The organism is Pseudomonas matsuisoli (assembly GCF_014647635.1).
In the GTDB taxonomy this organism is placed as follows: domain Bacteria; phylum Pseudomonadota; class Gammaproteobacteria; order Pseudomonadales; family Pseudomonadaceae; genus Pseudomonas_P; species Pseudomonas_P matsuisoli.
The window spans coordinates 170,666-226,759 of the sequence record NZ_BMPO01000009.1 but is presented as its reverse complement, the minus strand read 5'-3'; the positions used below and the strand labels follow the sequence as shown (position 1 = coordinate 226,759).

General features: G+C 60.2%; 57 protein-coding genes, 1 tRNA gene and 1 other RNA gene (1 of these 59 running past the window's edge). 40 read left to right on the top strand and 19 right to left on the bottom strand.

Annotated features, from left to right (window positions below; genetic code table 11):
• From IEY47_RS18275 to IEY47_RS18220, 12 genes are all read left to right on the top strand, one after another.
• On the top strand, positions 1-432 hold the end of the coding sequence (locus tag IEY47_RS18275) for a GspE/PulE family protein (protein ID WP_188985341.1). It extends 1,041 nt beyond the left edge of the window; the window shows 432 of its 1,473 coding nt (coding positions 1,042-1,473); the start codon falls outside the window, past its left edge; the stop codon is at positions 430-432.
• Between the two features lie 15 nt (positions 433-447).
• Positions 448-1,650 (top strand): type II secretion system inner membrane protein GspF, encoded by a 1,203-nt coding sequence (gene gspF, locus IEY47_RS18270; RefSeq protein ID WP_188985339.1) that lies wholly within the window; start codon positions 448-450, stop codon positions 1,648-1,650.
• A gap of 17 nt (positions 1,651-1,667) precedes the next feature.
• Positions 1,668-2,111: a type II secretion system major pseudopilin GspG gene (gene gspG / locus IEY47_RS18265; RefSeq protein ID WP_188985337.1), complete on the top strand. Its 444-nt coding sequence runs from the start codon at positions 1,668-1,670 to the stop codon at positions 2,109-2,111.
• Entirely contained in the window at positions 2,112-2,579 is a 468-nt protein-coding gene (locus tag IEY47_RS18260) for a GspH/FimT family pseudopilin (RefSeq protein ID WP_188985336.1), read from the top strand.
• Positions 2,576-2,938, top strand: coding sequence for a prepilin-type N-terminal cleavage/methylation domain-containing protein (locus IEY47_RS18255; RefSeq protein WP_188985334.1), 363 nt, complete (start codon positions 2,576-2,578; stop codon positions 2,936-2,938). Before IEY47_RS18260 ends, IEY47_RS18255 begins: the two co-directional genes overlap by 4 nt.
• Positions 2,935-3,537, top strand: coding sequence for a prepilin-type N-terminal cleavage/methylation domain-containing protein (locus tag IEY47_RS18250; protein WP_229779510.1), 603 nt, complete (start codon positions 2,935-2,937; stop codon positions 3,535-3,537). The genes IEY47_RS18255 and IEY47_RS18250 overlap by 4 nt, the downstream gene beginning before the upstream one ends.
• Positions 3,538-3,653: 116 nt before the next feature.
• Entirely contained in the window at positions 3,654-4,715 is a 1,062-nt protein-coding gene (locus IEY47_RS18245) for a type II secretion system protein GspL (protein ID WP_188985333.1), read from the top strand.
• 99 nt (positions 4,716-4,814) lie between these two features.
• Positions 4,815-5,255 (top strand): hypothetical protein, encoded by a 441-nt coding sequence (locus IEY47_RS18240; RefSeq protein WP_188985331.1) that lies wholly within the window; start codon positions 4,815-4,817, stop codon positions 5,253-5,255.
• Complete coding sequence (locus IEY47_RS18235) at positions 5,252-5,938, top strand: hypothetical protein (RefSeq protein ID WP_188985329.1); 687 nt, start codon at positions 5,252-5,254, stop codon at positions 5,936-5,938. Before IEY47_RS18240 ends, IEY47_RS18235 begins: the two co-directional genes overlap by 4 nt.
• 260 nt (positions 5,939-6,198) lie before the next feature.
• Positions 6,199-8,586, top strand: a complete 2,388-nt coding sequence (locus IEY47_RS18230) for a DNA polymerase II (protein WP_188985327.1) — start codon at positions 6,199-6,201, stop codon at positions 8,584-8,586.
• Between the two features lie 154 nt (positions 8,587-8,740).
• The gene (locus tag IEY47_RS18225) at positions 8,741-9,175 is read left to right on the top strand and encodes a tautomerase family protein (protein ID WP_188985325.1); all 435 of its coding nucleotides are present in this window, start codon (positions 8,741-8,743) and stop codon (positions 9,173-9,175) included.
• Between the two features lie 163 nt (positions 9,176-9,338).
• Positions 9,339-9,548, top strand: a complete 210-nt coding sequence (locus IEY47_RS18220) for a hypothetical protein (protein ID WP_188985323.1) — start codon at positions 9,339-9,341, stop codon at positions 9,546-9,548.
• A gap of 42 nt (positions 9,549-9,590) precedes the next feature.
• Here the strand turns inward: IEY47_RS18220 and IEY47_RS18215 are convergent, their stop codons facing one another.
• The 5 genes from IEY47_RS18215 to IEY47_RS18195 form a co-directional block, all read right to left on the bottom strand.
• Positions 9,591-10,346, bottom strand: coding sequence for an ABC transporter permease (locus IEY47_RS18215; RefSeq protein WP_188985322.1), 756 nt, complete (start codon positions 10,344-10,346; stop codon positions 9,591-9,593).
• The gene (locus IEY47_RS18210) at positions 10,343-11,116 is read right to left on the bottom strand and encodes an ABC transporter permease (protein WP_188985321.1); all 774 of its coding nucleotides are present in this window, start codon (positions 11,114-11,116) and stop codon (positions 10,343-10,345) included. Before IEY47_RS18210 ends, IEY47_RS18215 begins: the two co-directional genes overlap by 4 nt.
• Positions 11,113-12,129, bottom strand: coding sequence for an ABC transporter substrate-binding protein (locus IEY47_RS18205; RefSeq protein WP_188985319.1), 1,017 nt, complete (start codon positions 12,127-12,129; stop codon positions 11,113-11,115). Before IEY47_RS18205 ends, IEY47_RS18210 begins: the two co-directional genes overlap by 4 nt.
• A gap of 68 nt (positions 12,130-12,197) precedes the next feature.
• Positions 12,198-12,977: a class II aldolase/adducin family protein gene (locus IEY47_RS18200; RefSeq protein ID WP_188985317.1), complete on the bottom strand. Its 780-nt coding sequence runs from the start codon at positions 12,975-12,977 to the stop codon at positions 12,198-12,200.
• 3 nt (positions 12,978-12,980) lie between these two features.
• A complete protein-coding gene (locus tag IEY47_RS18195) occupies positions 12,981-13,835 on the bottom strand; it encodes an ABC transporter ATP-binding protein (protein WP_188985315.1) in 855 nt (284 codons plus the stop codon).
• Between the two features lie 193 nt (positions 13,836-14,028).
• Between IEY47_RS18195 and IEY47_RS18190 the strand changes: the two genes are divergently transcribed.
• The 25 genes from IEY47_RS18190 (at position 14,029) to IEY47_RS18070 (ending at position 42,366) form a co-directional block, all read left to right on the top strand.
• Positions 14,029-14,742, top strand: a complete 714-nt coding sequence (locus tag IEY47_RS18190) for a GntR family transcriptional regulator (protein ID WP_188985314.1) — start codon at positions 14,029-14,031, stop codon at positions 14,740-14,742.
• A gap of 77 nt (positions 14,743-14,819) precedes the next feature.
• Positions 14,820-15,599 (top strand): SDR family oxidoreductase, encoded by a 780-nt coding sequence (locus IEY47_RS18185; RefSeq protein ID WP_188985312.1) that lies wholly within the window; start codon positions 14,820-14,822, stop codon positions 15,597-15,599.
• 22 nt (positions 15,600-15,621) lie between these two features.
• Entirely contained in the window at positions 15,622-16,755 is a 1,134-nt protein-coding gene (locus IEY47_RS18180) for a pyridoxal phosphate-dependent aminotransferase (protein ID WP_188985310.1), read from the top strand.
• 29 nt (positions 16,756-16,784) lie between these two features.
• A complete protein-coding gene (locus IEY47_RS18175) occupies positions 16,785-17,663 on the top strand; it encodes an alpha/beta fold hydrolase (RefSeq protein ID WP_188985308.1) in 879 nt (292 codons plus the stop codon).
• 9 nt (positions 17,664-17,672) lie between these two features.
• On the top strand, positions 17,673-18,908 hold the full coding sequence (locus IEY47_RS18170; protein ID WP_188985306.1) for a Zn-dependent hydrolase: 1,236 nt from the start codon (positions 17,673-17,675) through the stop codon (positions 18,906-18,908).
• Position 18,909: 1 nt separating this feature from the next.
• Complete coding sequence (locus tag IEY47_RS18165; RefSeq protein ID WP_188985304.1) at positions 18,910-19,836, top strand: cupin domain-containing protein; 927 nt, start codon at positions 18,910-18,912, stop codon at positions 19,834-19,836.
• A 108-nt stretch (positions 19,837-19,944) separates the two neighbouring features.
• Complete coding sequence (locus IEY47_RS18160; RefSeq protein ID WP_188985302.1) at positions 19,945-21,237, top strand: LLM class flavin-dependent oxidoreductase; 1,293 nt, start codon at positions 19,945-19,947, stop codon at positions 21,235-21,237.
• A gap of 225 nt (positions 21,238-21,462) precedes the next feature.
• Positions 21,463-22,080 (top strand): translesion DNA synthesis-associated protein ImuA, encoded by a 618-nt coding sequence (gene imuA, locus IEY47_RS18155; protein ID WP_188985300.1) that lies wholly within the window; start codon positions 21,463-21,465, stop codon positions 22,078-22,080.
• A 9-nt stretch (positions 22,081-22,089) separates the two neighbouring features.
• Entirely contained in the window at positions 22,090-23,508 is a 1,419-nt protein-coding gene (locus IEY47_RS18150) for a Y-family DNA polymerase (RefSeq protein ID WP_188985298.1), read from the top strand.
• Positions 23,505-26,585 (top strand): error-prone DNA polymerase, encoded by a 3,081-nt coding sequence (locus tag IEY47_RS18145; RefSeq protein ID WP_188985296.1) that lies wholly within the window; start codon positions 23,505-23,507, stop codon positions 26,583-26,585. The genes IEY47_RS18150 and IEY47_RS18145 overlap by 4 nt, the downstream gene beginning before the upstream one ends.
• A gap of 475 nt (positions 26,586-27,060) precedes the next feature.
• An RNA gene (gene ffs / locus IEY47_RS18140) (signal recognition particle sRNA small type) lies at positions 27,061-27,157 on the top strand.
• A gap of 256 nt (positions 27,158-27,413) precedes the next feature.
• Positions 27,414-28,145 carry a response regulator gene (locus tag IEY47_RS18135; RefSeq protein ID WP_188985293.1) on the top strand — a complete coding sequence of 244 codons (732 nt, stop codon included), beginning with the start codon at positions 27,414-27,416 and terminating at the stop codon, positions 28,143-28,145.
• Positions 28,146-28,149: 4 nt separating this feature from the next.
• Entirely contained in the window at positions 28,150-29,583 is a 1,434-nt protein-coding gene (locus IEY47_RS18130; RefSeq protein WP_188985291.1) for an ATP-binding protein, read from the top strand.
• A gap of 107 nt (positions 29,584-29,690) precedes the next feature.
• Entirely contained in the window at positions 29,691-30,950 is a 1,260-nt protein-coding gene (locus IEY47_RS18125; protein ID WP_188985289.1) for an ABC transporter substrate-binding protein, read from the top strand.
• An 81-nt stretch (positions 30,951-31,031) separates the two neighbouring features.
• Positions 31,032-31,949 carry a carbohydrate ABC transporter permease gene (locus IEY47_RS18120; RefSeq protein WP_188985287.1) on the top strand — a complete coding sequence of 306 codons (918 nt, stop codon included), beginning with the start codon at positions 31,032-31,034 and terminating at the stop codon, positions 31,947-31,949.
• Positions 31,942-32,775: a carbohydrate ABC transporter permease gene (locus tag IEY47_RS18115; RefSeq protein ID WP_188985285.1), complete on the top strand. Its 834-nt coding sequence runs from the start codon at positions 31,942-31,944 to the stop codon at positions 32,773-32,775. The genes IEY47_RS18120 and IEY47_RS18115 overlap by 8 nt, the downstream gene beginning before the upstream one ends.
• An 11-nt stretch (positions 32,776-32,786) precedes the next feature.
• Positions 32,787-33,902 (top strand): ABC transporter ATP-binding protein, encoded by a 1,116-nt coding sequence (locus IEY47_RS18110; protein ID WP_188985283.1) that lies wholly within the window; start codon positions 32,787-32,789, stop codon positions 33,900-33,902.
• Between the two features lie 306 nt (positions 33,903-34,208).
• Entirely contained in the window at positions 34,209-35,555 is a 1,347-nt protein-coding gene (locus tag IEY47_RS18105) for a carbohydrate porin (protein ID WP_188985367.1), read from the top strand.
• Between the two features lie 248 nt (positions 35,556-35,803).
• Positions 35,804-37,873 carry a DNA polymerase III subunit gamma/tau gene (gene dnaX, locus IEY47_RS18100; RefSeq protein WP_188985281.1) on the top strand — a complete coding sequence of 690 codons (2,070 nt, stop codon included), beginning with the start codon at positions 35,804-35,806 and terminating at the stop codon, positions 37,871-37,873.
• A gap of 10 nt (positions 37,874-37,883) precedes the next feature.
• On the top strand, positions 37,884-38,210 hold the full coding sequence (locus IEY47_RS18095; protein WP_188985279.1) for a YbaB/EbfC family nucleoid-associated protein: 327 nt from the start codon (positions 37,884-37,886) through the stop codon (positions 38,208-38,210).
• A gap of 130 nt (positions 38,211-38,340) precedes the next feature.
• Positions 38,341-38,943, top strand: coding sequence for a recombination mediator RecR (gene recR, locus IEY47_RS18090; RefSeq protein WP_188985277.1), 603 nt, complete (start codon positions 38,341-38,343; stop codon positions 38,941-38,943).
• Between the two features lie 128 nt (positions 38,944-39,071).
• Positions 39,072-40,061 (top strand): ABC transporter substrate-binding protein, encoded by a 990-nt coding sequence (locus IEY47_RS18085; protein WP_188985275.1) that lies wholly within the window; start codon positions 39,072-39,074, stop codon positions 40,059-40,061.
• 72 nt (positions 40,062-40,133) lie between these two features.
• Entirely contained in the window at positions 40,134-40,880 is a 747-nt protein-coding gene (locus tag IEY47_RS18080) for an ABC transporter ATP-binding protein (protein WP_188985273.1), read from the top strand.
• Positions 40,877-41,650, top strand: a complete 774-nt coding sequence (locus IEY47_RS18075) for an ABC transporter permease (RefSeq protein ID WP_188985271.1) — start codon at positions 40,877-40,879, stop codon at positions 41,648-41,650. Before IEY47_RS18080 ends, IEY47_RS18075 begins: the two co-directional genes overlap by 4 nt.
• A 2-nt stretch (positions 41,651-41,652) precedes the next feature.
• Positions 41,653-42,366 carry a type 2 periplasmic-binding domain-containing protein gene (locus IEY47_RS18070; protein WP_188985269.1) on the top strand — a complete coding sequence of 238 codons (714 nt, stop codon included), beginning with the start codon at positions 41,653-41,655 and terminating at the stop codon, positions 42,364-42,366.
• Here the strand turns inward: IEY47_RS18070 and IEY47_RS18065 are convergent.
• The 3 genes from IEY47_RS18065 to IEY47_RS18055 form a co-directional block, all read right to left on the bottom strand.
• A complete protein-coding gene (locus tag IEY47_RS18065; RefSeq protein ID WP_188985267.1) occupies positions 42,360-42,983 on the bottom strand; it encodes an SCO family protein in 624 nt (207 codons plus the stop codon). The genes IEY47_RS18070 and IEY47_RS18065 overlap by 7 nt on opposite strands.
• A 73-nt stretch (positions 42,984-43,056) precedes the next feature.
• Entirely contained in the window at positions 43,057-43,590 is a 534-nt protein-coding gene (locus IEY47_RS18060) for a phosphatase PAP2 family protein (RefSeq protein ID WP_188985265.1), read from the bottom strand.
• Positions 43,587-44,744: a glycosyltransferase family 4 protein gene (locus IEY47_RS18055; protein WP_188985263.1), complete on the bottom strand. Its 1,158-nt coding sequence runs from the start codon at positions 44,742-44,744 to the stop codon at positions 43,587-43,589. The genes IEY47_RS18060 and IEY47_RS18055 overlap by 4 nt, the downstream gene beginning before the upstream one ends.
• Before the next feature lie 426 nt (positions 44,745-45,170).
• Between IEY47_RS18055 and IEY47_RS18050 the strand changes: the two genes are divergently transcribed.
• On the top strand, positions 45,171-45,827 hold the full coding sequence (locus IEY47_RS18050) for a YceH family protein (protein ID WP_188985261.1): 657 nt from the start codon (positions 45,171-45,173) through the stop codon (positions 45,825-45,827).
• 99 nt (positions 45,828-45,926) lie between these two features.
• Here IEY47_RS18050 and IEY47_RS18045 read toward each other — a convergent pair whose 3' ends face one another.
• Positions 45,927-46,154, bottom strand: a complete 228-nt coding sequence (locus IEY47_RS18045; protein WP_188985260.1) for a hypothetical protein — start codon at positions 46,152-46,154, stop codon at positions 45,927-45,929.
• 568 nt (positions 46,155-46,722) lie between these two features.
• The gene (locus IEY47_RS18040; protein ID WP_188985364.1) at positions 46,723-47,271 is read right to left on the bottom strand and encodes an adenine phosphoribosyltransferase; all 549 of its coding nucleotides are present in this window, start codon (positions 47,269-47,271) and stop codon (positions 46,723-46,725) included.
• Positions 47,272-47,453: 182 nt separating this feature from the next.
• On the opposite strand from IEY47_RS18040, the gene IEY47_RS18035 reads away from it, so the two are divergent.
• Complete coding sequence (locus IEY47_RS18035) at positions 47,454-48,668, top strand: YeeE/YedE family protein (RefSeq protein WP_188985258.1); 1,215 nt, start codon at positions 47,454-47,456, stop codon at positions 48,666-48,668.
• A gap of 76 nt (positions 48,669-48,744) precedes the next feature.
• Here IEY47_RS18035 and IEY47_RS18030 read toward each other — a convergent pair whose 3' ends face one another.
• Complete coding sequence (locus IEY47_RS18030) at positions 48,745-48,942, bottom strand: hypothetical protein (protein WP_188985256.1); 198 nt, start codon at positions 48,940-48,942, stop codon at positions 48,745-48,747.
• Between the two features lie 229 nt (positions 48,943-49,171).
• A complete protein-coding gene (locus tag IEY47_RS18025) occupies positions 49,172-49,846 on the bottom strand; it encodes a DUF1028 domain-containing protein (protein ID WP_188985254.1) in 675 nt (224 codons plus the stop codon).
• Positions 49,847-49,980: 134 nt separating this feature from the next.
• On the opposite strand from IEY47_RS18025, the gene IEY47_RS18020 reads away from it, so the two are divergent.
• On the top strand, positions 49,981-50,880 hold the full coding sequence (locus IEY47_RS18020; protein ID WP_188985252.1) for an SGNH/GDSL hydrolase family protein: 900 nt from the start codon (positions 49,981-49,983) through the stop codon (positions 50,878-50,880).
• Between the two features lie 2 nt (positions 50,881-50,882).
• Here IEY47_RS18020 and dbpA read toward each other — a convergent pair whose 3' ends face one another.
• The 7 genes from dbpA to IEY47_RS17990 form a co-directional block, all read right to left on the bottom strand.
• Positions 50,883-52,265: an ATP-dependent RNA helicase DbpA gene (gene dbpA, locus IEY47_RS18015; protein ID WP_268240491.1), complete on the bottom strand. Its 1,383-nt coding sequence runs from the start codon at positions 52,263-52,265 to the stop codon at positions 50,883-50,885.
• A 151-nt stretch (positions 52,266-52,416) separates the two neighbouring features.
• On the bottom strand, positions 52,417-52,983 hold the full coding sequence (efp, locus tag IEY47_RS18010) for an elongation factor P (RefSeq protein ID WP_188985250.1): 567 nt from the start codon (positions 52,981-52,983) through the stop codon (positions 52,417-52,419).
• A 102-nt stretch (positions 52,984-53,085) separates the two neighbouring features.
• The gene (earP, locus tag IEY47_RS18005) at positions 53,086-54,228 is read right to left on the bottom strand and encodes an elongation factor P maturation arginine rhamnosyltransferase EarP (RefSeq protein WP_188985248.1); all 1,143 of its coding nucleotides are present in this window, start codon (positions 54,226-54,228) and stop codon (positions 53,086-53,088) included.
• 115 nt (positions 54,229-54,343) lie between these two features.
• Entirely contained in the window at positions 54,344-54,472 is a 129-nt protein-coding gene (locus IEY47_RS20610) for a hypothetical protein (RefSeq protein ID WP_268240490.1), read from the bottom strand.
• A gap of 295 nt (positions 54,473-54,767) precedes the next feature.
• Positions 54,768-54,965: a hypothetical protein gene (locus IEY47_RS18000; RefSeq protein ID WP_188985246.1), complete on the bottom strand. Its 198-nt coding sequence runs from the start codon at positions 54,963-54,965 to the stop codon at positions 54,768-54,770.
• A 265-nt stretch (positions 54,966-55,230) separates the two neighbouring features.
• A tRNA-Ser gene (locus IEY47_RS17995) sits at positions 55,231-55,320 on the bottom strand.
• A gap of 110 nt (positions 55,321-55,430) precedes the next feature.
• A complete protein-coding gene (locus IEY47_RS17990) occupies positions 55,431-55,886 on the bottom strand; it encodes a hypothetical protein (protein WP_188985244.1) in 456 nt (151 codons plus the stop codon).
• Positions 55,887-56,094: the final 208 nt, after the last annotated feature.

Below are 56,094 nucleotides of genomic sequence, written 5' to 3'. Positions count from 1 at the left end.
CACACCAATAGCGCGCTCGGCGCCATCACTCGGTTGCGTGACATGGGCGTCGAGCCCTTCCTGTTGGCGTCCAGCCTCAAGGGCGTCATGGCGCAGCGATTGGTCCGCCGGTTGTGCGCCGAGTGCGGCACCTGGCGCGAACGTCGTCCTGCCGAAATCGATCTGTTGCCTGGGTTGGAACGTTTGGCTCAGTTGCGCCACGCACCGGGGTGCGAAGCCTGCAACCACACGGGTTACAAGGGGCGGCTCGGGCTCTACGAATTCATCACCCTGGATATGGAACTGGCGGATCGCCTCTACCGTGGCGAGAGCGAAAGTGAAATGGCGCGCTATCTCGAAAGCCGTCGTCTGAGCCTTCGAGAGCATGCGTTACAGGCGCTGGAGGCGGGCGATACGAGCCTGGAGGAGGTGCTGCGTGCAGTGCATGGGTAACGGAGGCTACGGACGATGCCGACCTATCGCTATCTGGCGCTGAACCCGGAAGGGCGCCGCATTCGTGATGTCATCCAGGCGGAAAGCGAACGTCACGCGCGCCAGTTATTGCGCGACAAGGGATTGTTTCCTCGGGACTTGCGAGCCGCGAACGAAGCCCGCTCAACCGCTGGGCGAGGACGACTCGATGCCAACCAGCTCACCGACTTCACTCGCCAACTCGCGACGCTGGTTGGCGCTGCGATTCCCTTGGCGGACGCACTGCAAATGCTGGAGCGTCAAGCCAGCCAGGCGAAGGTCCGTGCCTTGCTGTTGGATCTTGTGGCGCAAGTTCGAGAGGGCTATGCGCTGGCTGATTCCCTGAAGCGACACCCGCGCAGTTTCGATGAGTTGTATCGCACGCTCGTCGCGGCAGGCGAGAAGGCTGGTCGGCTCGGGCCGGTGCTGGAGCGGCTTGCCGACTATCTCGAACGCGTCCAGCGCCAGCGTCACAAGGCGCGCACGGCGTTGATCTACCCGATGGCGCTGATGGTGGTTTCGGTCGCGGTCGTTGCGGGCTTGATGACGTTCGTGGTGCCCAAGCTGACGGAGCAATTCACTCAAGGCGGCATGCAGCTGCCGCTGATTACGCGCGTGCTAATAGTCATCAGTGATGGGCTGGTGACGCTCGGGCCGATCCTTATCGCCTTGTTCGCGGCTGGCGGCTTCGCTGTATCACGCTTGCTACGTCAGCGTCGTTGGCGATTGCGCTGGGATGGCGCGCTGTTACGGGTCACGCGTATTGGTGAGCTGGTGCGTGTGCTCAACAGTGCACGGTTGGCGCGGAGCATGGCGATTCTGGTGAACAGCGGCATTCCGGTACTCGAAGCGCTGAACGTCAGCCGCGCCACTGTTGGCAACCAGGTGATGCTCGATGCGCTCACGGGTGCGATCGAAAAGGTGAAAGCCGGCATTGGCCTGGGACGCGCGCTCGACCAGAGCGCCGTGTTCCCGCCGATGCTGGTGAACATGGTCGCGAGCGGTGAGTCGAGCGGGACGCTGGACCACATGCTCGAACGCGTCGCGGATTCGCAGGAGCGCGACTTCAACCAGCAGGTCGACACCGCACTGGCGCTGTTCGAGCCGGCGATGATCCTGATTCTGGGCGGCATCGTGCTGTGCATCGTGCTCGCCATCCTGCTGCCGATCATGCAGCTCAACCAATCCTTGAACCTCTGATGAAGGAGCACGCACGTATGCGTCATTTCGTTTCAGTTCGGGCCCGTCAGCGTGGCTTCACACTGATGGAAATCATGGTGGTGATCTTCATCATCGGGCTGCTCGTGGCCATCGTTGCGCCCAACGTGCTGGACAACCAGGACAAGGCGATGCAGCAGAAGGCCAAGGCCGATATCGCTAGCCTCGAACAATCGCTGGACATGTATCGGCTCGACAACCTTCGCTATCCCACCGCCGAACAAGGCCTTGCGGCATTGGTAACTAAACCCGGTGCATCACCGGAGCCGAAGAACTACCGCGCCGATGGTTACATTCGCCGATTGCCCGACGACCCGTGGGGTGGGCAGTACCAATACCGCGTGCCTGGCCAGCACGGTCGCATCGATCTTTATTCGCTCGGCGCGGATGGCGTGGAAGGTGGCGAGGGTCAGGATGCCGACATTGGTAACTGGAACCTGTAAGTGAAACGCCGAAGGCTGCAGGCCGGCTTTACCTTGCTCGAATTGATGATCGTGCTGCTGGTCATCGGCCTGATGACGGGCATCGGTATTGCACTTTTGGGCGACTCCGCCGGCCAGCGTCAGCGAGCGAAACTCGGCAGTCTTGCGAGTGAGTTCCGGCTTGCGCGAGAAACGGCGTTGCGGACCGGTCAGGTGATCGGCTGGTACTTAGCGGATGACAGCTATCGGTATCTCCGACTGCGGGCTACGCCGCAAGGGCCGCGCTGGAGCGACTTGAACGATGACGGGCTACGCGACGGTGCATGGCCTACGGATTTCGCTTTGGCGGGGCCGAGGTCGGCAGCGCCGCAGATGGTCTGGTTGCCCAATGGTGAAAGCGAGGGCGCACGTTTGCAGTTCCGTAGCGAAGCGCGCACCTATGTGGTTTCGGTCAGCCGGCTCGGTACCGTGTCGGTGGACGATCAATGAGCACCAGAGATGCGGGCTTCACGCTGCTGGAGGTCATGGTCGCGCTGTTCATCGTGGCGCTGCTGGCCGTCACCGTCAGCGGGGTCGTCGGCCAGCGCGTGGACATTGCGGCCACGGTACAGGATCGCGACTTCGCCGCGCTGTGTGGGCGTGAACTGCTCGCACGCTTTGCACTGCAAGGGCGTGGCGATACCAGCGGCGAACTCGTTCAGGGCGGCCGCATCTGCTACTGGCAACTGGTAGGAAATGGCAGGCAAGTGGCTGGCATCGACAGCGCGACCTTGCAGGTGCATGGCAACACGGATGAAAGACAACTACTCGGTGAGTGGCCTGTGTATTTCGGGCAGGTGAAGCCATGATCGCCATCGGCGCGGAGCGTGGGATGACGCTGATCGAGGTTCTGTTGGCCGTAGCGTTGACTGCGTTGCTGGGGATCACGTTGGCCACGTCGCTCAATCTTTGGTTCGGCGCCAAAGAACGCATGGCGACATCCGAGCCGGTGGCATCTCGCTTGTTGTCGCTGTGCGACGGCTTGGAACGTCGTTTCGACGCACTGGTGCTGCGCGGGCTTCACGAGCATCGCCTGCCGCTGCCGGCACAGCCTTTGGATTGGCGCGCCGATGAACAGCGGCTGGATTGGGTCGCGCTGGACGGCATGCCTGTCGCGGGCGGAAATCAGGCCGGGCGGCTGCGGCGGCAAAGCCTGGTCTGGGACCGGGAAAACCAACGACTTGGCGTTGCCAGCAGTGCTGATCTCGATGCCCTGGCCGAGCCAGGATGGTCGGCGTCGCTGACATTGAATCGCGTCGAAGCGTTGGTGGTGGAGTTCTTCGATGGTCTGCGCTGGTTAGCCTATCCGCCCGCAGGGGGAGCGAATGGCACTGCGGGTGTGCGTTTGACATTGCAAGTGCAGGGCGAGCCTTTCGTCTGCACGTTTGTATTGCCTGACACGGTTTGAACACGATGATGAAAGCGCTTTCTCTACCCAACCTTACAGGCAAGCGGTCACGCCGTTCACCAAGCACGTCGGCAAAGGCTGATGCCGGGATACTGTTAAGGACGCAGCATCCCGGCATGCCGGGCGAACACAACAGCGTTGCGCAGTTGCGCTTCGGTGAAGGCGAGGGTGACGCATCTTCGGTCGTCATCCTGCTGCACGGCCAGGACTGCACGTTGTTCGACATCGCTGCGCCCAAAGGCATTCGCCAGAACGAGTGGGGCACATTGATCGAGGATCTGACGCTCGATGACCCGAAGGACCTGCACATCGTCTGCCTTGGCCGTCATGCCGGACGTTTGCAGTTGCTGGTGATGGCGCGCGAGTTGATCGAAGCCTGGCGAGCCTTCTGTGATGAGGGCGGGTTGAACGTTGCTGCCTGCTGGGTGGACTTTCAGAGGCTTCCGGCTCCGGGCGGAGACAACGCCGTGTGCCAGCTCGACGGGGAAACGGTGCTTCTTAGAGCCAATATCGAGGGGGTGGAACACTGGTTGTGCTGGCCTCACGATCAGTTCGAACGGCTGCCTCCCGTACTCGCGGCGAAGTCACTCGAATGGGTTCAGGGCGATATGAGCGGGGTGGCGTGTGCCCCTGAAGCGGTGAACCTTTGGCCGGGTCGCACGTCACGACGGCCACGTGCTGGTTCGCCTATCGGCTCCTTTCCCCGGGCACTGCTGCTGGTGATGCTCATCACCGTGACATTGGCGGGTCTGCTCGCCGTGGTGCTCTACTGGCAGGCGAATCGGCAGGAGGCGTCGCTGGAGCAGGCGATAGGTGAACGTCTGGGAATTTCAGGGGCCGCCCTCGATGTTCAGCGGGTTCGCCGCACCGTTGATTTCGCGCTGGCGTTCGACGCGCGACGCCATGCCGAAGAACGCCAACAGCAGCGATTTGCGCAGGCATTGTCTGGTTGGCTCGCGGAGAATCGTGGCTGGTCGATTCGTGGCTGGTCGCAGGACGCCTCCCGGCTGACATTTTCCCTAGTCTCGGCAGCCGGTGATCTGGCGGAAGAATTGCGGGATGTCGTCGCCGCTGACATGGGCGTACCGATCGCACAGATTTCCCTGACAGAAGTGGACGATGGCATCGAGCTGACGTTCGACCCGACCACGGAGACCTCCATAGATCGCCCAGATTGAGTTCATGAATTTCCCGTAGGGCGGGTGAAACCCGCGGCTCTTAAGGTATATCCACGCGGGTTATACCCGCCCTACGGCGTCTACAACCGAAGAGGTCCAATGAAAGAAGATGTGATGCGTCATTGGCGGGCCTTTAGCCCTGAGCATCGCCGGCTTGCAGTCGGCGCGGTGGTCATCGTCATGCTTGCGCTGGTGTTGGTCATGCGCTCGTTGAATGCTGGCGCGCCGGGAGCGCGCGGTGTCGATCGCGATGTGACCTGGAACGAAATCTGGAGCGATCTGCAGCGCCTTCGCGTCGCCGAGCCCATGACGGCGGAGGCATGGCGCCGAGCCCTGCCAGATCTCGCCATCACCGATGCGGTGTATGACGACCCGCTATGGAGCCTGACGGGCTCGGCATCCGAGTTGGCGGATGTGGACGCTTTTCGGGCATGGGCGCGCGAGCGGGGCTGGTATGTGCAACAGGCCCGTATCGTTGCCCGGGAGCGTGTACATTTCAGCCTTACGCTATCGGCCGCTCTGGTAAGGAACACCCCGTGATCTCGTTGTTGTTGCGCACTCTGTTAGGCCTCGTGGCGCTGGTCGTCTTCCTGCTGGCATTAGCGTTGTATTGGCCTGCCGCCGATTGGCTGCCTCGGGTGCTGCCGCCACATGTCCACATCGATGGCGTTTCGGGGGCGTTGCATGAAGGGCGCATCGAGCGTGTGAGCAGCAACAGCTTCAGTAGTGGGCCTTGGCAATGGCATTGGAGTACGCCGACGCGTATCGACGTGCAGTTGGGCGAGACGGAGGACCGACCCTGGACGCTTCAGGTGACGGGTTGGCCGGGCTCATGGAATGCGGTGACGCATGGTGGAGATGCGCGCTGGTGGCAAGGCGTTCCACTGTTCATCGGTGCGTTCGATGGCACGCTGCAATGGTCCGGGAGCTGGCGCTCTTGTGAAACGAGCCAGGGGCGCTTGCAGGCAGACTCGACTTTACTGTTTGTGCCTTATCCGCTGGCGATGGGAACAGCCACTGTCACATCCAGCTGCAGCAAGACGCCGATGCTCAATGCGAATGTCCGGCTGGAGAATGCTCATGAGCTGAACGCGCAGTTCGATCTGGCCCGCTGGCAGGGGCGCGTGAACGGACCGGTCGAACCATCCAGTGCGTTGGGACGAGTGATGCGTACGGCGGGGTTGTTGAAGGAAGGGCAACGGCAGGTCGATCTTCGCTTCTAACGGCGTATTCACGATCTTTGCTAGCTAGAACCACTTGGTGGTTAGGCACTGCACTGCTTGTGTGGGAGCGGGCCGTGCCCGCGAAGTGGACTCAAGCTCACCACTACGGTGCTCCTTATGCATCCCATCGCGGGCATGGCGGATGGCCGCCCCACTGATCGCCGCCCGGCCCGCTCCCACAGATGCAGTTGACGCGCCTTAAGAACGTCCAACCGGTGTTCTCGTGGCTCGCCAGCCTGCGCTCGGCATAGAATGCCACGGTGAATCACCTTTCCGATCCTTCCTCTTTATCCACGCCGCTCAATGGCTTCGTGCTCACGCGCCATTGGCGGGACACGCCTGCGGGTACGGAAGTCGAGTTCTGGCTCGCTACCGAGAGCGGCCCGCTTCGTGCGCGCGTCCCCGCACAGCCGAATGTAGCGTTCATCCCCGCAGAGCAGGAACCGCTTGCCCGGACCATCGTCGGGCGTGAACGCGGTGCGACCTTGCGGCCACTGGAGCTGAAGGATTTCGAGCATCGCCCTGTGCTGGGCCTGTATTGCGGTAGCTATCGGCAGTTGCTCGGTCTTGAGCGCACGCTTCGCGATGCGGGCGTCGATGTATACGAAGCCGACATCAAACCGCCGGAGCGTTATCTGATGGAGCGCTTCGTGACCGCGCCGGTTACGGTCAGCGGGCGTATGGTGGACGGTGTACTCGTGGACGCGCAGCTCAAGCCAGCGCCGGATTATCGACCCCGACTGAAACTGGTCTCGCTGGACATCGAAACGACATCGCGTGGCGAGTTGTACTCCATCGGCCTGCACGGCTGTGGTGAGCGGCAGGTGTACATGCTAGGCCCGGAAAACGGTGACGCGTCAGCGGTCGACTTTGCTCTGGAATATTGCGAGACCCGCGCCGAATTATTAGAGCGCTTGAACGACTGGTTCGAGGTGCACGACCCGGACGGCATCATTGGCTGGAGCGTGGTCCAGTTCGATCTGCGCATCCTTCACGAGCATTCGCAACGCTTCAATGTGCCGCTGAAACTGGGTCGCGGCGGCGAGCTCATGGAGTGGCGTGAGGTCGGGCAGAACGGCCATTTCGTGGCGCTTGCAGCCGGGCGGCTGATCATCGACGGGATCGAGGCGCTGCGCTCGGCCACCTGGAGCTTTCCATCCTTTAGTCTGGAGAACGTCTCGCAGACACTTTTGGGCGAAGGCAAGGCGATCGACAACCCGTATCAGCGGATGGATTCCATCAACCGCATGTTCGCCGAGGACAAGCCGGCGCTGGCCACATACAACCTCAAGGACTGCGAGCTGGTTTCGCGGATATTCGAGAAGACCGAGTTGCTGACGTTCCTGTTGGAGCGCGCCAGTGTCACGGGGTTGGCAGCCGATCGCAGCGGCGGTTCGGTAGCGGCGTTTTCGCATCTGTACCTGCCGCGTATGCATCGGCAGGGGTTCGTCGCGCCCAGCCTGGGGCAAAAGCCACCGACCGCAAGCCCTGGCGGCTTCGTCATGGATTCGCGACCAGGGCTGTACGACTCGGTGCTGGTGCTGGATTACAAGAGCCTGTATCCGTCCATCATTCGAACCTTCCTTATCGATCCGGTTGGCTTGGTGGAAGGGTTGCGGCAACCCGACGATGCGGCGTCCGTTGAAGGCTTTCTCGGTGCTCGATTTTCCCGAACTTCGCACTGTTTGCCCGCCATCGTCGAACGGGTGTGGGAAGGGCGCGAAGCGGCCAAGCGCGAGGGCAACAAGCCACTGTCCCAGGCGTTGAAGATCATCATGAATGCCTTTTATGGCGTTCTCGGTTCCAGTGGTTGCCGGTTCTTCGATCCGCGCCTGGCGTCGTCCATCACGATGCGCGGGCACGAGATCATGCGCCAGACGCGTGAGCTGATCGAGGCTCAGGGCTACACGGTCATCTATGGCGATACCGATTCCACCTTCGTGTGGCTCGGCCACGCGCATGCGGAAGGCGATGCAGCCCGTATCGGTCGCGAACTCGTCGTGCATGTGAATGCCTGGTGGCGCGCGCATCTGGCGCAGGGCATGGGATTGAAGAGTGCGCTGGAGCTGCAGTTCGAAACGCATTTTCGCCGCTTCCTGATGCCGACTATTCGAGGGGCCGAGGAGGGCAGCAAGAAGCGCTATGCCGGGTTGGTAGAGCGCGACGATAGCAGTCAGGAGATGGTGTTCAAAGGGCTCGAAACGGTGCGTACCGATTGGTCGCCGCTGGCGCAACGGTTTCAGCGTGAGCTGTACCAACTCATCTTCACGGGCGAATCATGCGAGGAATACATTCAGGACTACGTGCAGCGCACGCTCGCCGGGGAGTTGGATGAACTGCTGGTTTACCGCAAGCGCCTGCGCCGCGCCCTGGACGAGTACACGCGCAACGTACCGCCCCATGTCCACGCGGCGCGCCTGGCCGACGAATACAACGACCGCGAGGGCCGGCCACGCCAATACCAGAGGCGGGGCACTATCAGCTACGTGATGACGGTCGCCGGCCCCGAACCCCTGGAAATACAGCGCTCGCCCATCGACTACGACCACTATCTGCATCGGCAGCTCGAGCCGGTCGCCGATGCCATCCTGCCATTCATAGGGCTGCGTTTCGCGACGTTGCTGGATCGGCAGATGGGCTTGTTCTAGGAACGTTGTTAAGGCCTAGACGATGCCACCCACGGCTCTCACGCGATGACTCTAAGCGCTTGGAGAGCATGGAACCCATACCCGTTTAGCGCGAATAAATTAAGGTCCATTGGTATGAGAGTCCACGCACACGTTGCCGGAGGAGGAATCTCAGATGCCCTTAATTCATGTTTATGTGTCTCAAGATACGTTTTCATCCGATGATAAAGATCAGCTCGCTGAAGAACTGACCACTACCCTGTTAGAGGCAGAGGAGTTGCCGCTCGAGCCTTTCCAGAAATCCACGGCCTGGATCTATTTTCATGAGCTCCCCGAACGAGCGATTTACCACGGCGGGAAATCTCAGGGCACGCGTATCGTGGCTTTAGAGATCAGCGTGTTTCGCGGTGGCCTGGATGATGCGAAAAAACGTGCTTTGTATAAACGGATGACGGAGATTGTCGGACGGTATTTAGGCATCGAGGCTAACGCCCGCGTGCCCTTGTTCATAGTCGTACGCGATGTCGATCCCATGGACTGGGGCGCATTCGGTGGAACTACCGATATTTCTGAGTTGCGGCGCCCGGATATAGGGCTCGATCCCATCTGAGTCGATCGCTTCTTCGGCTGGTAAGCGGCGCGGCGGGTGTCGGTCAGGAACGCATCGAGCATTTGAATGCACGGTTGTTCTGAGCGGCCGATCGCCAATCGGCGCTTGAACTTCATCCGATCTTGTTCGACCTTGGTTGGCAATCGAACACCCGGAGGCCTGAATGAACGAACTCAAACGCCAACTGGAATCGCTGGATCGCGCCTTCAATCACACGATCGAAAAACGCGGCCACGCCGTTCTACTGACCTTGATCGATCCCGTGCATAACGTGACCGTTGAGCGTGCCTTCGCCGCCCGGCATATCACCGAGGCGGATTCAATGAAACACGTCATACAGGACGCTCTCGACGAGCTTATGGCCAAGAGCTGAGCCCCCGTTTCGTCGCCGGTAGAGACGAAACGGGGGCGGTGCCTAACGCCAGAAAATGACCTTGCGCTCGATCATGCTGACCGCACCGAAGAAAATCAGGCTGACCAGTGATGCAGCAAAGATCGCAGCCCAGACCTGTACGAAGTCGATCTGCAAGGTGGCTTGATAGATCACCCAGCCGAGACCGCCGTAAGCACCAAGCATTTCGGTGACGATCGCGACGATCATGCTGCGGGTCGTCGATACCCGCATCGCCGAAGCAATCAACGGCAGGGCCGCCGGTAACTTCAGTCGCCAGATGATCATCAATGGGTTGGCGCCGAAGCTGCGCAGCAGGTCGATGGACTTGCGGTTCGCCTGATCCAGGCCGGTGAGGGCGCTGAGAAACACGGTGAAGCCGACTGCCAGGCTGACCATCACGATCTTCGACTCCGCGCCCATGCCGAACCACAGCAGTACTAGCGGTGCGTAAGCCACCACGGGTACCGAGTTGATGGCGATGGCCGCCGGCAGACACCAGCGTTTCAGTGTGGGAATCAGCGTCAGGATCACCGCTAGCAAGATGCCGCAGGCGCTGCCGATCACGTAGCCGCTGACGGCTTCCATCACGGTCATCCAGGTCGCATCCATCAGCGTAGATTGCAGATCCACCATGCTGACGAGGATTTCCAGAATGCCGGGCAGGATATACGCCGGCAGGTCGAATGCCCTGACGGCGCCCTCCCACAACACAACGAGTAATACGGCACCGGCAACGCCCCAGTAGACGTCAGCGCTCTGCCAGGAGCGGGATTTCATAGGTCGTTCCTCCAGAAAACGCAGGTCCGTTCGATCAGCGCCATCAAGCCGTAGAAGGTCGTACCCAACAGAGCAGAAGCGAGAATGGCTGCCCACAGGCCAACCATGTTCTCGTTGTACATCGCTTGCAGCAGGAGTACGCCGAGACCGGTCGTGTCACCGAACCATTCGCCGACGATGGCGCCCACCAGGCTCAACGTGGACGCCAAGCGCAGGGCGACGAAGATTTGTGGAAGCGCAGTTGGCAGTTGCAGGCGGATCAACATCTGCCAGCGTGATGCGCCGAAGCTGCGTAGCAACGCTTCCTGCTTGGGATTCACTGCCTGCAGGCCCACCAGCGTGTTTACCGTCACCGGGAAGAAGGTCAGGTAGAACGCAATGACGGACTTGGCCAGCATGGTGTTGCCGAACCACAGCACCACCAGCGCGCCGAACGCGATGACCGGGATGGTCTGCGAGACGACGAACAGCGGGAATACCATCTGCCTTAGCCGCGTGAACTTGGAAAACAGGACGCCGTTGCCGATGCCGACGATGGCGCCGGCAGCGAACCCGATCAGGGTTTCCACCAACGTGCGCAGGAATCCGCTGAGATAGGCGTCTGGAGTGGCTGCCACGGCCGAAGCCATCTGCGAAGGGCGCGGCATCGTATGCGACGGCACGTTAAGCGCCCAGACCAGCGCCTCCCAGATCAGCCCGACGATGGCGACGCCCAGCACGCCGCGGAGCGCGGCGCGGGGCAGGTCCGACAGTGCGTGGGTCGATGTCATAGCTTACGGTCCGACAGCGGAATGGCTTCGAGGAACTCGGGATGGAAGGCCGCTTTCAGGTCCACCGGCTTCTTCACCACTTCGTACTTGAGCAGGAAGTCATGGGCCTTCTGCACGGCCGCCATGTCGATGGTGAACAGGCCGTTATCCTTGGCGGAACCGGCTTCCATCAGGCGTGCAGCTTCGGTCAGCATCGCTTCCTGGTGCGGGCGTTCCAGCGTCGGCGCAACGGCCATCACGGTGTCGACAGCACCTTTAGGATCGTTGATCGCATCTTTCCAGCCGCGCAGAGTGGCGCGCAGGAAGGCCTTCACCAGCTCAGGGTTTTCCTTCGCCACTTTCTCGGACGTGATCAGCGTGTCACGTGGGAAGGTGATGCCGTAATCCTCGGCCACGAACAGGCGCAGGTTGTCTTCGGGGACACGGGATTTGATGGTGTTGAGTTCGTTGTACCAAGTTGCCGTGACCACATCGACGTCGCCGTCCACGAACGGTGTGACGCTTACTTGCTGCGGCTGGATCTTCACTTTCTTCTGGTCGATGCCCTGGTCGGCCAGCATGCCGAACAACACATAGTTGGAGCCGGTGAACCAGGTAGTGACGTTCTTGCCTTCGAAGTCTTTCAGCGTTTTCACCGGGCCATCCTTCTTCGCCACGAAGACGAATGGGGTCAGCTGGTGCGAGATGCCGATGCTGATGACGGGCAAGCCCTTGTCGCGCGCGGCGAACACGCTGTCGGTACCGCCGGAGAGGCCGAAGGTATCGGTACCGGCAGCGACCAGATTCTCTGTCAGCACGTTCGGGCCGCCCGGGTTGATGGTCAGGTCGATGCCTTCATCCTTGTAGTAACCCTTGGCCTGGGCCACGTAGAAACCAGCGAACTGTGCTTGCGGCAACCATTTCAGGCGCAGGCTGGCCTTGGTCATGTCCTGTGCGGCGGCGATGGATGAAAAGCCCAGGCCCACGCAGGTGAGGGTGCAGCCGATAGCCAGTAGCAAACGTCGTTTCAACATGGAAAAGCTCCTGCTCGGTAAGTCGGTTTGGTCAGAGGTGAGTCGTCGTTATCGATGAAGCGGGAAATTCAGCTCCGGTAGCTCGGGTCCTGACGGTCGAGCTGACGGAGGAAACCAGGCCATTCGCGCTCGCCGGCGATGAGGATGTCGCCTTTCTGCTCCCAGAACTGGCGTGCGGCTTTCTCACAAACATCGTGGGGAGGCACGACCAGCTTGGTACCGCCCGCTTGAGCGGCCTGCATGGAAAGCTGAATGCGCGCGGCGCGTTCGAAGTAATACAGCAGCATGAACGCCTCGCCCGGCGTGCGGCCGATGGTGAGAACGCCGTGGTTGCGCATCACCATTACGGGATGCGAGCCGAGGTGGGCAATCAGGCGCTCCTGCTCTTCGAGGTCAATGGCCACACCTTCGTAATCATGGAACGCCTGGCGCTGGTAGAAGCGCATCGCGAACTGGCTCCAGGGCAGCAGGCCTTCTTCCTGTCCGGAGATGGCGACGCTGGCGTCGGAGTGAGTGTGCAGGACACAGGCTGCATCGTGGCGGGCGCTATGGATCGCACCGTGGATCACGAAACCGGCGACGTTCACCTTGTACGGGCTCTCGGCGAGCTTGTTGCCCTCGAGGTCGATCAGTAGCAGGTTGGATGCGGTGATCTCGTCGAACAGCACGCCGTATGGGTTGATCAGGAACTGGCCTTCACGACCTGGCACGCGCGCTGATATGTGGTTGTAGATCAGGTCGTCCATGCCGAACTTGGCCACCAGTCGGTAGCAGGCGGCGAGGTCCACGCGAGCCTGCCATTCGACGGCGTCGATATGAGCAGGGCGGTTGGCGTCGAGGTTCTGCATGGTTCAGTGCCCCGTCGTAGCCTGGAAGGACTTCATGCTCTCTTCCTCGATCGCTTCGAGCAGCGTGCGCTTGAGGCTGATGAATTCCGGTGAGGTGACCAACTCGGCACCGCGAGGGCGAGGCAGGTTGACCGGCAATTCCAACTTGATCTTGCCGGGGCGGGCGGTGACGACCAATACGCGGTCACCGAGGAAGATGGCTTCGTCCACGTCGTGGGTAATGAAGAGGATGGTGCGGTTGTGTTTCTGCCAGACGTCCAGCAGCCAGCGCTGCATCATTGTGCGAGTCAGGGCGTCGAGTGCACCAAAGGGTTCGTCCAGCAGCATCAGGTCGCGCTTGAACAGAAAGGTGCGCATCAGTGCAACGCGCTGGCGCATGCCGCCCGATAGCTGGTTGGGATACTGCTTCTCGAAGCCGGCCAGGCCGAATTCAGGCAGCATCTTGAGGGCCAGTGCTCGGGCTTCGGCTTTCGGCATGCCCTCCATTTCGATGGCGAGGATGGCGTTGTCGATCACCGTACGCCATGGCAGCAAGAGGTCTTGCTGGGGCATGAACGACACATTGCCCAAAAGATCGCGTGCTTTGCAGGATTGGCCGCGGAATTGAATGCCTGCGCCGTCGTCCGGTTCTTCCAGGCCGGCCACTATATTGAACAGTGTGCTTTTGCCGCAGCCGGAAGGGCCCACCACGGTGACGAACTCGCCGGTGCCGATACGGGCATTCAGGCCACTCAGTGCTTGAACGTTGCCGAAGGTTTTCGATACGCCGCCTAGATCCAGTAGCGTCGACGCGGGGGCGACTTGTGGGCTCGTGTTCTGATGGTCAGCGGTCGGCACGTTTTTCAGCGGTAAACTCATGGCAGCACCTATTCATGGACGGGTTGTATACCTATCCGTGGTTCTGGGATGCATGGTTTTTGCAGGATGTATGCCAGTAAAATTGAAAGTGACGATTTAGATGTGATTGCCGCTTTCAGCCATACTCCGCGGGCGAGGCGCTATATAGAGCGTCTTTATATGTATGCAAAAAACTGTCTCAGGTATTTTTAAAATGGTTTCTAGTGCACAAGAAACGAGCGAGCGCACCTTAAAGGAGCGTCAAACCCTGGTTTCAGCTACTGGCGAAACGCTGGCTGACACGCTGCATCGTGTGCTGGAAAAAGAAATTGCCGAGGGTCGTCTGGCGCCGGGCAGCCGGCTGGATGAAAAGGAAATCGCGGAACGTTTCGGCGTATCGCGTACCCCGGTACGTGAGGCCTTGCGCCTATTGGGCGCAACTGGTCTGGTGGAGTCGAAAGGGCGACAGGGCGTGACGGTGCGGACCATCAGCATGGCGACGCTGCTGGAGATGTTCCAGGTCATGGCTGAGATGGAAGGGCTCTGTGCACGACTTGCCGCTCGCCGTATTACGCCTGAGCAGCGCGATAATCTTGAAGCGATCCATCGTCGGCTGGAGGCCGCATCAGTCAATCGCAGTGACATCGACACCTTCTATGAGGTGAACAAGGAGTTTCACGAGGCTATCTACGAGGCCTCGCGCAACGAGTTCCTGGCTGCTCAGACTCGGGCTTTGCGCAACCGCGTCGGGGCTTACAGGCGCCGGGTTACCTACCTTCCAAGCCGCATCGCAGACACGTTGCGCGAACACGATGAGGTGATGCAGGCGATCTTCCGGCACGATGGCGACGCGGCGCACAATGCCATGCGCGGGCATCTGAATCTCCTCGGCGACAACCTCGTGGATTTCATCGCGCACTTTTCCTGATTTCATCCTCTATTTGCTCCTTGGTATGCAAGTTGCAGTTTCTTGCATACCTGAAACCGTGTTCGTAGGAGCAAGTCGTGGATCTCAAACTCAAAGGCAAGATCGCGCTCATCACCGGCGCTTCCAAAGGCATTGGCATGGCAACGGCGCATATCCTTGCTGCCGAAGGTTGCCACTTGCATCTGGCCGCTCGTAACGGCGCACCGATGCGCGAAGCGAAAGAGCAGCTCGAAGCCGAGTATGGCGTGCGTGTGACCGTCCATGAGATGGACCTTTCCACCACCGCTGCCATGGAAGAACTGGCCGAAAAGGCCGCCGAGTGCAACATCCTCATTAACAACGCCGGTGACATCCCGGCTGGTTCCCTCAGCGTGGTGACCGACGAAGCCATTCGCACCGGCTTCGATCTCAAGGTGTTCGGCTATATCAGCCTTTCGCGGCTGTTCTACCCGAAGATGAAGGGCAAGGACGGCGTGATCATCAACGTCATCGGCAACTCCGGCGAGAACTGGGACGCTAGCTACTTTGCCGGCAGCACCGGTAACGCGGCACTGATGTCCTTCACCAAAGCCATTGGCGGGGCCAGCCTGAACGATGGCATCCGCGTCGTCGGCGTCAACCCTGGACCGGTCGCCACCGACCGTATGCTCAAGATCATGCGCCGCAAGGCCATCGACATGCTGGGCGACGAGAGCCGCTGGGAAGAACTGTTCGACCTCTATCCTGGCAAGCGTCCTGCGACCTCGGAAGAAGTGGGTGACCTGGTCGCCTTCCTGGCCTCGCCGAAGTCCGGCTACACCACGGGCACCATCGTCACCATCGACGGCGGTATCGCCGCACGCGGTTCGGTCATCTGACCCGCCGCTGACGGAGCACACCATGTCTGATGCACTCGTTCGCAACCGCTATTTCGACGAACTCTGCGCCACGCCGGATCTGGCCTGGCTGGGGCAAAACACCAACCACATCCCGACTCACCCGTCCGTCAAGGCGGCGATGATCGCGTCCATCGAGGCGGGCGAGTTCAACGCCTACGCGCCACCGCTGGGTTTCGAGTCGCTGCGGGCTGCCATCATCGCCGATCTTGGCGTATCAGGTGCCGAGGCGATGGTCACCGACGGCGGCGTCAATGCGCTGGCCACTATCTGCAAGGCACGTTGTAAGCCGGGCACGACCTTCGTCACCAGTGACCCGACCTGGAAATGGCCGTGCTTGTTTGCCCGTCAACAGGGTGCTGAGGTAATCGAGCTGCCGATCTACGATGCGGCTCAGCAGTACAAGATGACCCCGGAGCAGCTGCGCGATGCAGTGGACGAGCGCACGGCGGTGATCTATCTCGTCGACCCGAACAACCCGCTGGGCGTGCGTTACACCCAGGCGGAGATCGAAGCCTTCGTCTCTATCGCAGAAGAATGCGGCGCACTGCTGGTGCATGACTGCACCTACCGTGACTTTGCGGAAGGCCACTACCCGGCGCTGAAAACCGGCAGCCAGAACGTGGTTGTCACCGTCAGCTTCTCCAAGTGGCTAGGGTTGGCCGGGATGCGCATCGGCGCCCTGATCGCGCCATCTGCCATGCTGGACGAGTTCGCCGGCCTGGCCACGGGTGTGCTGGGTGCCAGCGTGATCGCCCAGCGCGCGGCGGAAGCCGGGCTGAAGATCAAGGCCGAGTGGATGGAGGAAGTCCGTGCCATCGACAACGCCAACAAGGCCGATATTCATGCCGCGATCAGCGCTATCCCTGGCTTCTCGGTTCCGGTGTATCCATCCCACGGCAACTTCCTCGTCGTGGAAACCATCGGCGGTGGCATCGCGCCGGAAGCCCTGGTCGCTGCCTACCTGAAGCAAGGCGTGATGATTCGCCAGGGCACCTATCACACCCAGCGCTTCGGCGACCGTTTCGTCAAGATCAGCACCTCCGTACCACGTGAGTGGGCGCAGCGCTTTTGTGCGCTGCTGCCACAGATGGTCGAGGAAGCTCGCGGGCTGGACGTTTCCAGCGCTCAATTCTGACCAACGCTTCAATGCTGAGGAGCCAACGTATGTTCATCACCACCGACGACGGCGTGAAACTGCACGTCGAGGAAGCGGGCGAAGGCACGCCGATCCTGTTCATCCACGAGTTCGGCGGCAACCACCTCGCGTGGGAACCGCAGATGAGCTTCTTCGCGCGCCGTCATCGCTGCATAACTTATGCGGCGCGTGGCTATGGCCCGTCTGATATCCCGAATGATCTGGAGGCCTATTCGCAACGTCGCGCTGTCGACGACGCGGTGGCGGTGCTGGATGGCCTGGGTATCGAGAAGGCGCACATCGTCGGTCTGTCGATGGGTGGCTTCGCGACCGTTCACTTCGGCCTGATTTACCCCGAGCGCGCGCTGTCCCTGACTGTCGCCGGTGCCGGTTATGGTTGCGAGAAGGATCTGGAGGAGTATTTCCGTGGTGTCTCGCGGGAAGTGGCCGACCGCTTCGAAGCGCAGGGCGCGGAAGCGTTCGCCAAGATCTACTCACTGGGTTCTTCGCGTGTCCAGTTCCAGAACAAGGACCCACGCGGCTGGCAGGATTTCGCCACTCGCCTGGCGACTCACTCCGACGTCGGTGCCGCCATGACCATGCGTGGCGTGCAGGCTCGTCGTCCATCGTTCTACGATCTGGAAGCCGAGTTGAAGGAGATGACGCTGCCGACGTTGGTGATGGTGGGCGATGAAGACGACCACTGCCTGCAGCCGGGCATCTTCCTCAAGAAGACTATTCCTGCCTGCGGACTCTGCGTGCTGCCGAAGACCGGCCACACCCTCAACCTGGAAGAGCCCGCGCTGTTCAACAGTTTCCTGGCCGAGTTCATCGCCATGGCGGAAGCCGGGCGCTGGGCCGTGCGCGATCCGCGTGCGATTCCCGGTCAGGTCATGAAAACGGACTAAGGAGCACCCATGCAGTCGCCAGCAATCGACGGTGATCGTCTCTGGTCACGCCTCATGCAATTGGCCGAGTGCGGCGCCACGGCGAAGGGTGGCGTCAATCGCCAGGCCCTGAGCCTGGAAGAGCACGCGGCCTGGCGCCTGGTGATCGGCTGGGCCGAATCGGCGGGGCTTGCTGCCTCGACCGATGCGGCCGGCAATCTCTTTTTGACATTGCCGGGCAGCGATGCCGAGGCGTTGCCGGTGATGACCGGCAGTCACCTCGATTCGCAGCCCACGGGCGGTCGATTCGATGGCGTCTATGGCGTCGCGGCGGCACTGGAAGCGGTGTGCACGCTGGCGGAAGCCGGCGTGAAGCCGAGCCACGATCTGGTGGTGGTCGCCTGGATGAACGAAGAAGGCTCGCGCTTCGCGCCCGGGATGATGGGCTCCGAGGCGTTCGCCGGTATGCGTTCACTTGAGTTCATCCGAGGCGTGCGCGATGCCGTTGGCATCAGCGTGGGTGAAGCACTCGATGCGCAGATGGCCGAATTTTCGGCACTGCCGCGCAAGCGGTTGGGTTTCCCAATCGGCGCTTACGTCGAAGCCCACATCGAGCAAGGTCCGGTGCTGGAAGCGGAAGAGAAGGTCATCGGCGTAGTGACCGGCATCCAGGGTAAGAAAACCTGGGAGATCAGCCTGCTCGGCGAAGAAGGTCACGCCGGCACTCTCGCGACGGCGGATCGTCGTGATGCGCTGGACGCTTTTAGCCGAATCGCGCAGCGGATGTACCGGGAAGTGGGTGGCGATGATCCTCTGGTGAAGTTCACTATCGGCCGGCTGCGAGTCGAGCCGAATGCGCCGTCCGTGGTGCCAAGTCGCGTGGTGTTCTCCATCGACCTGCGCCATCCGGACAATGCTGTATTGGACAGGCTGGGCGACGCGCTCGAGCGTATCTGCAAGGAAAGCTGTGCACCGTGTGACGTCGAGTTGAAGCGGCTGGTCAGCGCACCGTCCAACGAGTTCGATTCGAACCTGCAGGCAACCATCGAGCAGTCGGCACGTCAGCGGGGCATCCCCTCGATGCACCTTCTATCCGCCGCGGGTCACGACGCGCGCTACATGGCGCCGCTTTGCCCCAGCGCGATGATCTTCATCCCCTGTCGCGATGGCGTAAGCCACGCCGAACACGAATGGGCCGAGCCCGCGCACGTCACGGCCGGTGCCGACGTGTTGCTGGATACCTTGCTGACCTTGTGCGGAGATTGAAATGAACAGTCCTGTTCAACGTATGGCCGATATGCCGGCGCAGCTTCCGGCAGCTCCGGAAAGCCCAGCTGCCGAGCGTTCACGGTTCTTCAATTCGGGCAACGCTTTCAACATCAAGCTGCCGGTGGTGCCGCGTCAGGTGTTTACCTCGCCGGCGGAAGCAGCCATGAGCGGGGAGACCCGCTTGATCGCTTGTGATCAGGCCGAAGCGCTCGGTGCACCGTTTCCGGCTACAACGCCATTGATGCTCGCGCATTACGCGCGGATCACGTCGGGCGACACGCTAGAGATCGATTTCGCGGCGACAGGGACCATCGCCTACGTCATCGTTGGCAGCGGCGATCTACAACGTGGCGATGAACAAGTACGTTGGGGCGCGGGTGACGTCATCCTGATTCCAGGTGGCATGCCCAGCCGTTTGTCCGCTTCGAGCGACGCGGTCCTTTGGCTGGTGAGCAACGAGCCACAACTGGCGCTCGATGGATCGCTGCCGGGTCTCGATGCACCGGTGGACCTGATCCATTACCCAGCGGCGGAAATCGCCCGTCAGGTGGAGCTGATCTACCAAGCCGCACCGGACGAAACCACCTCAGGCATCGCGGTGATCTTCTCGTCAGATCGTCTGCAGGCGGCGCGTAACATCCTGCCGTCTCTGACCTTGTCTCTGAACACCTTGCCACCTCACACGCATCAACGTGGGCACAAGCACAACTCGGCCGCGCTCACGCTGATCGTGCAGGGCGAGCAGTGCTACTCGAAGGTGGACGGCCACGATTGCGCCTGGGCGCCGTGGGCCACGTTGGTGACACCTCCCGGCTCGCCGCATTCCCACCACAACGGTGGTGATAAGCGCGCGCTGTTCCTCATCGTGCAGGACGGTGGTTTGCACTATCACGCCCGGACCATGGGGTTCGAGTTTCTGGAGTAAACACGCTGTTGCAGGCGGCTTGATACGTAGCGTGAAGGTAAGCTCAGGCGAACGCACCTGAGAAAGCCGAGCGCAGTAGTTTCAAGCCGTCTGCACAAAGGAGTTTGTATGTCGCGTCAGATGCACCTCGGCTTGTTCCTGCTGGGAACGGGCAGCCACACCGCCGGCTGGCGATACCCCGGCGCTCTGGATTCCTTCGTGGACTTTGCTGCAATTCAAAAGATCGGGCAGATCGCTGAGCGGGGCCTGTTCGACCTGATTTTCATGGGCGACAACCTCAATGCGGACCCCAAGGCGCACCCGTCCTACACCCTGCGACTGGAGCCGCTGACGATGCTGGCGGCGCTGGCTACCTCGACTCGCCACGTCGGGTTGGGAGCCACTGTGTCGACCACTTACAGCGATCCGTTCACCGTGGCGCGGGCATTCGCCTCGCTGGACTTCATCAGCGGCGGCCGTGCGGCCTGGAACGCAGTCACTACGTCCAATCCGGTTATCGGCGCCAACTTCGGCACCGTGCACCCGGACCATGCGCGTCGCTATGAGATGGCTGGCGAGTTCGTCGATGTCGTGAAGCAATTGTGGGATGGCTGGGCTGATGATGCCGTGGTGGCCGATCGTAAATCAGGCTTGTACATCGATCCGCAGAAAGTCCGCGCCATCGACCACGAAGGCGAGTTCTTCAAGGTGAAGGGACCGTTGAACATCAGTCGTGCGCCTCAAGGACATCCGGTGGTGTTGCAGGCCGGCGGTTCCGAGGCCGGTTTGCAGATGGCGGCCAAGAGCGCCGATGTGGCGTTCTCGGTGGTGCAGGACATCGACGAGGCCCGTGCCAGCTACGCCGATCTCAAGAAGCGCCTGCCATCGTTCGGCCGCCGCCCGGAGGACGTGACGGTGCTGCCAGGCGTCATGCCGGTGGTGGGGCGCACCGACAAGGAAGCCCGCGACAAACTGAACGAGCTGCAAGGCTACATTGGCGACGGTAAGGCCATGGCGGTACTGGCCGAGCGCTTAGGTCAGGACTTCTCAGGGTACGACCTCGACGCGCCAGTGCCTGAGATGGACTTGCCCGACACCTACCATGCGTTCACCCGTGTACTGCTCTCCAAGGCGCGCCGCGAAAAGATGACGCTGCGTGATCTCTACAGCCTGACGGCCGCCGCCCGAGGGCATTGGGTCATCTGTGGCAGCCCGGAAACCATCGCCAATACGTTGCAGGAATGGTTCGAAACCCGCGCGGCCGATGGCTTCAACATCATGCCGCCGTACTTCCACGAAGGCTTCGAGGATTTTGTCGACGGCGTGGTGCCTATCCTGCAGGAGCGCGGGTTGTTCCGTCGGCAGTACGAGGGCAGCACATTGCGCGAGCATCTCGGGTTGGCTAGACCCCAGCGATCCTAAGGTTTTGCTGGCGCTATCAAAAGTCATGGGCGCTGTAGGGCGCCCTTTACTTTTGCGCAGCATATTCGAGACGTGTTTTTAAAGCGGACCTCACAACTCGACAAGCGTCGATTGCCAAATCCCTTTGCCTTAACTACTGTATATAAAAACAGTGAAAGCGCGCCGCGAGTGCCGTTTTCAAGTGGTAAACGGCATGCATGGGACCTTATCCCAAAGGAAGTATGAATGGGCTCGGTCATTGCGCTCGACACGTTGTTCGATCAGCGGCGCGTTTGGAAAGGTAATGCCGTACGGCAAACTCGAGGTGCACATTCGACGGGCCTGGAGGCGTTGGATGCCATTCTGCCTACGGGGGGCTGGCCTGAATCCGCGCTGAGTGAGGTGCTCCTGCATGCCGAAGGCAGCGGTGAACTGCATCTCTTGTGGCCCACTCTGGCGCGTTTGACGAAGCAAGCCGAACGCATTGTTCTGGTGGCGCCACCGCATGTGCCTTTCCCTCATGCCTGGTTGTCCGCGGGTGTCGATTTGCGCTGGATGACGCTCATCGAGGCAAGCTCCAAGGACGCGTTATGGGCGGCGGAACAATGCCTTCGCTCGGGTAGCTGCGGCGCCGTCCTGTGCTGGCCTGCAAATGCCGATGATCGTGCGTTGCGTCGTTTGCAAGTCGCTGCGGAAACGGGCCAGACACTCGGGTTCGCCTTTCGTCCCTTGCGTGAGGCGGTCAATCCGTCTCCAGCGGCTCTGAGACTTTGTCTGGAGACACGGCCATCTCGGGTCAGCGTATTGAAGTGCCGCGGTGGCATTGCCCCGGATACGGCGATTCCACTTATGGCCAGTCATTGAGCAGCCGTTATGCGTTGGGCTTGCATTCTCTTCCCACAATTGGCGCTCGACGGCGTACTACGCCACCGCGAACAGTCGGAGGTGCCGCTGGCGCTCATCAGCGGTACACCACAGCGACGGGTCGTGCATGCGCTCAATCCTGCTGCGCGCGCATTGGGCCTCAAATCCGGTATGTCATTGACTGCAGCCCAGGCTTTGAGCACCGCCTTTGAAACGGCTGAGTACGATCTGGGGGCCATCGAGCGTTGGCAGGCCTTTCTGGCGGCCTGGGCCTACGGCTTCAGCTCCCAAGTAAGCCTGCATTACCCACGTGCGCTGGTGCTCGAAGTGGAATCCAGTCTGGGCCTGTTCGGCCCTTGGCCACGCTTCGAGGCGCGCTTGCGTGACGAGCTGGCAGCGCTGGGGTTTCGCCATCGTATTACCTTGGCACCCAATCCTGTGGCCGCACGGATTCTGGCCAACGCCCACGATGGCCTGGCCATCAGCAGCCAGAGCGAACTTCACGAGAGGTTAGGGCGCATGCCGGTCGAACGGTTAGGGCTGCCTCGAGACGTGGCTACGGCCTTTTCCCGGATGGGGCTGCGCAGCTTTCGACAGGTGCTCGGCTTGCCCCGCGATACCTTGGCGCGACGCTTTCCAGCGGAACTGCTCAGGCATTTGGATACTTTGCTCGGCAGGCGTGGCATCGCATTGCAGTGCTATTTACCGCCGGATGAATTCGATGCCCGCATCGAGCTCAACTTCGACGTGGAATCGAATCAAGCACTGCTTTTCCCGGTACGTCGCCTCATTGCCGACTTGGCGGCGTTTCTTGCTGGCCGTGATTGCGGCGTGCAGCGGTTCAGCCTGCTACTGGAACATCGAAGCCTACCGGACACACAGATGCCGGTTGGGTTGCTGGGCATCGAGCGCGAGGCGGATGTGCTGTTCGAGTTGACGCGAGGGCGGCTGGAGCAGCTTGAGGTTCCTGCGCCAGTGCTCGCCGTGCGGCTCGTCGCCCGCGATTTACCGGAGTTTTTGCCGGAACGCCGTGAGCTTTTCGACGAGCGACCTCAGCAAAACCTGAGCTGGGAGCGCCTGCGTGAACGGCTCCGTTCGCGTTTGGGTGATGAAGCCGTCAGTGATATCAAGGCGCGTGCGGACCATCGCCCTGAATCAGCCTGGCAAGCAGGTGAGTTCCGTGGATCGACTGAGGCATTACCTAGCGCCCAGTGCCGGCCTGGTTGGTTACTGCGCGCACCGGAGCCTTTCACGGAAGGGGATATGCGCATCCTGGCTGGCCCCGAGCGCATCGAGTCAGGCTGGTGGGACCATAACGATCAATGCCGGCATTACTTCTGGGTCGAGACGCAAAGCGGGCGTCGGGCCTGGGTCTATCGCCCCTTGAAGGAAGGCGGGCCACTTCTGCTCCAGGGCTGGCTGTCATGAGCGGCTATGCCGAATTGCACTGCTTGTCCAACTTCACTTTCCAGCGCGGCGCTTCCAGTGCCATGGAGTTGTTTCAGCGTGCCAAGCAGCAGGGCTACGAGGCGCTGGCGATTACCGATGAGTGCACGTTGGCTGGCATTGTCCGGGCCTGGCAGGCCTCGAAAAAAGTCGAGCTGCCATTGATCGTGGGCAGCGAGATGGCAATCGAAAACGGCCCCCGCCTGGTTGTGCTGGTGGAAACGCTGGAGGGATATCAGAACTTGTGCCGCATGATCAGCGCCGCAAGGGGGCGGGCAGAGAAGGGGACTTACCGTCTACTGCATGAAGATCTGCAAGGTAGCCGGAGTGGGTTGCTGGCGCTGTGGTTGCCTGATTCGACGTGCACATTGGCCCACGGTCATTGGTTGAAGTCGGTTTTTGCCGATCGGCTGTGGCTGGCGGTCGAATTGCACCAAGGGCCGGATGACCGTCAGCGTCTGCGGCAGTTGTCCGCAGCGGCGGCGGTGCTTGGCATCCCTATGACGGCCTCGGGTGACGTCCACATGCACGCACGGGGGCGACGGGCACTACAGGACACGATGACTGCCATCCGACATCACTGCACGGTGGCCGAAGCCGGCTTTCGCTTGTTTCCCAATGGCGAGCGTCATCTTCGCAGTCTAGAGACGCTGGTTGAGCGGTATCTCGCCGAGCTCATGGCCGAAACGTTACAGATCGCGCAACGCTGCCAGTTTGGTCTCGACCAGTTGGAATACGAATATCCGCACGAAGTCGTAGGTCCGGGGCATACGCCGACGTCTTGGTTGCGGCAGCTGACGGAGCAAGGGATACGCAATCGTTGGCCAGAAGGCATCACGCCAGATACGCGTACGCAGATCGAGAAGGAACTCGCCCTGATCGCGGAGTTGAAGTACGAGAGTTACTTCCTCACTGTTCAGGACGTGGTGGTTTTCGCGCGAAGCCAAGGGATTCTCTGTCAGGGGCGAGGCTCGGCCGCCAACTCGGCGGTGTGCTTCGCCTTGGGCATCACGGAGTTGGACCCCAGTCGGGTCAATCTGTTGTTCGAGCGGTTCATTTCTCGCGAGCGTAACGAGCCGCCGGATATCGACGTCGATTTCGAGCATGAGCGCCGTGAGGAAGTGATTCAGTACGTCTTCAAACGCTACGGTCGCCATCGTGCAGCGATCACGGCAGTCGCCAGCACCTACCATGGTGCAGGCGCAGTGCGTGATGTGGCCAAGGCATTAGGATTGCCACCCGATCAGGTCAATGCGCTCGCCGATTGTTGTGGTCGCTGGACGGATCAGTTACCGCCACCCGAAAGGCTGCGCGAGGCGGGCTTCGATCCGGAAAGCCCGATCATTCACAAAGTAATGGTGCTGACGGGCGAGCTGATCGGTTTCCCCAGGCATTTGTCTCAGCATCCTGGTGGTTTCGTCATTTCCGAGCAGCCGTTGACGACACTGGTGCCTGTGGAAAACGCGAGCATGCCGGGCCGTACTGTCATCCAGTGGGACAAGGACGATCTGGATCTCGTCGGCCTGCTCAAGGTGGACATTCTCGCGCTCGGCATGTTGACGGCCCTACGGCGTTGTTTCGATCTGATAGCTGGATACCGAAGGCGCCCACCTTTGACGATCGCGAATATCCCCGCAGAGGATGCGCGCACGTATGAAATGATCAGTCGCGCCGACACCATGGGGGTCTTCCAGATCGAGTCGCGCGCTCAGATGTCGATGCTGCCGCGCTTACGGCCCGAGAAGTTCTATGACTTGGTGATCGAGGTCGCCATCGTGCGGCCAGGGCCGATCGTGGGGGACATGGTGCATCCGTATCTGCGACGGCGAAATGGACAGGAAGACGTCACCTATCCCAACGACAAGTTGAAGAAAGTCTTCGAACGTACCCTGGGCGTGCCGCTTTTTCAGGAGCAGGTGATGGAGCTGGCCATCGTGGCCGCCGACTACACACCGGGTGAAGCTGATCAGTTGCGCCGCTCGATGGCCGCCTGGAAGCGCCACGGCGGTCTTGAGCCGCATCAGAAGAAACTGATGGAGCGGATGCGAAAGAACGGCTACACCACTGAGTTCGCAACGCGGATCTTCGAGCAGATCAAGGGCTTTGGTAGTTACGGTTTTCCCGAGTCCCATGCGGCGAGTTTCGCGCTGATCACCTACGCCAGTTGCTGGCTCAAATGCCATGAGCCAGCGGCGTTCACTGCCGCGCTGATCAACAGCTGGCCCATGGGCTTCTACAGTCCCGATCAATTGCTGCAGAACGCGCGCCGTCACGGCATCGGCACATTGCCTGTGGATGTTCGTTATAGCGATTGGGATTGCACGCTCGAAGGGCCGGAGCGAGGCGGTCAGCCTAGTATTCGCATGGGCATGCGGATGATTCGCGGCTTTCGTGAAGCGGATGCACAACGCATTTGCCAGGCGCGCGCTCGTGCCGCTTTTACCGATGTCGATGACCTCAGCCGACGCGCTGACCTGGAGCGACGTGCCGCTGAACAGCTGGCCGACGCGGGCGCTTTGCGTAGTTTGGCAGGCCACCGGCACCGTGCTCGCTGGGCTGTTTCTGGTATCGAGGCTCAACGCCCTTTGTTCGATGAGCTGCCTGCGGCCCAGGAAATCAAAGTCGCGTTGCCTTTGCCCACGGCCGGTGAAGACTTGCAGGCCGATTACAGCACCTTAGGAACGACGCTCGGCCAGCATCCCATTGCGATGCTGCGCAGTGCCTTGCGTGCACAACGCTGCCGGAGCTCGCGCGATTTGAGGAACATCGAGCATGGGCGTTTCATTTCGGTCGCTGGTTTGGTGGTGGGGCGGCAGCGCCCGGGAACGGCTGGAGGAACCACATTCGTTACGCTCGAGGACGAATTCGGCATGGTCAACGTCGTGGTCTGGCGGGATCTATGCGAACGCCAGCGCCGACCGTTATTGGAGTCACGCTTGATGAAGGTGGAAGGGCGCTTGGAATCCGAAAACAATGTGATCCACCTGATCGCGCGCCGCCTGTATGACCTGACGCCATTACTGACAGGGCTCGATGTACGCAGTCGTGATTTTCATTGATTGAACGTATACGTTCGCGGGCAAGCCCGCTCCTACAAAAGCGGATGAACTCTCGCGGGTCGTGTAGGGCGGGTACAACCCGCGGCTTTCTAAGGCGATAGGGCGCGGGTTTTATCTGCCCAACGGAAGCTCGTGCTAGCCCAGCGCTCTTGTTCGCGAGCAAGCTCGCTCCTACAAAAGCGCGTGAACTCTCGCGGGTCGTGTAGGGCGGGTACAACCCGCGGCTTTTAAGGTGATAGGGCGCGGGTTTTATCTGCCCAACGGAAGCTCGTGCTGGCCCAGCGCTCTTGTTCGCGAGCAAGCTCGCTCCTACAAAAAGCGTATCTGCTTTGCGGTTGGGGCGATTGGCATGTAAACACGGTATCTCGCACGCAACGCAGCCCTCGAACACAATCTTTGCTGGCGCCTTGTAAGTTGAGATTCAGGCTGTACAATGGCGCCGCTCGCCGCAATGGCGGGTACGTTATGGTGGCCCTGCCGGTCCCCCCGCAACGATCAGCCGTGAACCCGGTCAGGCCTGGAAGGGAGCAGCCGCAGCGGTGACATTGTGTGCCGGGGTGTGGCTGGTAGGGTCACCACCCAATTGCTTTCTCCCCCTCTATTGCTTATTGCCTACAGTGCCTGGCACCTAGTTGCGCACGTGCATTGCCATCTCCGCTTTTTGCCTAATCCTGCCGCCGTTTGAGTTCCTGGAACCCGGCGAATCCCGCTAGGTCTGACTCGCGATCGCCTTTTACCGAGACGTGATGGGTAAGGTTGGCCGTCAATGCGCCAGCGAGCCATACTCGGCACGGTCGAATGCCAAAACAACAATAAGAGAGGGTAGGGATGAGCCAACTTGGTAGATCCATTCTCCTGGTGGATGACGACCAGGAAATTCGCGAATTACTCGAACAGTACTTGAGCCGTGCCGGGTTCGATGTACGAAGCGTTGCGGACGGCGCGGCTTTCCGCGCGGCCTTGGAGCATTTCGACGCGGACCTCGTGATTCTCGACGTCATGCTGCCAGACGAGGACGGTTTCAGCCTTTGCCGATGGGTGCGTCAGCATCAGCGCGCAGCCGCCACACCCATCATCATGCTGACCGCCAGCTCCGACGAAGCAGACCGCGTCATCGGCCTGGAGCTCGGCGCCGACGATTACCTGGGCAAACCGTTCAGCCCGCGCGAACTCCTGGCGCGTATCAAGGCGCTACTACGGCGTGCAGGCTTTGCCGAAGCCCGCGCGCCGCGGCTGTTGGAGTTTGGCGAATGGCGTCTAGATACGGTGAGCCATCGGCTGTTCCACTGCGACGGTGAAGAAGTGCTGCTGTCAGGCGCTGATTTCAACCTGCTCAAGCTCTTTCTCGATCACCCGCAGCGCGTACTGGACCGCGACACCATCGCCAATGCCACGCGCGGACGCGACGTCATGCCCCTCGATCGTATCGTCGACATGGCTGTGAGCCGACTGCGCCAACGTTTGCATGACACGGCCCGACCCCCGCGACTGATTCGGACGATCCGTGGGAGTGGCTATCTCCTGGCGGCCGACGTATCCGGGCTCGCGAGCGCGGGTTAGGGGCATGCTGACGCGCTGGGTTCCGCGTTCGCTACTCGCCCGCATGTTGCTGTTGACCCTTCTGGCGGTCCTTCTCGCACAGGGCGCTTCGGCGCTCTTTTGGGCGTCGAGCCTGCGCTCGAGTCGGAACGAAGGGCTGCAAAGCGCCGCACACAACCTGGCGTATTCCATTGCTGCCAGCGTGCGTTATTTCAGTCTTCTACCGCCTGGCTACCGGCCCCTGGTGCTGGAGCAGTTACGCAACATGGGCGGGACGCGATTCCTCGTAAGCCTGAACGAAAAGCGTCTGGACATGCAGGCGCTGCCAGCGACGGCTGATCGGCGGGCCGTTCTCGACAGTGTGGAAGCCGTGTTACGCGAGCGGCTCGGGACGCACATTCCCCTGGAAGTCGAGTTTGTCAGGCCAGGCGAATTGAGGCTGTTCAACGGTGGCTTGGCCCTGAAGGAATTACCCCGTTCCTGGGCGCACTATGTCTTGAGCTTCGAGCCGCTGGAGCCTCCCGTGCTGGTCGCCCAGATTCGGATTGGCGAGGGCGAGTGGGTCTACATCGCGACCTTGATGCCCGCACCGTATTACAGCTTGGACGAGCCCTGGATTCCCGTGCAGCAGGCCCTGTTCATCGTGTTCAGCAGCGCCTTCCTGCTGTTGTTCATCGGCGTGTTGATCCGTTGGCAGAGTCGGCCATTGAAGCGCTTGTCCAATGCCGCGCGGGAACTGTCGCTGGACGTGCATACGCCGCCTCTTCCTGAGGAGGGCGCCCAGGAAATTCGAGAGGTCACACGGGCGTTCAATTCGATGCGCGAACGTATCGCGCGACACCTCGACGAGCGTGCGCAGTTGTTCAGCGCAATTTCCCACGACCTACGTACGCCCATCACGCGACTGCGATTGCGCGCCGAACTGATCGATGACGAACAGGTACAAGTGAAACTCAACCGGGATCTCGACGAACTCGACCTGCTGGTGCGCGGTGCGCTGCAATGCGTGAAGGACACCGACATTCACGAGAACGTCGAGCCGGTGGATATACAAGCCCTGCTCGAGCACCTTGTTGATCCTTATCGGTACGACGACCCGCCACGTGCCGCGCTTCTCGGCACCGTGCACAAACCGTTGCTGGGCAAGCCCCTGGCTCTCAAACGTTGTATCGGCAACTTGCTAGACAATGCGATCAAGTACGGCCACCGCGCGCATTTACAGGTTGAAGACGATGAACGCCAGCTCGTGCTGTACGTCGATGACGAAGGGCCTGGCGTTCCCGAGCAGAATCTGGAGCAGGTGTTCGAGCCCCACGTCCGCCTGGCATCGGATCGACGTGGTTATGGCCTCGGCCTGGGTATCGCCCGCAATCTGGCTCATGCGCACGGGGGCGAAGTGGTGCTGCACAACCGTCGCGAGGGCGGCCTGCGCGTCACCCTGACCCTGCCTCGGGCGTAACGGCATATGTCACCGATCCGTGACGAATCGCCGAACCTTCGTTACTTCAAACGCAATCGTCGCCGCTAGACTCCCTGTCAGGTCGAAAAGAACAACAAGGACTGCCGATGAATACCCTACGCCACCTTACGCTTGCCGTTTCCCTGTCCTGTGCCACGTTGACGTCGCCGCTCGCGCACGCTGGCGAGGTGGAGGTGTTGCACTGGTGGACATCGGGAGGCGAAGCGCGTGCCGTGGATACCCTCAAGCAAATGATGCAAAAGCAGGGGGATTCCTGGAAGGACTTCGCGGTGGCCGGCGGCGCAGGCGAAGCGGCGATGACTGTCCTCAAGACCCGCGCCGTGTCGGGTAATCCTCCTTCCGCGGCTCAGCTCAAAGGGCCGGATATCCAGGAATGGGCGGAGATGGGGTTTCTGGACGACCTGAACGATATTGCCGAGGCGGGCGGTTGGAATGACTTCCTGCCCACGCGCGTGGCCGAAACCATGCAATACGATGGCGACTATGTCGCCGTGCCAGCCGGTATCCACCGGATCAACTGGCTGTGGATCAACCCGGAAGTCTTCAAGAAGGCGGGCGCGACACCGCCGACGAACCTGGACGAATTCTTCGCCGTGGCGGACAAGCTGAAGGCCGCAGGCGTCGTGCCTATCGCGCATGGGGGGCAGAACTGGCAGGACGGTACGATTTTCGAAACGCTGGTCATGGCGATCATGGGGCCGGAAGGCTACGACAAAGTCTTCGTGCAGAACGATGAAGACGCCATCCGCAGTGAAGAGATGGTGAAGGTATTCGAGACCTTCAAGCGCATCAAAGGCTATGTCGACCCGAACGCAGCGGGACGCGATTGGAACCTGGCGACGGCGATGGTCATCGAGGGCAAAGCCGGGATGCAGATCATGGGGGACTGGGCGAAGGCGGAGTTCGCCGCTGCCGGCAAGAAACCCGGCGTTGACTACCAGTGCGTGGTATTCCCCGGTACCGAAAGCGACTTTATCTACAACATCGATTCGCTGACGATTTTCAAGATCAAGAACGAAGCGAACCAAAAGGCCCAGGAGAATCTGGTTCGTACCGTAATCGACAAGCCGTTCCAGGAAGTCTTCAACCTGAACAAAGGGTCCATTCCGGTTCGCACCGACATTGCGCTGGATAAGTTCGACGATTGCGCAAAGCAATCGTCCAGGGACTTCCAGGCTGCCGACAAAGCGGGCCGCGCCGAGCCGAGCATGGCGCATAGCATGGCCAACACCAGCTACATCCAGGGCGCCATCTTCGATGTGGTGACCAACTTCTTCAACGACGCCTCGGCCGATCCGAAAAAGGCCACGGAGCAATTGGTCGCCGCCATCCAGGCCGCGCAGTAATCCATGAAAACGGGTGGGATGGGTGCGCCGAAGCGGTCGCATCCCGAGCCCTTTCGCCTGGACGGTGCCTTGGAGAATCGAATGCAGCGGATGATGCACGCTACGCCTGCCTCGCGAACGGGGATGCCTGATCGGCTGCAACGCCTGTTGCCAAGGTTGGTCCTTGCGCCGACAGCCGTGATCACCCTGGTGTGCCTGTACGGCTACATGATCTGGACCGCGGTCATTTCATTCACCAATTCGCGCTTTCTGCCGGTGTACAACTTTGCCGGATTCGCGCAGTACGAACGGCTTCTGAACAATGACCGCTGGTGGGTGGCGTGCCAAAACCTGGCCATCTTCGGCGGGCTGTTCGTTGGCACGTGTTTGTTGATTGGCGTGATCTTCGCGATCCTGCTCGATCAGCGCATCCGTCGCGAAGGGTTCATCCGCACGATCTACCTGTACCCCATGGCCCTGTCGATGATCGTCACCGGTACTGCGTGGAAGTGGCTGCTGAACCCAGGCCTGGGTCTGGACAAACTGTTGCGAGACTGGGGGTGGGAAGGGTTTCGCTTCGACTGGTTGGTGGACCCCGACCGGGCCATCTATTGCCTGGTAATCGCCGCGATCTGGCAAGCCTCGGGCTTTGTCATGGCGCTGTTTCTGGCAGGCTTGCGCGGTGTGGACGGCTCCATCATTCGCGCGGCCCAAGTCGATGGCGCGAGCCTGCCGACTATCTACTGGCGCATCGTTTTGCCCTGTTTGCGGCCCGTGTTGTTCAGCGCCGTGATGATCCTCGCTCATATCGCGATCAAGAGCTTCGACCTCGTCATGGCGATGACCGCGGGCGGACCGGGCTACGCGTCAGACTTGCCCGCGGTGTTCATGTACCAGCACACCTTCACGCGCGGGCAAATGGGGCTCGGTTCGGCAAGTGCCGTACTGATGCTTGGGGCCGTGCTCGCTGTGCTCGTGCCGTATCTGTATTCGGAACTGCGGAGCAAGCGACATGGCTGACACGCGCAGAATGCTCAACCGAGTCGCCATTCATGGGATTTTGCTGGCTGCCTGTGCGGTTTATCTCGTGCCGCTCCTGGTCATGCTGCTGACGAGCTTCAAGAGTCCCGAGGACGTACGCGCGGGCAACCTGATGACCCTTCCGGTGGAATGGACCGTGATCGGCTGGCTGAAAGCCTGGGACACGGTCAGCGGGTATTTCTGGAACTCGTTCATGATCACCGTCCCGGCGGTGCTGATTTCCACGTTGATCGGTGCCCTGAATGGCTACGTGCTATCGAAGTGGGCCTTTCGCGGCTCCAATCTGCTGTTCAGCCTATTGCTGTTCGGCTGCTTCATTCCGTTCCAGGTGATCCTGCTTCCCATGTCCTTCACGCTCGGCAAACTGGGGCTGGCCAACACCACAACCGGGCTCGTGATCGTGCATGTTATTTACGGTCTGGCGTTCACCACACTGTTCTTTCGTAACTACTACGTGGGTATTCCGGATGCCTTGATAAAGGCCGCGCGTCTGGATGGTGCCGGTTTTTTCACGATCTTCTTCCGCATCCTGCTGCCCATGTCGACACCGATCGTGATGGTCAGCCTGATCTGGCAGTTCACCCAGGTCTGGAACGATTTTCTCTTTGGAATCGTGTTCGCCAGCGGTGAAGCGCAACCCATCACGGTCGCCCTCAACAACCTCGTCAATACCAGCACCGGGGCGAAGGAATACAACGTCGACATGGCAGCGGCGATGATCGCCGGCTTGCCCACGCTGCTCGTCTACGTCGTTGCCGGCAAGTATTTCATCCGAGGCCTGACCTCGGGCGTGGTCAAGGGATAGGAGGATCGACGATGGCGGGGCTCGAATTACGCGGTGTGCGCAAGACCTATGGCAGCGCCAGCCTGGAGACGCTCAAAGGCATCGACCTGAAGGTTGAGGAAGGACAGTTCCTCATCCTGGTCGGTCCGTCAGGGTGTGGTAAGTCCACATTGATGAACGCCATCGCCGGCCTCGAGAGCATCACCGCCGGTTCGATCCTGATCGATGGGCAGGACGTGACCGACGTGGAGCCTAAGGATCGGGACATCGCCATGGTGTTCCAGTCCTACGCCCTGTACCCGACCATGACGGTGCGGGAGAACATCTCGTTCGGGTTGCGCATTCGCAAAACGCCGGTGGAGCGTATCGATGAGGAGGTCGCACGCGTTGCCGCGTTGCTTCAGATCGAGCCGTTGCTGGAGCGTAAACCGGCGCAGCTGTCGGGAGGACAGCAGCAACGGGTCGCCATGGGACGCGCACTGGCCAGGCGCCCTCGGCTCTACCTGTTCGATGAACCGCTGTCGAACCTCGACGCGAAGCTGCGGGTGGAGATGCGCACCGAAATCAAACTCATGCATCAGCGCCTGAAGACGACGACGGTCTACGTGACCCACGATCAGGTCGAGGCGATGACCCTGGGCGACTGCGTTGCCGTGATGAAGGATGGCGAGGTTCAGCAATTCGGTACGCCCGAGACCATCTACAAGAACCCGCGCAACCTCTTCGTGGCGAGTTTCATCGGGTCCCCCCCGATGAACTTCGTGCCTGTCTCCGTCGCGGGCAATGCGCAAAGGGTCAGCGTTCGGCTCAACAGTGACGAAGGCACTGCCGTGATCGATGCACCCGGCCTCGACCCCGCGTTGATCGGTCGCACGGTGTTGCTGGGGATTCGCCCTGAACAAATCGCATTGAACGCGCACGGCGAGCGCAGCGGACAGGAACATGACGGGGCCGGCGTGCCGACCCGTGTACTGGTGGTCGAGCCTACGGGGCCGGATACGCTGCTGTATGCCGAATGGAACGGGATCAAGGTCTGCTGCCGCGTCGCGCCGGACCAAGCGCCAGCTGCCGGAACGGCATCCATTTGGACGATCGATGCCCGTCGCGCAGTGTACTTCGATCCTGAGTCCGGAGAACGGCTCGCGTGACGCCGGTCGCCATTCGCAATATTCGGAAATATCGCCACTAAGGGATACGGTCGTTAGCAGTGTTCGCCGGAACGCTGGCAAGGCGAAGTCGTCATCGCGGGCGGTAGGTACAGGAGCGTGTGCCGAGTACGGCTAATCAGGAACACTCGGAAAAAGCAGTCAGACCAGTACGGTCGACCCCACACCATCGGTGCAGTCAACGTCCTCGAATTTTTGCCCTGAAGGACGCACAGGAGGCGCTTGGTGAGGCAACAGGGGCATACCCTGACCAAATAACAACCAGAGAGGGATGCAACAATGGACTTCATGACTTACCTCGCGGCAAAACGAAGGGCCGCGCTGCCCGTTCTTTCCTTGCTTGGGGCCGGTGTGCTGGGAAGTGCGCAGGCCGCCGATGCGTTTGATCCCAACGCCGGCGGCATGACGGGCGACTGGGGCGGGCTTCGCACCGATTGGCTCGACCGAGGCTTCGACGTCAAGCTGGAATACGTAGGAGAGGGGGCGAGCAACTTCGACGGTGGCTACGACGATGACCTTACCGCACGTTGGACATCCCAGTTCATGGTTGGCCTAGACGTGGACCTGAACAAGGTTCTGGGCTGGGAAAACTCGCAGTTCGTGGTCTCGATCACCGAGCGTAACGGACACAACATCACCAATGACCGCATCACCGATCCGCGGGTAGGCGGTTATTCCTCAGCGCAGGAAGTGTGGGGGCGAGGCCAGACCTGGCGCCTCACCCAGTTGTGGCTGAGCAAAGCCTTTTTTGATGGCGCGCTGGACATCAAGGCCGGCCGCTTCGGTGTCGGCGAAGATTTCAACTCATTCGAGTGCGCGTTCCAGAATCTTGCGTTCTGCGGCTCCCAGGTAGGGAACTGGGAAAACCATTGGTACAACTGGCCCATCAGCCAGTGGGCAACCCGGATCAAGTACGGCTTCAGCAATACGTTCTTCGTTCAGATCGGTGCATTCGAGCAGAACCCGACCCTCCTCGAGACGGGCAATGGCTTCAAGCTGAACGGCAGTGGCGGCGACGGCACCTTGATCCCGGTCGAGCTGGTATGGACGCCAGAGGTGAACGGGCTGCCCGGCGAATATCGACTCGGCTATTACTACAGCACCGCCGATGCGAATGATGTTTTCGAAGACGAAGCGGGCAATTCCGCCGCGGCGACTGGCTCGATCTACGACCGTCACTCTGGTAAGCAGGGCGCCTGGATAGTGGCGACTCAACAGCTCACGGCACACAACGGTGATCCGTCACGCGGGTTGTCAGTGTTCGCCAACGTCACAGTGCATGATAAGGACGTCAACCAGGTCGCCAATTCGATCCAGGCCGGCTTGACCTACAAAGGGCCGTTCGATGCGCGGCCGAAGGATGACATCGGCATTGGTATCGCCCGCATTCAGACCAACAAGGACTTCCGGGACAATCAACGGGCGGTCAACGCAGCGGCGGGCGCCACCGACTATGACGATCCCGCTTTCACGCCGTTGCAGTACAGCGAGTACGACGCGGAGCTCTACTACGGCGTACACGTCACCAACTGGCTGACGGTACGACCGAACATCCAATACATCCGTCATCCTGGCGGTGTGCGTGAGGTGGACAACGCGGTCATTGGTGGCCTGAAGGTCCAGGCGGTGTTCTAAACCAACAGGCCCGCTGTACGTAGGGTGGATTAGCGGCGACGTCGCGTAATCCACCGTTCACCTCGAAGCGGCAACCCAACTCTTCAATTCGTAGCAAACGGTGGAAGCCCTACGGGATTCCACCCTACGGCCCTGTGTAAGCGGCGGATGCCCGCGACGGTGCCTCGCCGACCCTATCGTGCCGGATGCATTTTCCCGGACGCTCCGCTAGGATTACGCCTCTTCGCCACACAGCTTCGACGGTTTTCATGAGTTATCAGGTCCTCGCACGTAAATGGCGTCCGCGCTCGTTCCGCGAAATGGTCGGGCAGACGCACGTGCTCAAGGCGCTGATCAATGCGCTGGACAACCAGCGCCTGCACCACGCCTACCTGTTTACGGGCACTCGCGGCGTCGGCAAGACGACCATCGCGCGCATCCTTGCCAAGTGCCTGAATTGCGAAACCGGCATCAGCTCTACGCCGTGCGGGCAGTGTTCCGTTTGCCGTGAGATTGACGAGGGGCGTTTTGTCGATCTGATCGAAGTCGATGCGGCGAGTCGTACCAAAGTCGAAGACACGCGTGAACTGCTCGACAACGTGCAATACGCGCCCACGCGTGGTCGCTACAAGGTCTACCTGATCGACGAAGTGCACATGCTATCGACGCATTCCTTCAACGCCTTGCTCAAGACGTTGGAAGAGCCGCCGCCCCATGTGAAATTCCTCCTGGCTACGACCGATCCGCAAAAGCTGCCGGTCACCATTCTGTCCCGCTGCCTCCAGTTCTCCCTGAAGAACATGCCGCCCGAGCGGGTGGTCGAGCACCTGACGCACGTCCTGACGGCCGAAAGCGTGCCCTTCGAAGACGATGCGTTGTGGCTGTTGGGGCGTGCGGCCGATGGCTCGATGCGCGATGCCATGAGCTTGACCGACCAAGCCATCTCGTTCGGCGAAGGGCGGGTGGTTGCGGCAGACGTTCGCGCCATGCTCGGTACGCTCGATCACGGGCAAGTGTATGGCGTGCTGCAAGCGCTACTCGAAGGCGATGCACGCGAACTGCTCGGCGCCGTGCGTCATCTGGCCGAGCAAGGGCCGGATTGGGCTGGTGTGCTTGGCGAGATGCTCAATGTGCTCCACCGGGTTGCTGTGGCCCAAGCATTGCCCGAGGCCGTGGACAACGGCCAGGGCGACCGAGACAAAGTACTTGCCCTGGCGCAGGCACTGCCTGCTGAAGACGTGCAGTTCTACTACCAGATGGGGTTGATCGGCCGGCGGGATCTTCCTCTGGCGCCCGATCCCCGCAGTGGTTTCGAAATGGTGGTGTTGCGCATGCTGGCCTTCCGGCCTGCTGATGCAGAAGGCGGCGGTTCTGGTCGACCACTAAAGGACCTGGGGATCAGCAAAGCCGCCACTGATTCCAAGGTGGTGGCGGCGGCAGGCGACCCTGCGTCAACGACTGCGCCAACACAAAAGACTTCCCCGTCGATCACGTCCGTTGCGAGCGCGCCCGTTACAAGCCCCCAACCGGCTTTACCGGTAGCACCCAGTCCGGCTCCGGCTGCCGAAGTGGAGCCCGTGAAGCCCACGACTCAGGACAGTCCGCCTTGGGACGTTCCATCTGCCGACGCCACAGCCAATGATGGCGGTACCGGCGATGCATTGATCGATGCGGTAGACGCTGCCGAGTCCGCGATATCCGAGCCTGACGATACGGTCATGAGCGACGAATCCCTGGTGGCCGAAGCCATGTCGACGGTCGATCCCCAACTGATGGATGCCCCGGTACCCCCTGAAAGCGACGACTATTCCGATGATCGGGATGACGACGTGGACGCGGACGTCTATGCCTACATGGAAGGCTACGCCGTGGCGGACATGGTCTCTCCAGAACCCGAACCAGAGCCCACACCTGGCGATGATGCGCTACGGCCGGATATTCCACCCGCAACGGGGCTGGCCGCGCGTTGGCTGGAGGTGTTTCCACAACTGAAGTTGGCGGGGCTGACGGGAAGTATTGCGGCAAATTGCACATTGGCGCGGGAGGAGGAGGATACGTGGTATCTCTACCTCGATCCGGGCCACAGCGCGCTGTACAACGCGACCCAACAGCGGCGCCTGAACGACGCGGTGAACGCCTTTACCGGGCGCAGCATCAAAGTCGATGTAACGATTCAGGCGCCTGGACACGAAACGCCCGCATTGGCAGCCGCGCGTAAACGAGCGGCCCGCCAGCGCGATGCCGAGCGATCGATCGAAGACGATCCGCTGGTACGCAAAATGATTGAGCAGTTCGCCGCGACCGTTCGCGCGGACACCATTGAACCCTTGGAAAACTGAGGAACACGTCATGATGAAAGGTGGCATGGCCGGGCTGATGAAGCAGGCGCAGCAGATGCAGGAAAAGATGCAGAAGATGCAGGAGGAGCTTGCCAACGCCGAGGTGACCGGTCAGTCCGGTGCTGGTCTGGTCAGCGTGGTCATGACCGGACGTCACGACGTCAAGCGGGTCAGCCTGGACGATAGCTTGATGCAGGAAGAGAAAGACATTCTCGAAGACCTGATCGCAGCCGCGGTGAACGATGCCGTGCGTAAGATCGAACAGAACAGCCAGGACAAGATGTCCGGCATGACGGCAGGTATGCAATTGCCGCCTGGCTTCAAGATGCCGTTCTAAGCGCAGCGCTCATCGATAGGGGCTGAATGGCGCATGCCTCGCCCTGCGCCATTCGGCCCCTATGCTTTTCGCGATGACCAGCCGGTTAACGCAACCCTCACTTCGTCAACATTCTGCTATCGGGTAGTCGATGAGCTTCAGCCCTCTCATTCGCCAATTGATCGATGCGCTGCGCATCCTGCCAGGCGTTGGCCAGAAAAGCGCTCAGCGCATGGCCTTGCAAATGCTCGAGCGTGACCGTAGCGGTGGGATGCGCTTGGCATCCGCCCTGCAACAGGCGATGGAGGGCGTTGGGCATTGCACCCAGTGCCGTACGCTCAGCGAAGACGCGTTGTGCCCCCAGTGTGCCGACCCGCGGCGCGATGACACTGTTCTGTGCATCGTGCAAAGTCCGATGGATGTGTTCGCCGTCGACCAGACCGGGTTTCGCGGCCGTTACTTCGTTCTGAAAGGACATCTTTCACCCTTGGACGGGCAGGGCCCGGAAGCCATCGGTATTCCGGCTTTGTTGGCGCGCGTGGAGGGGGCTGAGGCATTGCGCGAGGTCATTCTAGCGACGAATCCGACCGTCGAGGGCGAAGCGACGGCGCATTATATTTCCCAGTTGCTGATTCCGCGCGGTCTGATCGTGTCGCGTTTGGCGCATGGCATCCCGCTGGGCGGCGAGTTGGATCTGGTCGACGGTGGAACGCTGGCGCATGCCTTCGCAGGCCGTAAGCCCATGGGCGGCTGAGTACGCTCGTCATCGCGAACCCTTCTCATGCTAAGCTCGCCGCCTTCAATTGCTGCTGTCCCTCGCTCGGGGCAGCGGTGTCGACATCAGCTGCAGCGGCGCTCGCCGTCCTTTCGAGAGAGAACCCTGTGAAGGCCAAATTTCTTCTGCTTCCGGCATTGTTGTTGGTGAGCGCATTCGCTCAGGCGAACGAAACATTCAAAGTCGGCTACATCCGCGTGATGGATGACGCTCAGGCGCTCGTGGCTCACGAGGCTGGTTTCTACAAGCAGCAGGGCCTGGACGTCGAGATGGTCGAGTTCAGTTCCGGCACGGACCTCATCAAGGCCATCGTCGGGGGCCAGTTGGACACCGGTGTCCTGGGGTTCACCAACGCGGTGGCCTGGGCGTCTAAAGGTGCGGACCTCAAGGTTGTGAGTGGGGCTCAGCTGGGTTACCACTCCATCGTGGCGCGTGACGGCACGGGGATCGAGAAAGTCGAAGACCTCAAAGGCCACAGCCTGGCTTCGCAGAAAGAAGGCAGCACTGCGGACGTTGTCCTGCGCGGAGTGACCTTCAAGAATGCGGGGCTGGAGAAGGGCGATGTCAACGTGCTGGGCGTCAGCCCCGCGGTGGCCGTGCAGTCACTGGTGTCCGGTCGCGTCGATGCCGCGTTCCTTTTCGAGCCCTATGACCGCATCGCGCAGCTGGTCGCACCGGTCAAACAGATCTATGAAGTCGGCGAAGTCTGGCCGTTTCCGTGCATGGTCGTGATTACGTCCGGTGAAACGCTGGCGAAGCGTAAGGATGCCGTCTGGAAGTCGCTGGACGCGCAGCGTGATGCCATCCAGATGTTGGAAGAGAAACCTGCTGATGCGGCCAAGTTGATCGCGCAGTACTTCATTGCCGAACCCACGCTCAAAACCCGCGAACAGGGTGAGATTCCGCGCGAGCAGGTCATTCAGGACGCAATCGCAACGCAGACTTTCAGTGCGAAACTGGGTCAGCCGGAGCTGGCGCGTATCCAGGAATTGGCCGACATCCTGCAGGAGCAGGGCTCGCTGAAAACCCGTGATGGCAAGCCATTCGATACCAAGGCAATCGTCGATCTGTCCTGGCAGGAAGCGCGCGAGCTTTGACCTAGGCGCGCTATACGTTCATGTCACTCGACGCCGCATTCACCTGCGGCGTCGCCATGTCTAAGTGTCCTCATGCATCTTTCTTTCGAACAAGTAGATAAGCGCTTCGGCAAGCTCGAGGTGATCAAAGGGTTCAGCGGTGAAATGGCCTCGGGCGAGCTCGTCGCCCTGGTCGGTCCGTCCGGTTGCGGTAAGTCCACACTGCTGCACCTGGCCGCCGGATTGGAAAAACCCACGGCGGGAAAAGTCACCGCGGATGGAAATGCCATCACGCAACCTGGCCCAAAGCGCACACTGGTTTTCCAGGAGCACGCGCTGTACCCCTGGTTGACGCTTGTCGACAACGTCGCGATGGCGCTGGAGATGCAAGGCATCGGGAAATCGTCCGCCCGTGAGCAAGCGAAGACGTGGCTTGGCCGGGTCAACCTAGCGGGCTTCGAACAGTATTATCCGCATCAAGTCTCGGGTGGGATGCGCCAGCGTACCGCCCTGGCGCGCGCATTCATCGCCAGTCCCGAAGTGCTGCTGCTGGACGAACCCTTCGGCGCCCTCGATGCGTTGACGCGAATGGCGCTGCAAGACGTTCTGCGTGAGCTTATCGAAGAGCATAAGCCAACCGTCCTTTTGGTCACCCATGACGTGGATGAAGCCCTGTACCTGGCAGATCGAATCCTCGTGTTCAGCAATCGACCGGCGCGCGTTCTCAAGGAGTTCAATTTCACCCACTGCGAAAAGAGCCACGACCTCTCCGAATTCGCCAGTGAGCGTAAGGAAATTCTCGCGTTACTCGGCATCAAGACGGAGGTCGAGCACTCATGAGCCAACAACGCCGTCTGACCGGTCCCAAAAAATACCTTGCGGTACTCCTGGCCGTCGTCTTCATTCTGCTGATCTGGCAGGCCGCTGCCTGGAGCCTGCCGTCCTTTTTGATGCCTGGTATTCCTACGGTATTGGAGCGTCTGTTCGCCTCCATTCAGCAACCCGAATTCCGTGAAGGTCTCGCGGGCAGCATGTCGCGCTTGGGCGCGGGCTATGGCTTCGCGCTGCTGTTCGGCATTGGCTTTGGCCTAGTCGGGGGCATCCTGTTTTTCTTCCGGGAAACGCTGCGCGCCGCAATCGTCATTCTGCAGTCGATCCCATCGATCGCTTGGGTTCCGTTGTTCCTGATCGTGATGGGCTTTGGCAACCTGCCGATGATCGTAGTTGTGGCGCTCGCTGCCTTCTTCCCGATGGCCCTGTCCGTCATGAATGCCACCGAAAGCGTTCAGCCCGTACATGTGGCCGCGGCCCGGGTCATGGGGGCTTCGCGCTGGCAGCTCATCAAGCGGGTCTACTTGCCAGCGGTGATGCCCGAGTTGATTACGGGTGCGCAGCTGGCCTTCGGCAATGCATGGCGTGCGCTGATCTCGGCGGAAATGCTCATTGGCTTCGGCCAGGGACTGGGGCGTTCGCTGGCGTATTCTGGGGAAATCGCGGACATGGTTGGGGTCATGACCAACATCCTGGTCATTGCGATTCTAGCGACGCTGATCGATCAGGTCGTCCTGGAAAAATTCAAGCAGCGCATGCTGCGTTACCAGTACGTGTAACCATGCGACCGCCGCGCGTCGTGGTGGGCACGCTGGCGCTGGCGCTCCTTTGGGGTAGCGTCAACGCCAGTGCAAGTGAAGCGCTTTCCTTCGACCCCGGCGCTTATCCCTTGCTTTCGGCTTCGGAGCAACCCGCTCCAGGCCACACTTTCGAGCACACGCTGGCTCATAAACTGGGAACGGCTTTGCAGCGGAAGATCGTTCCCGCTGCAGGTGCCGACGCGAATCTGGTGATGGGGGCAGAGCAGGGCATTCCTTATTTCGAGTCCACCGTCTCGGCGTTGAGTAAGGTCGAGGGCGGCCCGTCTACCTGGCAAGCGTTGCAGCAGCAGCCGGTGTGCTTGACGTCAGGCAGTCCGTACGCTTCGTTACTAATGCAACGCTTCGGCATCGTACCGCGCTTTTATCCGAGCACGGCCCAGGCGCTGATCGGCCTCAAGCTGGGTGAGTGCAAGGCGGTGGCGCAAGAAAGCCGCCTGCTGGACGACATTGCGGCGCTGCCGGAGTGGGTGCGTTATAACCGGCGGATCGAGCCTGTGGTTGGCTATCGATTCGTGCAGGCGGTCGAGGCTCGCGATCCTGCGCTGAATGCAACGCTTGGTCATCTTCTAAGCGAATGGCGCACATCGGGTGAGCTGGACGCGCATATCCAATTCTGGATCGATGAAGTTGCGTTCGAAGCCTACGTGCTGTCCGACACGCTGGACTGTCATTGAGCCGAATCGCTCTCCACCAAGCGCGTCAACCAGCGGCCCAGCGCTTCCAACTCGAACGGCGCTCGAATCAGTCCGTGTAGCTCACCATCCGGGCCAATAAGCGCCATGTTGCCGCTATGCGTCACACTGTAGCCCTCTTGGCGCGTGTCGGGAGGAACGAACGGCAGTCCGGTCGCTTTCGATAGCGATTGCAGTTCCGGCATTGGGCCCGTCAGTCCGATGAAGGTCGGATCGAAATAATTCAGGTATGTCTTCAGTCGTTCTGGCGTGTCCCGCTGCGGATCCGCCGTGACGAAAATCAGCTGCGAGCGATCACGCGTCTCTGCGGGGAGCTCCGCGAACAGCCGGCGCATGTCGCTTAGCGCGGTAGGGCATACGTCGGGGCAGAAGGTGAATCCGAAGAACAGCAGCGTCCATTTACCCTGAAGACGTGCGGTGTCGAAATGTGCCCCGTTGAAATCGGTCAACGCCACTAAGGGCATTGGCCGCGAGCGTGGCAGTAACAGCAGTTTCGCTTCTTCGAGCGCGGCTTTGCGCTCGGCGGGTGCTATCTCGGCGTTCGTCAGCAGCGGCGCTGTCGCCAACAAGCAAATCATCAATAGTCGGTTGACGTTCATCGAAGTCAATTACGTATGCGAGCGGGGCGGCATTCATAACATGAAAGCGGCTCCCGTCGCAGTTCGTAGCACGCTATAAGAGCGTTGCGGCCCAGAGTGACAGGGTTGCCAGCAGGCCGCCAATTGCAGTTGCTGCCAGCACATCGCTGGGATAGTGGAGGCCGAGCACGACCCGCGAAGCCGCTACAGCGGCGGCAAATGGGATGAGCAGCGGTGCAAGCACTGGATAGTAGGCCAAGGCGACGGCGGTAAAGGACACGGCATGCAGCGTATGCCCAGATGGGAAGCTGAATTCATCCAGTGGTGCAACCAGGGCCTGGATGCGCACGTCTTGGGCAAATGGCCTGGGACGCTTCGTGTGGTGTTTCAGCCAGCGATAGAGAAGCACCGCAGCCAGAGCAGTCAGCCCCATATGCGTTGCGGCGGTTAGTCCATCCGCTCCGTCGACGACGATCAGTGCCAGCATCAGCGCATACCACGCACCACCGTCGCCAAGTCGGCTGGCAACGGCGAAGGCGCGTCTTATCGCTAATCGCGATCCCCATTGGTTGGCCAGTAGGCACCAATCCTGTTCCCGTACACGGATGCTTCTAACGCGAGCGTTCATGGCATGGACTCCCCTGTCGAACGAAAGCGAACCACTGGATTGCTGGCCGTCAAAGCGATCAGCATCTGCTCGAATGTCCTGGCTACCGTCACGGGATCCAGCTTCAGTACGGTTCCGCGTCCCGCCTCGCCGAGGGCCCGCCGCAGGCGCGCACCCTGCACCAGCTCGCAGGCCGCGGCGATGAACACGGTCTCATCCTCTGGCGGTGCCAATCGGCCGTTGACGCCGTCGATGATGTGTTCGCGTGCGGCACCATCGTCGAAGGCAACAACGGCCAAGCCGCTCGCCATCGCTTCGAGCGTGACGTTACCGAAGGTCTCGGTTGTGCTTGGGAACAGGAAGATATCCGCGGAGGCGTAATGGGCCGCTAGCGCTTCACCGTGCTGGGTGCCGGCAAACAGTAGGTCCGGATTCGCCGCTTGTAACCCCGTGCGTAGCGGGCCATCGCCTACCAACACCATGCGCGCCTTGGGAGACGTCTGCTGAACCTTTCGAAACGCCCGAATGGCCAGCTCGATATTTTTTTCCGCCGCTACCCGACCCACATGCAGAAAGACCGGCGTATCGGCAGTAGCGCCCCAGTGCTTTCGAAGCGCTGCCGTTCGAAACGATGAGTCGAAGCGCGATGTGTCCACCGCGCGCGGAGCAAGGAATACGTTCTGGTAGCCGGCTGTTTGCAACTCGTTGGCCAATGCCTGCGTGGAAACGACCGTCGCGCTACCCGCGTTGTGCAGCAAGCGCATCCAGGCTTCGGTCGCACGCGTCAGGAGCCCGAGCCCATAGCGGGACATGTACTGGTCGAAGCGGGTGTGATAGCCGGTAGCGACTGGAATGCCGAATGAGCGTGCGGCCCATACTGCCGAGGCCCCGAGCGGGCCTTCCGTCGCAACGTAGATTACATCCGGTCGCGCTTTTTTCCAGGACCTGCGCAGGTGCAGGTACGCCGGGAGACCTAGTCGTAAATCGGGATAGCGCGGCAGCCTGATACTTCTCATCAAGTCGGTATCAGGTACGTCGGTTTCACCGCTGCGACGCGGTCTGAGCACTGTCACCTGGTGCCCAAATTGGCGAAGTCGCTGTTCGAGTCCATGTACCGTGAGGGCGACGCCATTGACGTCGGGTGGATACGTCTCTGTCACGATGGTGATCAGCATCCGCGGGCTCCCTTTGCCTGCCTGAGCCGATCGTATGGGGGGAGGGTAACGATGAGTTGACAGTTGCATGACCGAGCGATGACAGCTCGATCGGATCCATAAAAAGCATCGGAACTCCCTGTAGGAGCGGGCTCGCCCGCGAAAACGGTCTGGCACCAATATGAAGGGCTGCTGTCGATCGCATTTACGCCGCCTAAGAGATGCGCCAGATGTCACGATGGCTCTGGTACGCGACCTAACGTCAGCAGCCAGCAGGCGCACCAGGCACATAGACAACAGATGATTTCTTCGAAATGATCGTGAATTCACCCTTATGGCTACCGTGTTCTCACCTAGCCTAACTCGCACGATACCCGTATCACCGCGTTAAGGTGACAGGCGGCACGCTCGCCGCTCGCCAACGTCAATTTGCTGCTGGAGCACTCGATGACAGACGAAAAAGCTGTGCCTTTTCACGAAGATCCTCTGACCGCGGTACAGCTCCGCGTGTTGGGCTGCCTGATCGAAAAGCAGCTGACCACTCCCGAAAGCTATCCGCTTACGCTCAACGCCGTACTCCTCGCCGCGAACCAGAAAACCAGTCGTGAGCCGGTAATGAATATCCAGCAGGGCGAAGCGGGTATGGCACTGCGTCAGCTGGAAGAGCGCGGACTGGTTCGTTTAGTCATGGGGAATCGCGCCGACCGATGGGAGCAGCGCGCTGAGAAGACGTTAGGGTTGGTGGCTCCGCAGGTCGTCTTACTCGGGCTGCTATTGCTCAGAGGGCCACAAACGCTCGGTGAATTGTTGACACGGAGTAGCCGAATGCACGCGTTCGAGGGTACCGATGACGTACGACATCAACTTGAGCGTCTCGCAAGCCGCGGTTTGGCAACCTTGCTGCCGAGACAGTCGGGGCAACGGGAAGAACGCTTCATGCACGCGTTGGGCGGACCTATCGATATCGATGCATTGGCGATGATGCGATCTGACGGCTCAGGTGGATCGAAAGGTGCCACGAATAATGACCGTATCGAACAGCTAGAGGCGCGTATCACGGACCTGGAAGCGAGGTTACTGCGGCTGGAAGAAGCCCTGAATTAATCGATAGGAGGTTATCGAATGGGCGAAATCAAGAGGGAACAGGCATCGCGGGGAGAGTCGGGCGTATAGAACGAAAGCCAGCGCGGAAAGCGCTGGCCTTCAAGCGGTCAGCGATTTCCGAGTACGGTCGATGATCTGTGCCAGTCGGCCTTGACCAACATATTGGTCGGGATACAGACGCTGCGTATGGCAGACCACACCGTGTTGGTTGACGATAGTGAAGCTAAAGCTTCCTTTGCTGCCAGGCGCCTGAATCAAGCAATTCAGCGGCGCGAATGCACCGGCGAGTTCGCTCATGGCAACTTGGGCTTGGTGTTGAATGGACATGTTTCGGTTATCTCTCTACTTGCAGAATGGCTGATAAGGCCATGGATACTTATTGGGTAATCGTTGCGGATATCGGACTGGACAAGGGAACCTTAAGTTCCGTCTGTCGGTTGCCCTGCCGCACAAACGATGCTAGGCGCGGTTCATGACAGTGCGATGACGAGACAGAGCGCACAGATGTCGTCCGCATTGCGTCATTCCCACGTCTATCAGCGTGGCGCTATTTCAACTATGCATTTCAAGTGCCAAGTCCGTTTGGTCATTGTTCGTCTACTTTACGTGCGGTCGAGTCTAAGAAGAAATGAATACGCAATCTCGCTATCAGGCCAGCATGCAGCCTTGGTCAAGTAAAACGTAGACGTGGAAAACGTCGACAACGGGCCGCCTACGATGGTGATCCGTCGAAATGAGAACCTGAAGGCAGGAGAGGAAATCGATTAGAACGCGCCTGAACAGGCGCGCTCGAAAATTCAGCTTCTACATAGGGCAATAAACCTGCCAGTGACCGACGTCACAGGCGGTATTCATACCCAAGAACGGGCGAGCACGTACTCGGCACCGCCGCGATTTAGCGCTCAGAAAGCTCGAATGCAACCAAGCTGAATGTCGAGATACCGGCATCGTTCAGGCGTAGCGAGCCGCCCAACTCAGGTAAGTCGACGATTGCCGCTGCCTCATAGACGTGCGCACCCATGCGGCGGACAAGATTGGCCGCCGCCATGAGCGTCCCGCCGGTGGCGATGAGATCGTCCACAAGCAGCACCGAATCACCTTCGCAGAGCGTGTCCTTGTGCACTTCGATAACGGCGTCGCCGTATTCGGTCTGGTACGTTTCCATCAGCGCTTCCGCAGGAAGCTTTCCTTTCTTGCGAAACAGCACGAGCGGCTTATTCAGTGCGTAGGCCAGCATCGGCCCAATTAGAAAGCCGCGTGCGTCCAACGCAGCAATATGCGTGATTTCGGTTTCGACATAGCGCTGCACAAGGCTATCGACAACCATTCGGAATGCACGAGGCGACTGGAAAAGGGGCGTGATATCACGAAAGACCACGCCGGGTTTCGGGAAGTCTGGAACCGCACGGATGTAGGGTTTGAGCGTGATTTCATCGAAGATCATGAGGCTGCCTGAGGTAAACGTGTAGGGCCAATTGTGCACATAGGTGAGCTCAGGCTCCAGCGAATCGACGTCCGGCATATAACGTTAGAACTAAAGCGAATAGCTACATGGCTGACCAATAGCACTTTGGTCTTGTAAAATCGCCGACCGTTTTAGTTGGTTATTCCAAAGGTGCTTTTGCTATGAGCCTTTCCCTTCCGGCTGCCGCGCCGGCTAACCGGCCTAACTCGCCAATGGTGGCGATCGGGTTGCTGATTGCAGGAACGCTTGCGCTGTCGCTCGTCGTCAGTGGCAAGCAGGCCTTGCTGTTTCTTGTTGGCGGGGCGCTTGGCCTCGTTCTATACCATGCTGCGTTCGGTTTTACTTCGGCGTGGCGGGTGTTCATCAATGAACGGCGTGGCGCCGGTTTGCGCGCGCAAATGGTCATGCTCGCGATCGCGGTCGTGCTGTTCTTTCCGACGCTGGCAGCGGGTACGTTGTTCGGTACGCCGGTGAGAGGCTTGGTCGCACCGGCTGGTACGTCGGTCGTTGTCGGGGCGTTCATCTTTGGCATCGGCATGCAGCTCGGCGGTGGCTGCGCATCCGGTACCTTGTTTACCGTGGGCGGTGGCAATGCCCGGATGCTCGTGACGCTGTTGTTCTTCATCATAGGTGGTACGTTCGCAACGCATCACCTCGAATGGTGGTCGGCGCTACCTAGCTTGCCGCCGACGTCCATCGTCACGACCATGGGGCTGTTTCCAGCATTGATATTTAGCCTGGCGCTATTCGCCGCCATCGCTTCGCTCTCGGCACGGCTCGAGCTCCGTCGCCATGGGAGCTTGCAGCGCTTCGCGGCTGGCGAGCACCAAGGGTGGCAACGCTTTCTGCGTGGCCCTTGGCCGCTTGTATGGGGCGCGGTGCTGCTTGCCTTGTTGAACTACGCGACCTTGGCCTTGGCTGGTCGTCCCTGGGGCATCACTTCCGCTTTTGCGCTGTGGGGCGCGAAAACGCTCGATGTTATCGGTGTCGACGTCGCGAGTTGGGCGTTCTGGCAACAGCCGGCGAATGCCAAGGCATTGGTCTCGCCCGTCTGGGAGGACGTCACTACCGTAATGGACATCGGTATCATGATTGGTGCCTTGCTTGCTGCGGGGCTTGCAGGACGTTTCGCTCCTAACTTGAACATCCCGATGCGCTCGCTGGTTGCAGCCGTCGTGGGTGGCCTGCTGCTCGGCTACGGTTCACGGCTGGCCTATGGTTGTAATATTGGCGCTTATTTCAGCGGAATCGCGTCGGGAAGCCTGCACGGGTGGCTCTGGCTGGTGGCTGCGTTCGTCGGTAATAGTGTCGGCGTGCGTTTGCGTCCGTTCTTCTTTCCAGGCGAGCGCCGTGAAGCGAAGCTAACGGGCTGTTAAGGCCATCCCGGCCTGCTTCTCTATTTGCAGGCAGATGAAAAAAGCCGGGAGACAGACGCTTCCGGCTTTTTTATGTCTAGCGATGGTGATGAAGAAAGGCGGCCTCGGCGCCAGCGGGCGGGTAGGTCTGCTGCGCATTTCTGCGAGTGCGTTTGAGCTCCAATCGTTTGACGGTCCGGTACGCGGCGAGAAGTACGCCAAGATTGGCCAGACTGATGAGCGCGATTACGGCGCCCGCAGGGTAGTCGGAAAACCAGGAAAATAACGCTGCCATAATCTTCTTCGAGCTCGGACTCGTTCGTTTCGCCCTGAATTGAAATTGACGCTCGCAAGATGATTGGCCAGTAGGCGTACGGCAGCAATTTCGCGGCATGCCTTGAAATGGCGCTATTTGACGCGCTTGGCGCGTATGCCCTGTGTTCGTCCAGGGGGGCGCTCAGCCGCTAGCGCGAACCATGCCCCATGCCAATGCATTCACCGCGTTGCTGCTGTTCCCGGTGGGGCTACACTTGATCCTCTCCATGCTTACCGGCTGGGTTCGCCCGCGTGGGCATACGCAAGATTTCCGGCACGACTTCGCGCGCGAATACATCATGCAGTCGGCGTAACTCGGTCACTGGATCAAGGTGTTGATCTACCCGAATGTCCCAGAGCGGATACGCTTCCTGATCAACCACATAAAGCGTTGCCGACGACTCTCCGTGACGGTCGCCCCCGGTGGCATCTCCTGCCGCCACGGCCTCCAGCAGACGTTCGATCAACGGCTGTTCGGCCCTGTCCAAGAATGCATTCGCTACCGCATCGATGACGTGTTTGCCCGCGAGCCGGTTGCCTTGCACGCTATATCCCTCTCCCTGACGTGAACCTGCCCAGGGTAGGCAGTCGTCTCCAGTCCAGCAGGCGGTCCTTGCGTTGGCGTCGATCAGTGCCACCTGGCGTAGCGTCATGCAGGGATCCGTACCCTGCAGCAGCGCCAGGGCCTCCTCTGCGGTGTGACCTTCGCAAAGCAGGCGCAGTCCATCGAGGCCAAGGTATGGGTTGATCTGCGCTTGGGTGGCCACTGCGCCATATCCGGCAGCCGCGTGGCTGAGAAGTTTGCCGACGGCTGGCATGGCGGTTGCCGCGCCTATGCCGAATTGCCCGCTGCGAGGGCACCGAGCAATGATCGAAAAAGTCATGACGTGCTCCTATTTGCTTATATGGGCCGTCGTCGCCACGATAACGTTCCGCATCGCTTGATCATGAACGCGAGTCAATTAGTGCGTCGCCTGTGAGCGGTGTGTTGCAAACCCCTTCGATTTGGAGTCAAGCGATGCGTTTCACGCTGTTGTTTGCCGTCTTGTTCAGCTGCCTATCCGCTCACGCTCAGTCCTATAGCCGTATTGAAGCCTTCGGTGACAGCTATTCCGACAGTGGGCGCAGTTTTGCCCTCAGCCAACGCCTCGTCGCAGACGACGTACCTGGTGCCATCGAAGCGCCCGCCGCGCCGTATTGGGCGGGGCGCTGGAGCAATGGGAAAACCGCGGTCGAGGTGCTGGCCGAAAAATTGGCCGTGCCGTTGGAAAATCATGCAGTGGGCGGTGCTCGCAGCGGTCGCTTCAACAACAACCCCATGCTGGACACCTACGGCGATACCGGAATGCAAGCGCAAGTGGAGCAATACCTCGAGCATGCGACACATGCGGACCCGCGCGCACTGTACGTGTTATTCGCGTCTGCCAATGATTTTTTCGGGTTGCACACAACGCCTTCGCCGGATGCACTGCAGACGCTGGTGACCACTGTGGTTGCCAATCAGATTAATGCCGTTCAGCGCCTGATTGACGCGGGTGCGAAGCATGTATTGCTCGTAGGTTCCAGCGATCTAGAAAGGGTGCCCATGGTTGTGAAGAACGGCCGCGCCGTTCAGGCGGGTGAGTTCCGCGATAGCGTCAACGCGCGGTTGAGCCGCTTCATTCCCGCCTGGCGAGAAGCGGGCGTGAAGGCGACCTTTTTCGACCACGCTGCGTTCTCAGCGCCGCTGATGCGGTCGCCAATGCACTATGGATTCACTACTTTGGATAAGGCCTGCATCGAGCGGTCGGTACAGGCGACGGGGGTATGTGACGATCCTGACAGCCACTACTTCTACGATGACGTCCATCCAACGGCACACGTCCATCGACTGGCGGGCGAAGCGATGGCGGCCGCATTGAACGCCTCGGAGCCCTGACTTCAGATCAGGCGGACCTTGAGCGAGCGACCTTTGATCTTTCCTTGGTTTAGTCTTCTGAGCGCGTCCTGCGCGCGACTGCGCTCGATGGCGACGAACGCTTGGAAATCGAAGATCGCGATCTTGCCGACCTTGTCGCCTTCGATACCGGCATCACCCGTCAATGCACCGAGTATGTCGCCGGGCCGCAATTTGTCCTTGCGGCCGGCGGCAATGCACAGCGTCCGCATCGGCGCCTGTAACGCCGAGCCTTTGCCGGGTTGGAGCGCATCGAGCTGGAACCAGGGAAGAGGCTTCCTTTGCAGGGTTTCTATCGCCTGCGCACGCGCTGCTTCCGCCGGGGCGACGAGAGACAGAGCCAAGCCTTTTTCCCCGGCGCGACCACTGCGTCCAATACGGTGGATGTGCACTTCTGGATCGCGCGACAGCTCGACGTTGATGACGGCTTCGAGTCCCTCGATATCCAGGCCGCGCGCCGCGACATCAGTGGCGACCAATACGGATAGGCTGCGATTGGCGAACATCGCCAGCGTTTGATCACGTTCGCGCTGCTCCAGATCGCCATGCAGCGCCTGCGCTTCGATTCCGGCGGCAGCAAGCACGTCGACCAGCTCTTGGCACTGCTGACGGGTATGGCAGAACGCAACGCACGATTGCGGCCGCACACTTGCCAGGAGCCGTTTGACGGCATCGTAGCGATGGTCGGGTGAGATTTCATAAAAGCGTTGTTCGATTTGACGATCGTCATGCAGCGATTGCACCCGCACTTCTTCCGGCTTGTCCAGAAACGTGGCGGCGAGTTGCTGGATTCCCTGCGGATAGGTAGCCGAGAACAACAAGGTCTGCCGGCGCGGCGGCGTCTGCCCGATGATCTCGGCGATGCTGTCGTAGAACCCCATGTCGAGCATGCGATCGGCTTCATCGAGTACCAGCGTCCGCAGACCGTCCAACTTCAGCGTTCCCTTACGCAGGTGTTCGCCGACCCGACCCGGCGTGCCGACGATGACATGCGCCCCGTGCTCGAGTGAGCCTACCTGCGGCCCGAACGGCACCCCCCCGCACAATGTAAGCACCTTGATATTGTCGGCAGCGCGGGCCAGGCGGCGCATTTCCTTGGCGACCTGATCGGCAAGCTCGCGAGTGGGGCAGAGCACCAACCCCTGACAGCCGAAATAACGCGCATTGACCTGATGCAATAACGCAATCCCAAAGGCTGCCGTTTTGCCGCTACCGGTCTTCGCCTGCGCTAGCACGTCCCGGCCTGCCAACATCAAGGGCAGGGCCGCGGCCTGGATTGGCGTCATTTGCGTATAGCCCAGCGACGCAAGGTTCGCCTGCATGGCTGGCGATAGGGACAGAGAGGAGAACGATGCGGAGTCGGACACAGTGGGATGCTCGGTAATTCAAACGACGGATGTTAGCAGCACGATCCAGCAAGCTTTCGCCGGCGTACTTCGGACGATTTGTAGCGTTCGGTCAAACGAAAAAGCCCGTGTCCAAGACACGGGCTTCGCGTTCACGCTAAAGAAAAGGTCATCAGACCTTGGCGCGTGACTTGTACTCGCCGGTGCGGGTATCGATTTCGATGTGGTCATCGATTTCGCAGAAGTCGGCAACCTTGACTTCGGTACCGTTAGCCAAGCGAGCGGTCTTCATGACCTTGCCGCTGGTGTCGCCGCGCGCCGAAGGCTCGGTGTAGACGATCTTGCGAACGATAGTGGTCGGCAGTTCGATGGAAATGACGCGATCGTTATAGAAAACCGCTTCGCAGACATCCTGCATGCCGTCTTCGATGTAGTTCAGTGCGTCGCCCAGGTCATCTTTTTCGACTTCGTACTGGTTGTACTCGGTGTCCATGAAGACGTACATCGGGTCGGCGAAGTAGGAGTAAGTCACTTCCTTGCGCTCAAGAATCACAGGCTCGAATTTGTCGTCGGCCTTGTACACGGTCTCGGTCGCCGAGCTGTTGAGCAGGTTCTTCAGCTTCATTTTGACCACGGCAGCGTTGCGGCCGGACTTGTTGAATTCGGCTTTCTGGATGACCCAGGGCTCGCCGTTGATCATGGCCACTTGGCCGGCACGAAACTCTTGTGCGGTTTTCATTCGAATATCCGTTGTCAGAATGGACGGAAAAACAGGCCGCGTACTATAGCCAATTTGTTCGCAATGCACAGCAGCCGCTTGCGGATTGTCCGCTGTCCGGTCCTAAGGGCGCGGTTGAGCATGCGTATCAACGAACGCAACCAATTGGGTCGCCAGATCGTGTTGTGCATTCAAATGCTCGCACCAAGCGCGGGCATGGCTGAGCCAGCTCGGGTCGTCCAGCATCGACGCATTCCATGGCTCAGGTGGCAACTGCGCTCGGTTCCAGGCCAGCCAAAGCGAGCGCAGTGCGTCTGCGGCTGGCGGTGGAAGGTCACTTTGATAGTGATCGAGAAACGCTTCCAGCTTGGCAATGTGCGCATCCTCATCCTGCGGGTAGATATGCCATAGCATTGGCCGTCCGGCCCACTGGGCGCGTATGAACGAGTCTTCGCCCCGGACGATATTCAGGTCACAGCACCAAAGCAGGTGGTCGTAGTCCTGCTGGCTCACGAACGGGATGATGTGAATTTCGATCTGCCGGTGGCGCTGCGGTTTGCCCATTTCCAAAGGCGCGCCTGCCCAACGGACCAGGTCGGGCAGTATTCGGCTCTCAGGTACGAGCAGCTGCATTGGCTGCGGGGCGTCGCATAGTGCATCGAGCCAGGGCGCTAGCGCGGCATTTTCGTAGGTAAACAGAGAGATCAGCCGTGTACCTGGTTGCCGGGTTACACCCAGGCGCGAGAGGAATTGATCCTGCGCTTCCCGATCGGCCTGGAACGTATCGCGTCGCTGCAGCAGGTCCGCCTCTCGAAGCAGGCCACCCGTGCGTTCGGTGAAACCGGGGAAGAAAAAATACTTGGACAGCCCGCCGGCCTGCGGCGAGGGCAGGCGATGGCAGCCTTCGATCCAGGATTCGCCACTCAGGTATTCAAGGTTGATCCAGCAGGGCGCTTGAGGTTGCTGCCGTAACACGGACTCGATACTCGCCGGCAACTGGCAAGCGAACGCTTCCACAAGGATGTCGATAGGCGTATCGATCATGAGGGTGGCTGACCATTCGCACACGAGTACGCCCAGTACTTCTTGGCGAGTTGCGCTGGAGTCTGCCTGCGGGCAGATGCGGGCGAACGCACTCAAGTCATCCACCCACAGGCGTACCCGCTGCCCGTGTTCGGCGACGAGTTGACGAGCCAGGCGCCACGTGACGCCGATATCTCCGTAGTTATCGACGACGCTACAGAAAATATCCCACTGACGTGCCACGGTACGTTTCCCAAGTGGTCGCCGGACAACGGCGTTGCTCACAAATGACAAGCGCGCTGCCTGCGGATGACTATCAAGGTCTCGAACGTGTCACCAACGGATTGTCTCGCTGGTATCAGCCTAGATAGTTCGAGTGCATGCCCAATGTCGAAAGCCACGATCCCAGTAACGCTACGACGATCGCGGTCACGATAAGGATCGCGATAATTGCTTCACCTGCACCACCAGAATTACGGCCTTTCATCTTTGGCTTCCGTTAGTTGTTCAAGATTAGGTTCAGGCAGCACGAGCGTGCTGCCCATGATGAGGAGAACGAAGGCAATAGCGGTAATCGCACACTGCAACTGACCCTCACTCATGGCTGCCCCCTGGAAAGAACAGCTTCAATGTCGCGCATAGCAAAAGCAGCATCAGCATCCCTACGAGTTGGCCCTCATCCGATGGAAGTGGCATGAGCGATTCCTTTCTGGTTTAACGAACCGAATGTCATTGACACGCGCACCAATGATCCGCGGATCGTCGACAGCACCGTCTAGGCGTTATCGAGTCTGCAAAGTCTGGTGATTAGCAAACGGACAGAAGCGAAAAAGCGCATGGCCTTCGCGGCATGCGCTGAGAGCGAATTCGTTGTCGATCTTCATTGCACGCATGTGACCGAGATGAGCCAGGACCTCGAAAGGGAAGAGAGCGCTCTCAAAGCCAAATCGATCAAAGCCAGGGTAGGGGAAGTCGAGCATGGTTTCTTCCTTGAAACGGATCACAGTCTTGGCCGGATTCTGCCACCATGCGAAGCGGTTGGGAACGTTTCGACACGTAAAGAAACGGGTAGAACGAAGGCCGCCCGACAAGGTGCATGTGGCCATCCGTTAGCGCTCGATAATGGACAGGTCCCGTGCCGAAGGTTCGCCGTTAACAGCTGGCGCCGTTGCTCTGCTTTTACCGGCACGGAAACGAAAAAGCCCCGAAGGCTGGTTGGCCTTCGGGGCTTTTTCAATCAATCAATGGCGGTGAGGGAGGGATTCGAACCCTCGATACGGTTTCCCGTATACACACTTTCCAGGCGTGCTCCTTCAACCGCTCGGACACCTCACCAAAGCTCGACAGACCGTCTAGTCCGTCGAGGCGCGCTAATGTATTCGAACAGTTTCATGAAGGCAAACCTTTTTTCAACGGATTCATGCGTTTATGCAGGTAACCCGGGCTTACTGACCGCCGCCCATTCCGCCCGCTCCGCCACCGCTACCGCCCATGCCGCCGCCACCTTGGCCCGACGGCCCGGCACCGCCGGGCGTGGTTGGCGTTCCCATACCGGGCGATCCAGTGCTCCCACCCGTACCAGGGGTCGCTGGTGAAGAAGAGCCATTGCCTGATGTCCCCGGCGTCGTCGTGCCGGGGGTGCCATTGGTCGTGGGCCGCGGTGGAGTGGTTGGCTCTCCCGGCAGCGGAGTACCGCCTGGTGAGGAGTTGCCCGCGCCACCGGGCATGGTGCCGTTGGTGCCATTGCGATCAGAGTTAATGATTGATCCGCCTTGCTGGCGCTGGCTCTCCATCTCAGCACCGCTTTGTTGCCGTTGCTGCTGCAATGTGTTGCCCGCGTCAGCGAAGACTGCAGGTGTGAAGAGAAGGCATAACGTCAGTGCAGAAAGTCGAGTGCGCATGATCGGGTCTCCAGGACGGATCGTCTTGTCGGAACCTGTGTCGCTCGACGTTGTTGTCGAAAAACGTGACAGGTCCACACGTTTGCGTTTCGAAATCACCCGTAGCGATGCGCTACAGCCACCGTGCCCAGGCGTAGCACACTCGGTGTTCGCTAAGTGAGGATCGAAACGCCAGTCATTTATTGGGCAGGCGGAAAAGAACGAGGGT

What these genes read in the sequence shown, in the direction of transcription:
- IEY47_RS18200 (WP_188985317.1), bottom strand. Translation starts at nt 12,977, where the DNA reads ATGCAGAACCTCGACGCCAACCGCCCTGCTCATATCGACGCCGTCGAA.
- IEY47_RS18020 (WP_188985252.1), top strand. Translation starts at nt 49,981, where the DNA reads ATGCGTTTCACGCTGTTGTTTGCCGTCTTGTTCAGCTGCCTATCCGCT.
- IEY47_RS18000 (WP_188985246.1), bottom strand. Translation starts at nt 54,965, where the DNA reads ATGCTCGACTTCCCCTACCCTGGCTTTGATCGATTTGGCTTTGAGAGC.
- IEY47_RS18210 (WP_188985321.1), bottom strand. Translation starts at nt 11,116, where the DNA reads ATGACATCGACCCACGCACTGTCGGACCTGCCCCGCGCCGCGCTCCGC.
- IEY47_RS18125 (WP_188985289.1), top strand. Translation starts at nt 29,691, where the DNA reads ATGAATACCCTACGCCACCTTACGCTTGCCGTTTCCCTGTCCTGTGCC.
- IEY47_RS18025 (WP_188985254.1), bottom strand. Translation starts at nt 49,846, where the DNA reads ATGACTTTTTCGATCATTGCTCGGTGCCCTCGCAGCGGGCAATTCGGC.
- IEY47_RS18215 (WP_188985322.1), bottom strand. Translation starts at nt 10,346, where the DNA reads ATGAAATCCCGCTCCTGGCAGAGCGCTGACGTCTACTGGGGCGTTGCC.
- IEY47_RS18030 (WP_188985256.1), bottom strand. Translation starts at nt 48,942, where the DNA reads ATGGCAGCGTTATTTTCCTGGTTTTCCGACTACCCTGCGGGCGCCGTA.
- IEY47_RS18225 (WP_188985325.1), top strand. Translation starts at nt 8,741, where the DNA reads ATGCCCTTAATTCATGTTTATGTGTCTCAAGATACGTTTTCATCCGAT.
- IEY47_RS18255 (WP_188985334.1), top strand. Translation starts at nt 2,576, where the DNA reads ATGAGCACCAGAGATGCGGGCTTCACGCTGCTGGAGGTCATGGTCGCG.
- IEY47_RS18145 (WP_188985296.1), top strand. Translation starts at nt 23,505, where the DNA reads ATGAGCGGCTATGCCGAATTGCACTGCTTGTCCAACTTCACTTTCCAG.
- IEY47_RS18160 (WP_188985302.1), top strand. Translation starts at nt 19,945, where the DNA reads ATGTCGCGTCAGATGCACCTCGGCTTGTTCCTGCTGGGAACGGGCAGC.
- imuA (WP_188985300.1), top strand. Translation starts at nt 21,463, where the DNA reads ATGGGCTCGGTCATTGCGCTCGACACGTTGTTCGATCAGCGGCGCGTT.
- IEY47_RS18040 (WP_188985364.1), bottom strand. Translation starts at nt 47,271, where the DNA reads ATGATCTTCGATGAAATCACGCTCAAACCCTACATCCGTGCGGTTCCA.
- IEY47_RS18055 (WP_188985263.1), bottom strand. Translation starts at nt 44,744, where the DNA reads ATGCTGATCACCATCGTGACAGAGACGTATCCACCCGACGTCAATGGC.
- IEY47_RS18175 (WP_188985308.1), top strand. Translation starts at nt 16,785, where the DNA reads ATGTTCATCACCACCGACGACGGCGTGAAACTGCACGTCGAGGAAGCG.
- efp (WP_188985250.1), bottom strand. Translation starts at nt 52,983, where the DNA reads ATGAAAACCGCACAAGAGTTTCGTGCCGGCCAAGTGGCCATGATCAAC.
- IEY47_RS18180 (WP_188985310.1), top strand. Translation starts at nt 15,622, where the DNA reads ATGTCTGATGCACTCGTTCGCAACCGCTATTTCGACGAACTCTGCGCC.
- IEY47_RS18065 (WP_188985267.1), bottom strand. Translation starts at nt 42,983, where the DNA reads ATGAACGTCAACCGACTATTGATGATTTGCTTGTTGGCGACAGCGCCG.
- IEY47_RS18095 (WP_188985279.1), top strand. Translation starts at nt 37,884, where the DNA reads ATGATGAAAGGTGGCATGGCCGGGCTGATGAAGCAGGCGCAGCAGATG.
- IEY47_RS18130 (WP_188985291.1), top strand. Translation starts at nt 28,150, where the DNA reads ATGCTGACGCGCTGGGTTCCGCGTTCGCTACTCGCCCGCATGTTGCTG.
- IEY47_RS18165 (WP_188985304.1), top strand. Translation starts at nt 18,910, where the DNA reads ATGAACAGTCCTGTTCAACGTATGGCCGATATGCCGGCGCAGCTTCCG.
- IEY47_RS18240 (WP_188985331.1), top strand. Translation starts at nt 4,815, where the DNA reads ATGAAAGAAGATGTGATGCGTCATTGGCGGGCCTTTAGCCCTGAGCAT.
- IEY47_RS17990 (WP_188985244.1), bottom strand. Translation starts at nt 55,886, where the DNA reads ATGCGCACTCGACTTTCTGCACTGACGTTATGCCTTCTCTTCACACCT.
- gspF (WP_188985339.1), top strand. Translation starts at nt 448, where the DNA reads ATGCCGACCTATCGCTATCTGGCGCTGAACCCGGAAGGGCGCCGCATT.
- IEY47_RS18150 (WP_188985298.1), top strand. Translation starts at nt 22,090, where the DNA reads ATGCGTTGGGCTTGCATTCTCTTCCCACAATTGGCGCTCGACGGCGTA.
- IEY47_RS18110 (WP_188985283.1), top strand. Translation starts at nt 32,787, where the DNA reads ATGGCGGGGCTCGAATTACGCGGTGTGCGCAAGACCTATGGCAGCGCC.
- IEY47_RS18080 (WP_188985273.1), top strand. Translation starts at nt 40,134, where the DNA reads ATGCATCTTTCTTTCGAACAAGTAGATAAGCGCTTCGGCAAGCTCGAG.
- IEY47_RS18050 (WP_188985261.1), top strand. Translation starts at nt 45,171, where the DNA reads ATGACAGACGAAAAAGCTGTGCCTTTTCACGAAGATCCTCTGACCGCG.
- IEY47_RS18220 (WP_188985323.1), top strand. Translation starts at nt 9,339, where the DNA reads ATGAACGAACTCAAACGCCAACTGGAATCGCTGGATCGCGCCTTCAAT.
- IEY47_RS18205 (WP_188985319.1), bottom strand. Translation starts at nt 12,129, where the DNA reads ATGTTGAAACGACGTTTGCTACTGGCTATCGGCTGCACCCTCACCTGC.
- IEY47_RS18115 (WP_188985285.1), top strand. Translation starts at nt 31,942, where the DNA reads ATGGCTGACACGCGCAGAATGCTCAACCGAGTCGCCATTCATGGGATT.
- recR (WP_188985277.1), top strand. Translation starts at nt 38,341, where the DNA reads ATGAGCTTCAGCCCTCTCATTCGCCAATTGATCGATGCGCTGCGCATC.
- IEY47_RS18195 (WP_188985315.1), bottom strand. Translation starts at nt 13,835, where the DNA reads ATGAGTTTACCGCTGAAAAACGTGCCGACCGCTGACCATCAGAACACG.
- IEY47_RS18105 (WP_188985367.1), top strand. Translation starts at nt 34,209, where the DNA reads ATGACTTACCTCGCGGCAAAACGAAGGGCCGCGCTGCCCGTTCTTTCC.
- IEY47_RS18250 (WP_229779510.1), top strand. Translation starts at nt 2,935, where the DNA reads ATGATCGCCATCGGCGCGGAGCGTGGGATGACGCTGATCGAGGTTCTG.
- dnaX (WP_188985281.1), top strand. Translation starts at nt 35,804, where the DNA reads ATGAGTTATCAGGTCCTCGCACGTAAATGGCGTCCGCGCTCGTTCCGC.
- IEY47_RS18190 (WP_188985314.1), top strand. Translation starts at nt 14,029, where the DNA reads ATGGTTTCTAGTGCACAAGAAACGAGCGAGCGCACCTTAAAGGAGCGT.
- IEY47_RS18060 (WP_188985265.1), bottom strand. Translation starts at nt 43,590, where the DNA reads ATGAACGCTCGCGTTAGAAGCATCCGTGTACGGGAACAGGATTGGTGC.
- IEY47_RS18245 (WP_188985333.1), top strand. Translation starts at nt 3,654, where the DNA reads ATGCCGGGCGAACACAACAGCGTTGCGCAGTTGCGCTTCGGTGAAGGC.
- IEY47_RS18135 (WP_188985293.1), top strand. Translation starts at nt 27,414, where the DNA reads ATGAGCCAACTTGGTAGATCCATTCTCCTGGTGGATGACGACCAGGAA.
- IEY47_RS18120 (WP_188985287.1), top strand. Translation starts at nt 31,032, where the DNA reads ATGCAGCGGATGATGCACGCTACGCCTGCCTCGCGAACGGGGATGCCT.
- IEY47_RS18170 (WP_188985306.1), top strand. Translation starts at nt 17,673, where the DNA reads ATGCAGTCGCCAGCAATCGACGGTGATCGTCTCTGGTCACGCCTCATG.
- IEY47_RS18070 (WP_188985269.1), top strand. Translation starts at nt 41,653, where the DNA reads ATGCGACCGCCGCGCGTCGTGGTGGGCACGCTGGCGCTGGCGCTCCTT.
- gspG (WP_188985337.1), top strand. Translation starts at nt 1,668, where the DNA reads ATGCGTCATTTCGTTTCAGTTCGGGCCCGTCAGCGTGGCTTCACACTG.
- IEY47_RS18075 (WP_188985271.1), top strand. Translation starts at nt 40,877, where the DNA reads ATGAGCCAACAACGCCGTCTGACCGGTCCCAAAAAATACCTTGCGGTA.
- IEY47_RS20610 (WP_268240490.1), bottom strand. Translation starts at nt 54,472, where the DNA reads ATGAAAGGCCGTAATTCTGGTGGTGCAGGTGAAGCAATTATCGCGATC.
- IEY47_RS18045 (WP_188985260.1), bottom strand. Translation starts at nt 46,154, where the DNA reads ATGTCCATTCAACACCAAGCCCAAGTTGCCATGAGCGAACTCGCCGGT.
- IEY47_RS18035 (WP_188985258.1), top strand. Translation starts at nt 47,454, where the DNA reads ATGAGCCTTTCCCTTCCGGCTGCCGCGCCGGCTAACCGGCCTAACTCG.